This window comes from Streptomyces sp. NPDC014991 (genome assembly GCF_043080665.1).
Classification (GTDB): domain Bacteria; phylum Actinomycetota; class Actinomycetes; order Streptomycetales; family Streptomycetaceae; genus Streptomyces.
This window is the reverse complement of sequence record NZ_JBIBVY010000030.1, coordinates 1-57,671: the sequence shown is the minus strand read 5'-3', so window position 1 is coordinate 57,671 and position 57,671 is coordinate 1. Positions and strand designations below refer to the sequence as shown.

Genomic DNA, 57,671 nt, shown 5'->3' with positions numbered 1-57,671 from the left:
GCGATCTCCGCCTCGTCGTGCGCCGTGCGCGGCCGGTCGCCGTGACCGGGTGCGTCGATGACGGCGGCGTGCAAGCCGCAGCCGGTCACGAGGAGACGGGCGCGGCCGGACATCGCCGGGTGCTTCTTGTGGTTGCCGCCGCCGTGAGCCATCAGGACCAGGGGCGCGCGATCGGCTGCGCCGGAAGCCGGAAACCGGAGAACGCCGGGGACACCGCCCACGACGAAGTCGCGTTCGACCATGCCGTTCGACGACGACTCGGCGGTGAACTGCAGAGAGTGCACAGGTGTTGCTTTCGGGAGTGCCTTGTTGTCGAGGCGCTCCCGGCGACACCTACGTCAGTCGCCGGCCGTGACGGGAAGGGGGAGCACCCACGTCTCTACAGCGTTCATGGGTCTCACCTCCTGGGCGGTGTCACGGTCGACCGAAAACTACCAGCCCGATGATCATCCCTCAACGCACTTCCCCGCCACGCCGTCCGGAACGCCCCTGCCACCGCGTCCGGCGGAAGGAAGCGGCCGACTCGAGCGTCAGGAACCGGTCGCGATGCGCTGCGCCCGCCGGAGTGCCTCCTCAGGTGTCGCCTCGCCCGTCAGCGCCGACTGGATCGCCGTGTAGATGCCGGTCGCCACCTTCGGCCACTCCACGCCGACACGGCTGGTACGGGCGCGGGCCCTCTTGACGGCGTCGGCGAAAACGGCCATGGACGGCGTCTGCTCGGCGTATTCGGCGGCCAGTGAGGTACGGGACGGCACAGTGGAGTACTCCTTGGCCACGGCCAGCGAGTTGCCGGGACTGTTGAGACAGGCGAGGACCTGCGCGGCCTTCTTCCGGCGAGCCTCGGAGGCGCTCCGGGGGACCGTCCACACCTCGCCGCCCAGCGGCGTGACGAGGGACTGCCCCTTCTTGCGGACCGGCAGGGGCGCGATCCCCCAGTGGAGGTCCTGGGCATCCTTCAGGGCGGAGATCCGCCAAGGTCCGTTGATCATCATCGCGGCCTTGCCCGCGGCGAACTGGTCGTGCACGTCGGCCTGGTTCCAGGTCAATGCCGACCTCGACACCGATCCGCTCCGCACCAGATCCACCCACAGCCGGAGCGCCTGCACGGCCTGCGGGCTGTCCAGCTCCGTCTCCTTCCCGCCGTTGGACCACAGGAAGGGCAGGAACTGCCAGCTGCCCTCGAAAGTCGCGTTCGCATCGACCGCCAGCCCGTAGCGGCCGGGGCGGGTCAGCTCGGCCGCCGCTGCCTCCAGTTCGTCCCAGGTGCGCGGCACGGCGACACCCGCCTCGTCGAGCATGTCCTTGTTGTAGAAGAGGGCGACGGTGTTCACCGCAGGCGCCAGCCCGTACACCTGCCCCTTGTAGGTTCCGGCGGACAGGATGCCCCGGGCGTAACCGCTGAAGTCGATGCCGTACCGGCTCAGAGGGGTCAGCATGCCGGTCCGAGCGACCTGCTGGACATCGGGATTGTCCAGCATGAGCAGGTCGGGAGGCGTCCGCGAGGACGCCTGCCGCAGGACCGTGGAGACGAGCGCGGGCCCCGGAACACTGCGGTGCTCGACCCTGACACCTGCGGTCCTGCCGCAGGCGGTCAGCCGCTCGCCCCATTGCGCGTGTTCGGTGCTGTCGGTGTAGTAGTCGAGCGCAGTGATGGTGGTGGCCTCGTCCGCGGACGAGGCCCCGCTCCCGTTCGCACACCCGGGGACAACCGATACCAGAGCGGCCGACGCGAGGAGAGCGGCGAGGCGCCGCCCTGCCGGTCTGACCGCTGAGCCCATGACGCTTTCCCCTGCCCCTGCCCCTGCCCGGATGACATTCGTTCGACATGTCGCGAGCGGGAGCCGATCCGAGAAGTCCCACAGTGACCGGAGCATCGTAGAGCTGACCGGGGGATTCCGGAAAATGAGTGGAAACCGTCCCCTCGGCGCCCGGCGGTGTCGGCGGGCACGGCTGTCCGACCGATGCCCGCCTCACCCCGGATCAGAGCCGACGCTCCGCTGCCGTGGGGCGTCGACTGCCGGTGCCGTCGGCGGACCCGACGGACGCGCGGAACGCGAGCCCGTTGTGACGGCCTTTCCCGTTTCAGGCTGCCGTGTCCTCGGCCTCACGCCGGGACGAAGGGGGGCCGGGGCGCTGAAAGCGCAGCTCGGTCGTGGCCGTCTGCGCCGTGGACATGTCACCCGGGGCAGCCACACCGGGCTGTCGGACCGCCGAGCTCCGCCACTCGGCGGGGGACATCCCGTACATCGCCCGGAACGCGCGACTGAAGTGGGAGGCGCTGGTGAACCCCCATCGGCGGGCCACCGCGGAGATCGTGCGGTCCACCGTCCCGCGGCGGGCCAGCTCGCGACGGCACTCCTGGAGCCGACGGCGCCGGATCCACCGGTTGACGGTGGTGTCCTCGTGCTCGAAGAGCTTGTGCAGGTAGCGAACGGAGATGCGGTGGGCGTGGGCTATGGAGTCCGGGGTCAGGTCCGGATCGGCGAGGTTTCCGTCGATGAACGCCTGGATGCGCGGCAGCAGGTACCGTGCGGCGCCCGGCGCGTCCCCCGACTCCCGGTGCAGCCGCTCCTCGGTCAGGATCGAGAACAGGTCCACGACATGGCGCACGAGGGACTCGCCGGTGCCGGAGGACAACGTCGGCACCGTGTCTCCGAGCTTGATCAACAGAGGTGACAGCAATGAGCCCGACGGGGTGTCGGGTCGTATGGGCGTTGTCATCAACTGCCGCAGGCCCGAATCGGTCAGGCCCAGGAGCCGCTGCGGGAGAAGGAGACATGTCACGTGGAACACGGAGCCGAAGTCGACCCGCAGCGGCCGGGTCATGTCGAAGAAGAGGGTGTCCCCAGGATGCAGGTGCGCGACCCTGTCGTCGTTCTCGACGACAACGGCACCCTTGACCACCGACATGACGACCAGTGGTTCGTCAGGGCCGGACGCGGCCGGACGCTCGGGCCGCTGTACCCGCATGGCGCCGCCCTCCACCCTGGTCACCTGCACGGGACCGAGCCGAGAGGTCCGGATGGTTCCCCGGCAGTCCCCGCCGTCGGGTACGCGCACGTCGACCGCTGTGAACGTGCGGGACAGGGCGTCTTGCCAGTACGCCAGTCTTCGGTCGGCAGGGACCGCCGCCGTGGTGTGGAGGATTTCCATCGACGGTCTTCCTGTTCCCCACGCGCCTGCGTCCGATGACATGTTCTCTGCCCTTCAGCCGGTGTATCTCCGGACACCGTGCCAACTGGCCCGGACCGGCACATCGCGTGAACACGCTAGATGTGCGGTGAAGGCTGTCCGAGCCTGTGGGAAGCACCTCGCCGGTGCGCGCTGCGCCTCCGCGGGGAGAAGGTTCCGGCGCGGCGGGGCAGTGATCGAGGGAGCACAGGCCGCGATCGCGTGAGACACGAAAGCAGTGATCGAGGGCCGCGTCCCGTGCCGGGACGCGGCCCTCGACCTCTTCGCTCCGCGAAGCGGTGTGGTTCCGTGAAGAGATTCAGCGGTTCGCGGCGCCCGATCATTCGGTCAGACGCGGACCAGCGGTGTGTCGACCAGGTGCTCGGCCAGGAACCACGCCTGGAGTTCGCCGGTTCTGATCAACTGCGACACCAGCAGGTCATTGGTGCCGTCGTCCCCCATCTCGGCGGCGCGAGCGGCGGCGTCGTGGGCGTCGATGAGGATGGTCTCGTGTGCCTCCAGCAGGCGGGAGAGCATCGCCGGCACCTCCTCCACGCCGTCCGGAGGCCGCGGGATCGACGTGATCTCCGCGACGTGCCGGGGATCGCCCACCGCCACGCCGCCCAGGGACTGCACGCGTTCGGCGATGGTGTCGACCAGTTCGAGCTGTTCTGCGGCGTGCTTGTCCAGCAGGAGGTGCAGTTGGTAGAAGGTCGCCCCGCGCAGCAGCCAGTGGTGCTTCTTGTACAGGCCGTACAGGATCTGGGTGTCCGCCAGAGCCTTGTTCAGGCGCTGGCAGGAGTACATCCGCGCCTCGTAGGACAGGCCGAGCGGGTACTGCCTCACCGTCCCGAAAGCCTGGATCACCTCGCCCTTCTGGTGCAGCCAGGGCTGGCTGCCGCTCACGTGGTTCGAGCTGCTGGTCATGATGCGCCTCCTGTGGTGCCGTACGTTCTGGGGGGAGGCTAGGCGGGACGATGTGACCCTCTTTGCTCCGCGATGCACACGGTGGTGCCCGAGAGCGCACGAAGCTCGCACCGCCGCACCAGGTGACGAATCCAGCGCCGCCGGTCGCGGCGCCGTTCGCAGGCCCGAGCCCCCGGTGGTGCCGCTTGGAGGCTCTCGGCGTGCGTGCGTGGAACACTCCGGCCGTGTCTCGACGAGAGGGTCCGCCCACTCCATGGCAGATCCCGCCCCTCGATGCGATGGCGTGCCGCCTTCCGTCGCTCGTTCACCGGCGGAAGGCGGCGCTGCCGGACGGCACGAGCGGCACAGTCCGGGATCGTGCGCTGCCGGGCGTCTCTCCGCGTACGCCGGCCTCGGTCACCCGAGTGTTCCGGTGGTGGTCAGTGACCGGCTCGGACGGTGCGCGCGGCGTCGAGGATCAGGTCGGTCACGGCACGCGGGTCGCTCACCGAGACCGCGTGCGGCGCGTGGACGGTGACCGTGCGGGCCTTGGCGCGCGTGGCCATCCACCGCTGCGCAGCCGGCGGTATGTTGCGGTCCTCGGAGGCGACGAGGTACCAGTTGGGCAGCTTCTTCCAGGCCGCCTCAGTGGCTCGTTCCTCGAGCGCCGCCACGGTGATCGGACGCTGTCCGACGGCCATCGTCCGCGCCGTGACGAGCGGGACGCCGGCCGCGAACTGCCGGGGGAACAGGTCCTGCCGGATGAGCAGTTCATCGCCCTGTCCACCACCGGGCAGAGGGTACTTCTGGGTCACGGTGGTCTCAGCCAGGGAACTGCCCGGGTACTTGGCTGCCAGTGACGAGGCGCTCTCGCCCACGTCCGGGACGAAGGCCGCCACGTAGACCAATCCCTTGACATCGGCGGCCCCGACCGCGGCGCGGCTGATGACCGATCCCCCGTAGGAGTGTCCGACCAGCACGATCGGGCCCTGGACGCTGTCCAGGACACTGCGCACATGGGCGGCGTCACCGGCGAGTCCGCGCAGCGGGACCGGCGGGGCCACGACGCGGTGGCCGTGGCGCTGGAGCGTCTTCACCACGGGGGCCCAGCTGGAGGCGTCGGTGAAGGCGCCGTGGACCAGCACGATGGTGGGCAGTGTGCGGTTGTCCTGCGACGCCGGAACGGCAGCCGGGCCTGCCTTTGGAGCCGAGTTCGCGGCACCGGTCGCACCCAGGGCGGCGGCACCGGCCAGCATGGAGACGGTCATGGTGCGACGTGAGATCGAAGCGTTCATATCGGGCTTTCTGATCGGGGTGGTGGTCCTCTGCCGTACCGTCAGCGACGCCCACGGGCGCGGCGGTGGGCCGCTCAACGGAGGGCCGTGTCACGGCGGAAGGACCGGCGGGGACCGGTTACTTCGAGGTGGCCCTGACGGCTTCCTCGATGAGGGCGACGACGCGCTCGGGGTGGGCGAGCATGACGAGGTGGGAGGAGTCGACCTCGACGGTGGTCATGCCGGCACGCTGGTAACCGAAGCGCTCGACGTCGGGGTTGATGGTGTGGTCCGAGGAGGACACCAGACCCCAGGACGGCTTCGTCTTCCAGGCCGCCACCGGAGCGGCCTCCGCGAACGCCTGTGCGGCCAGGGGACGCTGGGAGACAGCCAGGACCGCGGCGACATCGGGGTCGACGTCCGCAGCGAAGATCGCCGGGAACTTGTCGACCTCCACCGACACATCGGTACCCGGCGTGTCGGACCCCTCGACCGGGAACGGCGTGTAGACCAGCGCCGCCGCCAGATCGGAATCCGGGAACCGGCCCTGGAGCTCACCCAGGCTCTCGCCCGCCTCGAGGGCGTAACCCGACAGGTAGACCAGCCCCTTGACGTTGTCCTCCACGCCGGCCACCGTGATCACGGCACCACCGTAGGAGTGGCCGACCAGGACGACCGGGCCGTCGATCTGACGGACCACCGAGGCCACGTAAGCCGCGTCCCCGATCAGACTCCGGTTGGGCACAGCCGGAGCGACGACCTTCAGACCACGCTCCAGCAGCCCCGGAATGACACTGGCATAGCTGGACGCATCGGCGAAGGCACCGTGCACCAGAACAACGGTCGGACTCTCGGAAAGGGACATGGCGGATCCTTCTGCAGTGGCTCGGAAGCGGGTGGGACGGCTCGGTCTCGTGCTCTCGTCGGCAGGAGCCGAACACCGAGGCCGAGTCTGCTCAGGACCCGGGAGCCGACTTGTCCGAGTGTGCATGTTCTCGGTTCCGTGAGTGCCCTCACGGCTGCCGGGCCTCCGGCCGGTGGGCGCCCGCACGGGTGGCAGCCGACGCAGGTGCTCGTCCATGGTCACGGCGCTCGTGTTCCGGCGGTGCCGCCCCGCACGCCGCACCGCTGCCCGACCGGTCCACCTGCGCATCAGCGCGCGAACACCTCGCGCAGACGGGCTTCCTGCTTCCTGGCGAGGTCGGATCGAATCAGCACCGCGTCCTCCTTGGCGGCGGCACCCGCGTGAACGGGTCCCGCACCGCCGCCCTCCCCTCGTGCGGTGTCGGCACACTCCATGCGCTCACAGAGGAGGGTCACCGTGACTTCACGGAGCCCGGGCGAGAGAGTCGGACACGCGCCTCCAGGAGGCGCTGGGGGTCCGCATCGGAGCCGAGCGAGACACAGGCATGGAAAGCCTCCCGGGCCTCGGTCTCCCGGCCTGCGGACAGGAGAACCTCTCCCAGGTGGCAGAGATGCATGCTCTTCACGGAAAGGTTCCCGAGGTCGTCACAGAGGCGGATCGCGGCGTTGAGGTACGCGATCGCTTCCTCCCACCTCTCCAGCAGAGCGAAGGTCCTGCCGATTCCGGAGACGATGCCGACGCGTGACGTCCCGGCGATGTACGGCTCCATGAGATCGCCGGCCTCGTCCAGGAACGACAGCGTCCGCTGGTACGAATCGAGGGCTGCCGCGCCCAGGCCCTGGGTCAGAAGATTGAGCGACCGGCCGAGCAGGCACTGCAGACTGCCGTGCGGATCGCCTGCCGACTCCAACAGTGACGCTGCGCGGCCGTAGCAGTCGCTCGCCTCCGCGAGGCTTCCGAGATTCCGGTAGGCCCAGGCTCGGTAGTAGGAGGACCCCGCCTGTTGCGGTACGTCCCCGGTGCGCAGCGCCACCGCCAGCGCCTGTCCGGACACGGGCAGGCTGTCGGCGGGACTGCTTTCGCACACGATGAGGGTCCACGCGTAGTAATTGAGGTGGGTGGCTCTGGAGGTCTCGTCACCCAGAGCCTCGGCGCTGCGCGCGGCCATGCTGAACACGTCGGGCCAGTTTCCCCAGAAGATCCACTGGTCGGAGAACCGGTGCAGGGCCTCGGCCACCTCCACCACCGTGGCATGGTCCCCGGCGTCCGCCGCGGCGTGCAGGGCGGCCAGCCAGTTGATCCCCTGCAGCTGCAGCCACCGGCGAGCCAGGTCGGCGGAGGACAGGTCCACCAGTTCCTGCCGGCTCGCCGGAGGCGCACCGTGGCCCGGCTCGAACCAGCGGCCCGCGACGATGGTCGTCTCCAGAAGCCAGCGGTACAGGTCGGCCCGCACCTGTTCCCCTCCCTCCCGGCCCTCGTCGGCCTCGAGGCGGCCGTGCGCGTACAGGCGCAGCAGGTCGCGCATCCTGAACCGGTCGCCGTGGGTGCCGAGCAGCCCTGCCTCGACCAACTCCTCCAGGACTTCCTCCGCCGACAGGAGATCCTGCGCGAGCAGAACTGCGGCACAAGCCACCCCCGCGTCAGGACCCGGCACGACGGACAGTCGTCTGAACAACCGGGCGGCGTCCGGCGTCAGCTGGCGGTACGAGAGGTCGAACGCGGCCGACACCGTCCTGTCCCCGGCGACCAGGGCGTCCAGGCGACGCTCCTCCACGGCCAGTCGGTCGGCCAGGCGGCGCACCGTCCAGCCGGCCCGTGTCGCCAGCCAGCTGCCGGCCAGCCGCAGGGCAAGCGGAAGGTACCCGCACTGCCGGGCCACATCGCTGAGCGCGGACGGATCGCTGGAGGCGCGCTCCTCTCCGATGATGCCGGTGAGGAAGGCGATGGCCTCCTCGGCGGCCATCTCCCCCAGGCTCAGCCGGTGCACGTTCCGCAGCCCGGTGAGCACCCTTCGGCTGGTCACCATCACCATGGCCCGGCCACGCGCAGGCAGTAGCGGCTGTACCTGGGCTTCGTCGCGGGCGTTGTCGAACACCAGCAGGCTCTGCCGGTCGGCGAGAAGGTTCTGGTACAGCGCGGCCTGACCCCGCGGGCCGGCTTCGACGAGTTCCGCGTCCGCTACGTGGAATGCCTTGAGCACGCCCAGCATGAGTTCCGCCGTGGACGGCGGCTCCTCGTCCATGCCGCGCAGGTCCAGGACCATCTGGCCATCGGGGAATCGATCCGCCAGCTTCTGGGCCGCGTGCAGAGCGAGCGCGGTCTTCCCCGTACCGGGCGGGCCCGACACGGCCACCACCACGGGCCGGGAGCCGGCGCCCGCGGACTCGGCGCCGTCGGCCCCGGGTACCGCGTTTCCGACCGCCAGCGTCGCCAACGACACCAACTCGTGCTCGCGTCCGATGAAATCGTTGATCCCGCGGGGAAAGGTACGAACGGCAACGGGGCCGAAGTCGCCTGCACGTCCCACTCGTGCGGCCGCCAGCAGCTGGTCACGCTGGTTCTCGTCCAGCTTCAGACCATCGGCGAGGGCAGCCACCGTACGCCGCTGCGGAGCCGCACGCCGCCCCCGCTCCAGATCCCCGATCCCGCGGACACTGACGCCCGAGGCCTCGGCGAGACCCTCGATGGTCAGGAACGCGTTGACCCGGAACTGCCGCAACAGCGCTCCGAATCCCTGTCCTCCGGCGCTCACGTGGCTCGTCCCCTTCTGTCACAAGGGACCAGCGGGGTCGCTGACCGCTGTGACCTCTGTCGGTCATGTCCAGTTGTCGTCCTCACGCCGTCGTGTGTCAGACGTCCCTCGCCCCGGGTCATACACGCTCCGTCTCCTGCAGGGCGTGCCGACGGGCGTCGATGGCGTCGAGCTGTACCGCGGCCTCCCGAGCGGTGCGGGGGTCCGCGTAGGGCCCCAGAGAGATGATCCGGGCGAAGACTTCCCGTGCCTCCGCCGTGCGCCCCATGCCGAGCAGAACACGGCCCAGTTTGTCGAGACTCCGACTCTCCAGTGCGGTGTTGCCGCTCTTGCTGCTGAGACCAATGGACTTCCGCAGGTGGACGACGGCCTCGTCCCACTTGTTCAACTGCCGGCTGACATGGGCGATACCGGCGTGGATCTCCGCCCGGGTGAACTCCGCGCAATGGATCTCGATACGGTCACCTGCTTCTTCGAGGAAGGCGAGCGCATGCTGAAATGCTTCGGCCGCCTCCTCGTTGCGACCGGACGAGGAAAGAATCATGGCGCTGCCATGCAGGGCGGTGAGGCTGCCCTGCGCGTCTTCCAGTGACGCGAAGAGATGGCCGGCCCGACTCATGTGGTCGGCCGCCGCCTCGTATTCGCTGAGGCTGCTGAGCGCCCACGCCCGGTAGAAGTGGGCCCACGCCTGCTGGGTCGTGTCGGCAGCGACTTGGGCGAGGGCGAGGGCCCGGGCGGAGAGCGTCAGGCTGTCGCGGTGACGGCCCTCGCACAACAGCCGGGCCCATGCCAGGTAGTTGAGCTGAGTCGCTTCCAGGACGGGGTCGCCCAGTACCCGCGCGCAGTCGACGGCGGTGGCGTAGACCTCGGGCCAGTGCCCCCAGAAGATCCACTGGTCCGAGAACCAGTGCAGGGACTCAGCCACCTCCACCACTGTGGCGTGCTGACCCGCCTCGGCCGCCACGCGCAACGCGGCGAGCCAGTTCGCACCCTCCGCCTGCAGCCATTCCCGCCCCTTGACCGCCGAGGACAGGTCGACACCTCCGTCCCGGACGACGGACGGAGCCCCGTAGCCGGGCTCGAACCATCGGCCGGCCACGACCGCGGTCCGGAGCAGCCAGTCGCACAGAGCGGTCCGGGCGCGCCCGATGTCCTCCGGGGTCTCCTCGGCGTCCAAGCGCGTCCGGGCGTAGAGCCGCAACAGGTCGTGCAGCCGGTAGCGGTCGCGTTCGGCGCCCAGCAAGCCGGCTTCCACCAGTTCCTCCAAGGTGTCCTCGGCGTCGAAGAACTGCTGCCCGGACAGCTTGGCGGCCCCGGCCGCGGACACGTCGGGCCCCGGGACGAGGGCAAGCCGCCTGAACAGACGGGCGGCTTCGGAGGTGAGCCGGCGGTAGGAAAGGTCGAACGCCGTGGACACGCGTACGTCTCCGGCGGCCAGAGCCTCCAGTCGGCCGTCGTCGGGGGCGAGCCGCTCGGCGAGTCGGCGCACCGGCGACGCCTTCTGCGCGGCCAGCCAGTTACCTGCCAGGCGAAGGGCAAGCGGCAGGTGTCCGCAGTACCGGGCGACCTTTTCGAGTGCGCCGGTGTCGGCGGACGCACGCTCCCGGCCCACCAATGCCGTGAGCAGTGCCGTGGCCTCGCGCGTGTCGAACCCGTCGAGCAGCAGGCGGTGCACGCCTTCCAGGCCGGTGAGCATGCGCCGACTCGTGACCAGCACGATGCCCGCGCCGGATCCGGGCAGCAGCGGGCGCACTTGCGCCTCGTCGCGGGCGTTGTCGAGCACGAGCACGAATCGTCGTTCCGCCAGGGTCTGGCGGTAGAGTCCGATATGACCTTGCGAGCCGACTTTCAGCAGCTCCCGGTCGGCAACCCGTAGTGCTCGAAGCACACCGAGCATGAGCTCGGCCGGCTCCGGCGGGTCCGTTTCCAGTCCCCGCATGTCCACTACGACCTGACCGTCCGGAAAGTGGCCGGCGAGCCGACGGGCCGCGTGCAGCGCCAGCGTCGTCTTGCCCGCGCCCGGTGGCCCGGACACCGCCGCGATCACAGGTCGTACGCTCGGGCCGGGTCGTGCGGCCTGTCGATCCGATGTCTGCCCGCCGGAGATCTGCCGTGCAAGCTCGGTGAGCCATGACAGTTCGCGTTCCCGGCCGACGAAGTCGGTGATCTCGCGCCGCACGGTCTGCACACCGACGGGCGTGTATCCGTCGCTTCGCCCGGCACGGGCCGCGCTCAGCAGCCGTTGCCGCTCCACGTCGGACAGTCCCAGCCCTGCGGCGAGAGCCGTTATCGTGCGCCGCTGCGGAGCCGCACGCCGTCCTCGCTCCAGGTCCCCGATGCCGCGAACGCTCAGTCCTGACGCCTCGGCCAGGCCTTCCATGGTCAGCGAGGCCGCCAGGCGCAGCTCGCGAAGCGTGGCACCGAAGTCCGGTGCACCCTCAGTCGTCCCTGTTCTGACGGCCGCCATGCTTTGTCGCACCTCACCCAAGACGTGACGACCTGCGAGTGCCTCGCAGCATCAGACGGTCAACTCGCCTGCGCGTCGTCGCGCGACGCATCCGGCCGCGCAGATCCACGAGGATTCGCTCAGAGAGGTGATGGGGGCGCTGAGGGGGACGGATGATCGACGGTGACCGGCGGCCACCGCTCACGAGTCGCGTCCGACCGCCCCGCGGGCCACTGGTCCCAGCCGATGCACTGACATCAAGCGTCGACATCAAGCGTCCCTTCGACTTTCCCCTGCCGTACGAGGACACGCTATGACAGCGCCGCGCCGGAACACTGTGCCGATGGACCCGATCGGCCACGCGAGTGCACTCCTGGACGAGCAGCGCTGCACTCCTGATCAAGAAGCCGCCGGTCGCCGCTCACTCGACTCAGTGGAACGCATGATCCACCTCGCGCCCACCAGTCTGCGCAATATTCCGTGCCCGTAGGTGCCCCGGCCGGTGGGACAGTGCCGTGCACGGTGGGTGAGGCGCGGCATGCCCTGCCCGTGTCAGGGGCGGTGATGCGGGTGTCGGCCGCGAAGTGCCGCGGCACATGGTGCGTGACCGACCACTCGGACACCGGCGCCGGCTGCCGGTGGCATCGGCGGCGTCCGGAGCGTCGTCCGCGACGTCCGGCCGTCGTCCGGGCCGACGCCCTTTCTGCCTGATTAGTGCCTGGAGCCCAAAACGATCAGCTGCTTGGCTGGTCGAGGCGGGCAGAACCGGGCCGCAGTGTTGCTGCCCGACTTCCGTCGCGGGGAGTTTCCGCGACGCGACGGGACCTCCGCACTTGCCCGGGCACCGAGTACCGCCTTCTCCGGCGGCACGCATCCGCCCGGTCCCTGTGCGCTCCAGGAGCCCACGGTCTCCGCCGGTTCCACATGGTTGGAGAGGAGAGCCGGATGAACCCGGTATCGACGACTGCTTCGGTACCCGACGGACACAGACTCACCCACTGGCGCGACGTGGTGGAGCGGGCGCTGGTGCCCGTGACCGTCGTGCCACGCGACGACGGTCCGTTCCTCGGCCGCGTCCGCACTGACCGGGTCGGTACCCTGCGGGTCTCCACCACTGAGGCCGCCCCACAGCGTGTCCGGCGGACGGCGGCCCATATCGCGCGCTCGCCGGAGCCGTTCGTAGCCGTAGGCGTACAGATGGCGGGCAGGACGCTACTCGTCCAGGACGGCCGGCAGGCCACGGCGAACCCGGACGACCTCTTCGTCTACGACACCGCGCGCCCGTACTTCCTGGACCATCCGGAGCGCTTCTCCACACGCGTGGTACTCATCCCCCGCCGCATGATGGCTCAGTCGGACGAGGACCTCGGCAGGATCACCGGCACCGTGATCGACACGGAAGAAGGGTGCGCCGCGGTCCTGAGGCCTTTCCTGGCCACGGTGGTCGCCTCCGCCCACCTGTACTCACCGTCCGCCGCGGGCAGGCTGGCCAACGGCCTCGTCGACTTCTTCGGCACCCTGGTGACCGAGCTGACCGAGGAAACGGCGGCGGGGTCCGGGACCACGCGGAGCTTCCTCGTGCAACGCGTCCACGACTACATCGACGAGAACCTGGGCGATCCGGCCCTGTCCCCGGAATCGGTCGCGCGGGCTCACCACATCTCGGTGCGCTATCTTCACCGCCTCTTCCAGGACGAGGCCATCACGATCAGCCGGCTCATCCAGCGGCGCCGGCTGGAGAAGTGTGCGCACGAACTCGCCCGCCGCAGCCGCACGTCGCCCACGGTGTCCTCCATCGCCCAGCGATGGGGCTTCGTCAACCCGACCCACTTCAGCCGGGTGTTCCGGGACGCCTACGGCCTCTCGCCTCGCGAATGGCGCAGCGTGCGTCCGGAGGCTGGGCGTGACGGCGCGGGGGTCGGCTCGATGGGCGGGCGTAGCGGTGGCGGTCAGCCCACCGAAGGCGGTGTGGTCACCGGTCGGCACGTGACGTTCGGCGCGGAGGGTGGCCGCCGTGGCTCCCGCGCCTCGTCACCGCACGGCGCCACACCGCTGCACGCGCGCACCGGAGACAGGCTCCGCTGAGTCCGTCCGCGTGTGGGCGCGGGCGGCAGGCACTGTTTCGCCGGGCGGGTCGTCTTCCTCCTCTCGCGCTCACCGGACGGCTGTACGCCGGTCGCCGTCGCCTCCCGGCTCGGCGCCCCGCTGTCGCCGTCGCTGTCCGATCTGGCCCGCACCATGTCGCGGGCCCGGCCGCCGGTCGGCAAGGTGCTCGCCGCGACCGCCGTAGATCCCCTTCGGCCCCTCGCCGCCGAACAGCTGGACGCGCGCACGCCGGGTCCGCTGGACGGCGGGCGCCGTGCGCGGCGCCGGCGAAACCCCACCGGCTCGCGACGGCGGCGACGGTGCGGCTTCCGCGGCCGTGGCGCGTCAGGTCGCGGCGGCAATCCTCAAGGCCGGCCGGTGCAGGGCCCGGCGGCCGACGGTGCTTCTCCCGGCCTGGAGAAGCTCGTGCGGGCAGCGCACGGAGATGCGGTGGGAGCGGGCGATGACCTCCGGTCTGTGCACTGTGCGGACAGAGCGGGTGCACGTGCAGTCATTGTCCGGGCCCCCCGCGGCCCTAGCGTGAAGGGGCAGCACAACGCACACCGACAGCAGCAGGAGATACTCATGTCCGACGTCGTCGAGCCGGTTCCGCCGGTGCTGGAACCCGCCGCCCGGGCGTTCACCGAGGCGACCGCCAATCCGCCTTACCTCTTCGACCTCGGTCCCGTCGAGGGCCGCAAGGCCGTCGACGAGGTGCAGTCCGGCGACATCGCCAAGCCGGACGTCGACGAGGAGTGGATCACCGTCCCGGGCGGTCCCACGGGCAGCGTCCGCGCCCGGATCGTCAAGCCGGCCGGCATCGAGGACACCCTCCCGGTGATCCTCTACATCCACGGCGCCGGCTGGGTGTTCGGCAACGCCCACACCCACGACCGCCTCGTGCGCGAACTCGCCGTCGGCGCCCGCGCCGCCGTCGTCTTCCCCGAGTACGACCTCTCCCCCGAGGCCCGCTACCCCGTCGCCATCGAGCAGAACCACACCGTCGCCCGGTGGATCGTCGAGGAGGGTGCCACCAAGGGCCTGGACGCCGCACGCCTCGCCGTGGCCGGCGACTCCGTCGGCGGCAACATGGCCGCGGCCCTGACCCTGATGGCCAAGGAACGCGGAAACGTGCCCCTGGTCCAGCAGGTGCTGTTCTACCCCGTCACCGACGCGAACTTCGACACCGGCTCCTACCACCAGTTCGCCACCGGCTACTTCCTGCGCCGCGACGGCATGCAGTGGTTCTGGGACCAGTACACCACCGACCCCGCCGAACGTGCCCGGATCACCGCCTCCCCGCTGCGCGCCACCACCGAGCAGCTCACCGGACTCCCCCCGGCCCTGGTCATCACCGGCGAGGCCGACGTCCTGCGTGACGAGGGCGAGGCCTACGCCAACAAGCTCCGCGAGGCCGGCGTCCCGGTCACCGCCGTACGCTTCCAGGGCATCATCCACGACTTCGTCATGCTCAACGCCCTGCGTGAGACCCACGCCGCCCAGGCCGCCATCACCCTCGCCGTCACCACCCTGCGTACCGCCCTGCACTCGGACTGAGCCGAGGGGCACTTCGCACGCCGCCACCGTGTCCCGGCTGGAGGAGATCGCGGACCTGATCCGCGAGCGGCCCACGCGAGGAGTGGACAGCCGGCCGCGCGGACACACTCCCCGCCCGGTGTCCGCGCGGTTCTCCGGTACCCCGCGCTCGCTCCGGGAGGCGTGCACTGCCGACGGACCGGGCGCGGGGTCTCGCCGGGACGGTCCGGCGGTGCGGCCCCCTCCGCGGAGCTCCGCTGCGGGCGTACGGACGCCGGCGACCGCACCCGACACGGTCGACACCGACGTCCTCCGCGACGTGCAGGCGCCGCACCGTGCCCGACGCGGAGCCACTGGGCGTTGACCGGCTGCATCCAGTTGCCGGTGTCGGACACCAGTTGCGCCATCCACCGGGCGCGAAAGACACGGGCGGCCAGTGGTGACCAGGCCGAGACCTCCGCGCGTTTCACGACCGCGGCCGTGTCCGGGTCGGAGGCGGTCGGTCGAGGAGGGGTCCGTGCCGGGCAGCCGTCCGGTTCAGAACGAGAAACAGGGGTCGACAGCCGAGACGTCGGCTTGTGGAGCGAGCCCGCGACGGACGCGCCACTGGCGATGCAGCTCCGACTCCGCGACGGCCTCACCGAGCATCTCGGCCTGACGGACGCCCGGACGATGTGCGGCAGGTGCGGCCTGGTACCCACCGAAGTGCGCCACCGGGCTCCAGGCGGGGCCCACGGGTGGCAGCGCCTCGTCGATTCCCTCGTACTCGCCGGCCGCGTAGACGACGCGGCCGCCGACGACGGTCAGCAGGGACTCGATGTGCGGTATCTCCGGGTCGGGGACCGTGAAGTAGTCCTCGGAGAGAACGGCGAGATCGCCGAGGCAACCCGGGCGCAGCACCCCCTTGGAATCCTGCTCGCCGGTCAGCGCGGCACCCGACTCGGTGAACATGGTCAGGGCCGTCCCCCGGTCCACGAGATTGTGCGGCGGGTGAATGGCCAGGTCGCCCACCGTCCGACCGGTGACCAGCCAGTGCAGTGCGACCCACGGGTTGTACGACGAGACGCGGGTGGCGTCGGTGCCGGCACCGACGGTCAGCCCCCGGGCCAGCATGGCGCGGACCGGCGGGGCGTCGGCGGCGGCTCCGGTGCCGTAGCGGCGCACGAACGCCTCGCCCTGGAAGGACAGCCGGTTCTGCACGGACATGGCGCCGCCGAGTGCGGCGATGCGGTCGAGGCTGTCGGCGGACACGGTCTCCGCATGGTCGAACAGCCATCGGTTCTCGCCCGGGAAGAGTCCTTCCGCGGCGAGCTTCTCGAACACGGCGAGGTCTCGGCGGATGGTCTCGTCGTACGTGGCGTGCAGCCGGAATCCCCAGCCGTTCTCCATGAGAAGGCGTACCGCCTTCTCGAACTCCACCTCGTAGCCGGCGGCGTGCTCGGGGCGCGGTTGGGCGAAGTTCTCGAAGTCCGCCGCCGCCCAGGTGAGGTTCTCGCCGGCGCCGTTGAAGCGCAGCCATTCGTCGCCGTCCCCGGGCCGGACCATGCCGGTCCAGCGGGTGAGGTCGTCGATCTCCTGACCGGCTGTCTGGGGAAAGAGATGGTAGGCGATGCGTAGCGAGAGCCGGCCTTCCCGCGCCAGTTCGGTGACCGTCTCGTAGTTGTCGGGGAAGGCCTGGAACCCGCCCGCCGCGTCGATCGCCGAGGTGAGCCCGAACCTGTTCAGCTCTCGCAGGAAGTGACGGGTGGAGGTCTTCCTGTGCTCCTCGTCCAGCAACGGGGCTCTGGCCAGGGTGGAGTAGAGGATCAGGGCGCTGGGGGCGGCGAGCAGCATGCCCGTGGGTTCGCCGTCGCGGCCCCGTACGATCTGACCGCCCGCGGGGTCGGGGGTGTCCCGGTCGTAACCCGCCGCCTGGAGCGCCGCGCGGTTGAGAACCGCGGCCTGGTACAGGTGCAGGACGAAGACGGGAGTGTCAGGCGCGGCGGCGTTCAGTTCGGCGACGGTGGGCAGTCGGCGCTCGGCGAACTGCTCGACCGACCAGCCGCCGACCACCCGCACCCACTGGCCTTTGGGTGTGCGGGCTGCCTGTTCACGCAGCATGGCCAGCCCCTGGCGCAGTGAGCGGACACCGTCCCAGCGCAGTTCCAGCACATAGTTGAGGCCGCCGCGGATCACGTGCAGGTGTGCGTCGTTGAGGCCGGGAATCATTCTGCGACCGAGGGCGTCGACCACCCGCGTGGCCGGCCCGACAAGGGCGGCCACGTCCTTGTCCCCGCCCACAGCGGTGATCACACCGTCGCGAATGGCGATCGCCTCGGCCTGCGGGAGCCGGGGATCCCTCGTGTGGATCTTGGCGTTGCGGACGACGAGGTCCGCCGCATCACCGCTTGCGCGGGGAGTCAGCCCGCCGACCGGCATCGTGGACACCTACGACCTCCTGTGAGTCATACGGCACGAGCTTTCCGACGAGGCGCCGGGTCACCGGCGCATGCTCGTGAGGTGCGAAACCGTCTCCGGTAACGCCGCGACGCCAAGCTATGCCGATGTTTCACGGCCGGGTTTCCGGTCAGCGCACCGGACCATTACCGACAGCGCACTGATCCACACCGGCGCGGAGGCTGCTCGTCGGGGCGTCGTGCGGCGGGACTCGCCGGGCCGGGTTGCCCGGGTGGCGTTGTTGTACACGCGTCTCAGGTGTGTCGCCGCGGGACAGGAGGAAGAACTGAGCGCGCACTGGCGGCAGGTGCCGGGCGTCGGTGACGGCCTTGTGGCCGGTGGGGCGGCGGTGGTTCGGCGCTCGTTGGCGATCGTGCGGTCACGGGTGGGCACCGGGATGCCGTCGGCGTCCCGGCGAAGCGCCGAAGGCCGGGCTCCCGGAATCGCCTCACCGACGCGAGTTCCCGGCCTCGTTGTTCGCGACTAGGGTCTTTCGCGAGCCCGGCATGATCCGAACGAGAGGGCCTAGATCTGCAACGGGGTCCAACACCAGGAAGTCGCCGGCAGGTGGGACGAACCGGCTCATGCTTCCTTGTGTGCCGAGGACCCAAGCCGGTCGCGGCTCCCTTGCGTGAGGTGGCACCGGCCCGGCGGGACACGCGGTGCGAGCGGGTGGCGCGTGCCCGCAGGTGAACGGTGTCTCGCCGCCCTGCGACGACATCCGGTGCCGACGTGACGCGCGTGTTGCCGCACTGTCCCTCGGCGCTGAGGTACAGCCGGCCCGCGTAGGACCGGCACTCCCCCATGTGTCGGTCTTCGCGGTGAGCGGCCTGACGGCCGCATCCGCGGTGGCGACCCGCACGAGGCCGGAGACGGCGACGGACCTGGCCTGAGTGGAGGCCGGGTTCCGTCGCCGTGCGGTTCCACCCGGTTCCGGCTCAGGGGTACGACAGCACCGTGGACGGCGTGGTCGACGTGCCCGACGTCGGTGCCCCGGTGTCGTTGATGACGTGCTCGTACTGACCCTGGCCGCCGAGGGAGACCACGAGCAGGCCGTGGAACTTCACGCCGGAGGCGTTCGGGGCGGCGAAGCCGTGGTGCTGCACGATGCTCGGATCGGCCGTGTAGTTGCAGTAGCTGCCCAGCCCCCAGGCTTCGTGGGCGGTGACGTTGCCGCCGACCTTGTAGGCGGCGTAGCCCTTCACGGAGCCGTTCTGGATCGCGGCCTGGTTCGGGGCGTCGTACGCCTTCTCGTTCTGGAAGAAGATCGTGCGGCCCCGCTGGCCGTACCACTGCACGTCGTACTTGTTGAAGTGCTCGACGAACAGGCCCGTGCACAGGACGTCGTCGCCGTTCACGACGATGCCGTAGTCGGCGCGGTTGGTGTCCCACCCGACGCCGGTGCCGTGGTCCGCGCGCCAGATCCAGGTGTGGTCGACGATGGTGTTCCTGCTGTTGATGACCATGCTGGTGGTGGCCCTGCCGGCGCCCGCTCCCCCGATGCGCACGAACACGTCCTGCACGGTGGTGGGGTTGGCCGAATGGTCGCGGGAGGCACCGGTGGGACCGACCTCCAGCAGGGTCGTGGAGTTGACCGGTCCGGCGTCGATGAGGAAGCCCGCCAGCCGTACGCCGTCCACGTCGGCGACCCGCAGGGCGGTGACGCCGTTGTCCGGCACGATCGTCGCGTACCCCAGTCCCAGGACCACGGTGTTGGCCCGGTTGACCTGGATCGGCTGGTCGACGTGGTAGATCCCCGGGGTCAGCAGCAGGTGAAGGCCTTGGGCCAGGGCCTGGTTGAGGGTGGCCGCGGTCACGCCCGGCTTGGCGACATAGAACTGCGACAGTGACAGCGAGGTACCCCTGGGCGTGCCGTTGCCCCAGGTGACCCCGCGCGCATTGGTGCGCTTCTCCGGCAGGAAGACGCGGTACTCGTTGCCGTTGAGATACAGGAACGGCTTCTCGCGGGAGACGGGAGTGGTGTCGAGGGTGGTGTACGGCGGGTTGGGGAAGCTTTGTGCCGGGGCGCCCTGGACACCGGAGAACACCATGTTCCACACGGCGTTGGCCCAGCCCCCGATGGCGCTGTCCCGGGTGTACCACTGCTGTTGCGAGTAGGGGCCGACCTGGCCGTCGACGCGGCAGTCGGCGATGTAGCCGCCGCTGGCCCAGCCGTAGCCGGCCGGGGCGAGGTTGAGTCCGCCGCGCACGTGCATCCGGCGGAAGGGAGCTGCCTGGGCGACGGCCCAGCGGTTGGTTCCGTTGGCCGGGACGAGGGCCAGGTTCTCGGCCGAACGCCAGAAGTTCTGCGTGGCGTTGCCGTTGGCCCATCCCGCGTCGACCGTGACGTCACCGTTGATGGTCGTGTCGTCAGGGGAAAGACCGAGGCCGGCGATGGAGGTGTAGAAGCCGAGCTGGGCGTTGAGTCCCGTGTAGGTGCCGGGCTTGAAGAGCAGGGCGTAGCGGCCGGTGCCGAACTGCGCCGACTCCTGCTGCCGGAAGACCTGGTCGAGTTTCGCCTGGATGCCGGGCGTGGAGGGGTCGAACACCAGGACGTTGGGGCCGAGGTCGCCGCCGCCGGACAGGGCGCGTGGCCGGACGGCCGGGGGAGCCGCCGAGGCCGGAGTGGCCAGGCCGGTCAGGAAGGGTGCCGCTGCCGCGGCAGCGGCACCGATGACGGTACGGCGCGTGACGGGAGACCGGCCGGAGGCTGGGGAGTCGGAGAAGGCAGGGGGCATGGGGCGGCTCTCCTGATTCGAGATGTGAACGATGTGGGGGTGGGGGAGCGCTCTCTCGCCGGGAATGCTTCAGTCCGCTGAACGCAACGTCAAGGGTCACGACGTAAATCCGTGAACTTTCGTTCACGTCCCGTCGACCTCGCGGCACGCACCCGCACGCGCCGACAAGGCACCTCAACGCCCGTGCGTCGTAGGGCCCTTGCCTCACCCAGCGAGTGCGTGGAGGGCCTCACCCTCTGCTGCCGGACACCTTGACACCTCGACATCGCCGACCTGAGACTCCGTGCATGGGAGAGCGCTCTCCCAGCACTGGCGCCCGCGGTGTCCGTCAGCGACGCGGTGGCCGCTCACCCCCCGACTCCTCCATCCTCAGGAGGTCTCCATGCCACGGAGATCGAAGATCCTCTCAGGAACACTGATCACAGGCGCGCTCCTGCTGACCTCGCTCGGTCTGGGCGGCGTCGCACTGAGCGCCGGTGTCCCCGCGCCCGGCGCCGGGGCCGCGGCGGCCTTCGCGTCCGTCCATTCCGGTCACACCATGGCGGTGTCCACCACTTCGTCGCCCGAAGACCCGGACGGTGACGGCTACATCCCGGCGAACCCGCCGGTCACGGGCGTGACCCCCTCCACCCAGGACCCGCCGCACCGCTACTTCCACGAGTTCCAGGCCAACTGTTCGGTCACGCACACCGCCCCGGACGACCCCATCGTGTACCCGCGGCAGCCGGGCAGATCCCATGACCACACCTTCATGGGCAACACGACCACGAACGCGAACAGCACCACCGCCTCGCTCGACGCGGGCGGCACCACCTGCAAGGCACCCGGGGACAGGTCGGGGTACTGGATGCCCACGCTGTTCGACGGTGACAGGCCGGTCCTCCCCGTCGGCCCGCAGACGATCTACTACAAGACCGGCGTCACCGACTACACCAGCGTCCGCCCCTTCCCCAGGGGGCTGAGGTTCGTCGTCGGCGATCCTGCGCAGAGCGCCGACGCGTTCCGCCACCACCCCGGCTTCGTCGAGGGCTGGGAGTGCGGTGACAGCTACTTCAACACCGAGTTCCCGGCGACCTGCCCCGACCGGGCCGACGTCCAGGTCAACATCCGCTTCCAGGCACCCAGTTGCTGGGACGGGAAATACCTCGACACGCCGGACCACAAGAGCCACATGGCCTACCCGGTGGTCAGGCCCGGTACGAACGACAACGTCTGCCCGGCCGACCATCCGGTGGCGCTGCCGATGATCGAGTTCAAGATGGCGTTCCCCGTCAACGGCGACATGTCGCGGGTACGGCTGGCCAGCGGGCCGGGCCACAGCTTCCACTACGACTTCTTCAACGCCTGGGACGACGCCACGCTCAGGGCACTGGTCGGCCACTGCGTCGTCGGCGGACTCCAGTGCGACGCGCGTGGTTACGACCAGACACACCCCGAGGCGGGCGCGGCGCTCGACCAGAACTACCGGCTCCCGTGACCATGCCGCGTCACCGCCGTCACCCCTGATCCGGGGCGGCCCGGCCGCTGGCCCGCCCCGCCGGGGCCGGGCCGCCCCGTTCCCCCACGCCCCCCACGCGAAGAGGACCTCATGACCCCACCCCGCGCCCGCACACGCCGTCTCCTGGCGCCCCTGACCGCCGGAGTACTGACCGTCGGCGCCCTGGCCGCACTGCCCGGCACCACCGCGCACGCCGCGGGCAGCGTCGTCAAGGTGGCCGGCACCCAGGGCGACTGGCAGCTGACCGTGGACGGAAAGCCGTACCAGATCAAGGGCCTGACCTGGGGGCCGGCCGTCGCCGACGCCAGCAGGTACATGCCCGACCTCCAGTCCATGGGTGTCAACACCATCCGCACCTGGGGCACCGACGCCTCCAGCAAGCCGCTGTTCGACTCCGCCGCGGCCCACGGCATCAAGGTCGTCGCCGGGTTCTGGCTCCAGCCCGGCGGCGGTCCAGGCGCCGGCGGCTGCGTCAACTACCTGACGGACACGACGTACAAGAACCAGGTGCTCGACGAGTTCCCGAAGTGGGTGCAGGCCTACAAGGACAACCCGGGCGTCCTGATGTGGGACGTCGGCAACGAGTCCGTGCTCGGCCTCCAGAACTGCTACAGCGGCGACGAACTGGAACGGCAGCGCACCGCCTACACCACGCTCGTCAACGACATCACCAAGAAGATACACGGCATCGACCCGAACCACCCGGTCACCTCGACCGACGCCTGGGCCGGCGCCTGGCCGTACTTCAAGAAGAACGCCCCCGACCTCGACCTGTACGCCGTCAACTCCTACAACGCCGTCTGCGATGTCAAGGCGGCATGGGAACAGGGCGGCTACACCAAGCCGTACATCGTCACCGAGACCGGACCCGCCGGGGAGTGGGAGGTGCCGAACGACGCCGACGGCGTACCGCAGGAGCCGACGGACCAGGCGAAGGCCACCGGCTACACCAGGGCGTGGGGCTGTATCACCGGGCACAGGGGTGTGGCGCTGGGAGCGACGATGTTCCACTACGGAACGGAGTACGACTTCGGCGGCATCTGGTTCAACCTGCTGCCGGCCGGCCAGAAGCGGCTCTCCTACTACGCGGTGAAACGGGCCTACGGAGGGGACGCCTCCCACGACAACACCCCGCCCGTCATCTCCGACCTCACCGTCGAGGGCGGCGCGGGCAGCGTGCAGGCCGGCCGCGATCTGACACTGTCGGTCAGGGCGAGCGATCCCGACGGCGACCGGGTCGGCCACGAGGTCCTCGACAACAGCAACTACATCGACGGCAGCAAGCAGTTGGTCTCCCTGCCGTTCACCGACCTGGGCGGCGGCCGGCTGAGGTTCACGGCTCCGGACCGGCCCGGCGTCTGGAAAATCTACGTCAAGGCCACGGACGGCCACGGCAACGTCGGCGTGGAGACCCGCTCGATCCGCGTCGTGCCGCCGGCGGTGAACGGCACGGACATCGCGCTCGGCAGGCCCGCCACCGCGTCCTCCTTCCAGGGCGGTTACGGCGACTGCCCGTGCACCGCCGCGAACGCGGTGGACGGCAAGCTCACCACCCGCTGGGCCAGTGACTGGAGCGACCCGCAGTGGATCCAGGTCGACCTGGGCGCACGCACCTCGTTCAAGCACGTGCAGCTCGTGTGGGAATCCTCCTACGCCAAGGCGTACACCCTCCAGACCTCCGACGACGGACATAACTGGCAGACGCTGCGCACGGTGAGCGACGGCAACGGCGGCGTGGACGACTTCGACGTCGGCGGCGCCGGCCGCTACGTCCGTGTCAACGGCACGGCACGCGGCACCGGTTACGGCTACTCGCTGTACGAACTCGGCGTCTACAACTGACGGCACGGCAGGACGAGGGGGCGGGGATGTACGACGACGACGAGCTCGACCGGCTGATCGACAAACTCACGCTGCGGGCCAAGGTCCGACTGCTCACCGGTGCCGACACCTGGCGTACGGCGGCGGAACCGGCCGTCCAGCTGCGCCCGTGGGTCATGTCGGACGGGCCGGCCGGAGTGCGCGGGCCGTCGTGGGACGAACGGAAGACCTCCGTGCTGCTGCCCTCGGCCACCGCGCTCGCCGCCACGTGGGACGAACCGCTGGTCGAGCGACTCGGCGCTCTCCTCGCCCTGGAGGCGCGGCGCAAGGGCGTGCACGTGGTCCTCGCGCCCAACCTCAACCTGCACCGCAGCCCACTGGGCGGCCGGCACTTCGAGTGCTTCTCCGAGGACCCCGAGCTGACCGGCCGTATCGGAGCGGCACTGGTACGCGGCATCCAGGCGCACGGCGTGGCCGCCACGGCCAAGCACTACGTGGCCAACGACTCCGAGACCGACCGGCTGACCGTGGACGTACGCGTCGGCCAACGGGCGCTGCGCGAGGTGTATCTGGCCCCGTTCGAAGCGGCCGTGGCGGCCGGCGTCCGTGTCGTCATGGCGGGGTACAACGCGGTCAACGGCGCCACCATGACCGCGAGTCCCCTGCTGACCGATCCCCTGCGGTCCGACTGGGGATTCGACGGCGTCGTCGTCTCCGACTGGGGAGCGGCGCGGACCACCCTGGACACCGCGGACGGCGGCCTGGATCTCGTGATGCCGGGGCCCGAGGGAGCCTGGGGCGAGGCATTGGTGCGCGCGGTGGAGGAGGGAGATCTCGCGCAGCGCGTGGTCGACGACAAGGTGCGGCGCCTGCTGAAGCAGGCGGACTGGCTCGGCGAGCTCGGCCGGCCCGGCCGGCCCGGCCGACGGCCCGAGCCCGGCGTACGCCCGGGTGCGGTGCGGGCCCTGGCGCGCCGGGCCGCGGCGGCGGGTACGGTCCTGCTGGCCAACCGCGGTGTGCTGCCGCTGGACGCCGATGGTCTGGAGACGGTGGCGGTGATCGGTGCGCACGCCGCCCGGACCCGCACCCAGGGCGGCGGCAGCGCCGGAGTGTTTCCCCAGGCCGAGATCAGTGTGCTGCGGGGCGTCAGGGCGCGACTGCGCGGCCGTGCCAGGGTGGTGCACGTCCCGGGTCCCGTCCCCGAAGGGCCGCCGCCACCCCTGGACGCGGAGCTGTGCTCCGACCCGAGATCCCGGGTGCCCGGCGTGCTGCTGCGCGTCCTCGACGCCCGCGGGAGCGAGCTGTACGCCGAACGGCGCGCCACCGGGCGACAGCTGGAACCACGGATGGTGACCGGCGCACACACGGTGGAGATCAGCGCGCGGCTGCACCCGCGCGTGACGGGGGCCTGGACACTGGGGATCGCCGGGTTCGGGCGGATGAGTCTGCGAGTCGACGGCCGGACCCTGCTGGAGGGTGACTTCCCCAAGGACACCGACGACCCTGCACTCGTGCACGTCAGCCCGCCGGCCCGCTGCGCCACCGCGCACCTGACGGAGGGCAGGGACGCGCTCCTCGTCGCCCGCCGTGAACTGAGGCCCGGCACCGGGCGGGCGATGGTGGTCGGCGCGGCGCCACCGGCCGCCGACGAGGCCGCGGCACTGGAGGCGGCCGCCCGGGCGGCACGCGAGGCGGATGCGGCGATCGTGGTCGTCGGCACCACCGAGCACGACGAGTGCGAGGGCCGCGACCGCCTGCGGATCGAGCTGGACCCGGTCCAGAACGCGCTGGTCAGCGCGGTGGCCGCCGCCAACACGCGCACCGTGGCCGTCGTCAACAGCGGCGGCCCCGTCGAGATGCCCTGGCGGGAGGAGGTCGGCGCGCTGCTCCTGCCCTGGTTCCCGGGACAGGAGGGCGGCGGCGCCCTGGCCGACGTGCTCTTCGGCCGCACCGAGCCCGGCGGACGGCTGCCCACCACCTGGCCGGCCGTACTCGACGACGCTCCCCTCACCGGCACCCGGCCGTCGGACGGGCGCCTCGACTACAGCGAGGACCTGCACATCGGCCACCGCGGCTGGCTGCGGGCGGGGCGGGCGCCGGCCTACTGGTTCGGACACGGGCTGGGCTACACCACCTGGGAGTACGAGGAACTGACGGGGCCGGCCACGGTCCGGGCGGGCGAGTCGTTCACGGTGGGTGTCCGGGTGCGCAACACCGGCGCCCGTCCGGGACGTGAGGTCGTCCAGGTCTACCTCGCCCGGCCCGGCGCCGGCGTCGAGTACCCCGAGCGGTGGTTCGCGGGATACGCGGCGGTCCACGCCCGGCCGGGAGAGACGGTGACCGCCCAGGTACGCGTTCCGGCCAGACTCCTGCGGCACTGGGACGAACGGGCAGGCACCTGGCGAACCGAGCCCGGCCCGTGCCAGGTGCTGGCGGGCCGGTCGGCAGGTGATCTCCCGCTGACTGCGGTGACGGAGCTGCACGCGGAGGACTGATCTGCCGCGGCCGGGCCGGACGGCAGCCGAGAAAGCCGGGCGCCGGGCTGCGGGCTGCGGACGCCGGCTGCGGGAGAGCGCTCTATGCGGTCCGCCCGGTGTGCCGTTAGGGTGCGGCCATGAGCAAACAGGCTCCGACCTTGGAGGACGTCGCCCGCGAGGCAGGGGTGTCCCGGGCGACTGTCTCCCGGGTCGTCAACGGTGTCCGCAATGTCGACCCCACGATCCAGGAACTGGTGTGCCGGGCGATCGAGCAGACCGGTTACGCCCCCAACCGGGCCGCCCGGTCGCTGGTGACCCGGCGCGCCGAGACCGTCGCGCTGGTGGTCTCCGGGGCCGGGGACGAGCCGGACGACACCCAGGAAGCCTTCGCGGCCCGCGTCTTCGCCGACCCCTTCTTCGGGCGGGTGGTCGCGGGGGTCATCGGTTTCCTGCGCCCGCGCTCCATGCATCCGGTACTGATGTTCGCCGAGTCGGCCGAGGACCGGCGCGAGGTCCTCACCTATCTGCGCCAGGGGCGCGCCGACGGGGCGCTCGTCGTCTCCACGCACGCACACGACCCGCTGCCCGCGCTCCTGGCCGAGGCGGAACTGCCCACCGTGCTGTTCGCCCGCCCGGCACGCCCGGTGCCGCTGAGCTACGTGGACCTGGACCACCGGGACGGCGGCCGGCTCGCCGCGGAACATCTGCTGGCACGCGGCTGTCGCAGGCCGGCCACCGTGGCCGGGCCGCTCGCCGTCGGCGCGAGCCAGGAACGGCTTGCCGGCTTTCGTGACACGCTGGCCCGCAACGGCCACCCGTACACGCCTGTCGTCGAAGGCGGCTTCACCTTCGACAGCGGCATCACCGCCATGACACGGCTCCTCGCCGAACAGCCCGACGTCGACGGCGTGTTCGCGGCCAACGACCTGATGGCCCAAGGCGCCTGCCAGGTGCTGCGGGACCACGGCAGGCGCGTGCCCGACGACGTCGCGGTCGTCGGCTTCGACGACTCCGGCATCGCGCCGGTCTGCCACCCCCCGCTGACCACGATCCGCCAGCCGGTCGAGCGCATGGCGGCACACATGGCCCGCCTCCTCGACGAACACGTCCGGGGAGAGCGGGCCGAACCCACGTCCGTCATCTTCGACCCCGAACTGGTCGTACGGGACTCCGCCTGAACGCCGCCCGACCGCGGCCGGTCTCTCCGCCGAGCGGCCCGGCGAGCGGGAGAGGCACCGCCACGCGAACCGGTGCGTGGTGGCCTGTCACACGGCGAGGCGGGGAACAGCTGTCAGTCCTCGGTTCACCTCCAGACGCGGAGGCCGAGCCGCCCGGGCCGCTCAGGGATCCAGCCGGAACCGCGTCCGATCGGTGAGGTATTTCACGAGCTCGGGCGGCCGGTAGCCGGCGTCCTTGTCATAGCGCTCCATGGCCGGCACTGCCAGGAACTCGTTCCCGTCGGGCCGGCCCTCCTCGTCCGCCGCGCACCCGATGGGCCGCTGCAGCGGCTCGGCCAGTCGGTACATGCCTTTCCTCGAAGGGTGCACCTCGCCCAGGACATCGGGCTGCACCCGGAAGTCGATGCAGTCCTCCGGCTTCATCGCACTCGGCCCGGCCACGCCGAGCGCCTTCGGATCGAACACCAGCCCGTACCTACGAGCCTGGTCGATCATCCAGAGCAGGGTGATGTCGGACAGCCCCGTCTCCCTGTAGCCGCCACCTACATCGCAGTGCACGCCGGCGAACCACACCTGCTTCAGTTCCTGGCGGTGCTCGGCTCCGGGCTGCTGGTGCCACAGCGTCGGCTGGAAGGCCGAGCGTTGTTCGTCAATGGCCAGCGCGTGGAAGGCCGCCCTGACCCAGCTGCTCAGCTCGGTGTCGTGGAACGCCCATTGGCGGTTGAAGCGGTCCACGACCGGGTCGAGCCTGCGCGAGGCGGGAAGCGGGATACCGAGGGCACCGACCGTGTCCCACACCCCGATGAAGCGGATAGCCGTCTCGTGCGCATACGAACGGCGGAACAGCGTGGAGGCCGTGCCGCTCGGCTTCTCGGTCCGGTCCCGGTAGAGGTCCCAGGCCTCCTGGATCCGGCCGGCGTGATCCCGGCGCACGATGCCGCAGTTGCGCACCAGACCCGCCAGACTTCGCACGGTGAACGCGCCGCGGCTGAAGCCGAACAGGAACAACTCGTCGCGGGACTCGTACGTCTCGACGAGGAAGCGGTAGGCGTCGATCACGTTCTGGGACAGGCCCACGCCGAAGGCGCCACCCCGGAGACGTTCCCAGCGGCCGGTGCCGACACCACTGTGGTAGTACACACGCTGGACCTTGTCGGCATCTGGCCCTGTGCACACGGACAGCGCGACCTTGGTGACGTTGGTCTTGCTCGGCTGGTCGGCGAAGTTCCAGGTTCCGTCGCAGCAGATGACGAGGCGTTTGGCCATGTCGATCCCTCCTGGTGGTGAAAGGGAAGCGCCCGCTCTTCATTCCGACCGCACCTCCAGCGCGAGTGCGAGGTGGGCCCGTTCCTGCGCGTCACCGGCGGAGTGTTCAACGGCGCTCTCCAGGAGACGGACGGGAGCTGTCAGGTGTCCCACAACTGTGTGTGTTCCGTGTGCGCCTCGGTCAGCCCGTCGCGGAAGTACCGTTTGTAGTAACCGAGTTCGGGATGGTGCACCTGAAGCCAGATGCCGGGCACCTGAATGGCGTCGACGTGTGCGGGGAACCGGTCGTGCGTGGCGTGGATGTACTCGCATACGTCACGGGCGCACTCGACGACCCGTTGGTCGTACTCTCGGGCCTCGGCGAGATAGCGCTGCCCGTAGTCCTTGCGGTAGATGTCCGCGAAGAGGTTCTTGTCGTGATAGATGCCCGTCGGGCCGAACTTCGCCTGGACGACCGCGTCGACGGCCTCGGACATCGTCGGGTGGTAGGGGGGACATGCCGCTCTGATCAGCGGTCGGCCGTCGACGCTGAGCCCGACCGGGTGGGACCGCACGGTCGCGAATCTGGGCAGAGGCAGCTGCCAGCGCGGAAGGTCCGACGGGCGCCAGCGGGGGGTGACGAAGTCGAAGCCGAGCATCCGCCCGTACCGGGCCGAGAACTTCGGGTCGCCCAACATGATCTGGGGGTTGATCGAGGCATGGATCCACGCGCCGAGCCCCATGGCGTCCGCGGTCAGCATGAGGTTCTGCAGCAGGAGCTCGGCCTCGATCTGGGTCCGCAGCGGGCCGAGCACACCCAGCGGAAGCTTGAGGTCCTTGTTCAGGAAGCCGCTCCGTATCCACTTGCGCACCCCGGCGGGGCGGTAGAAGTTGCGGTCGTCGACGAGGGCGGGCCGAGCTCCGTCCGGCTGAGTGAGCAGGTACATCAGGCCGTTGATGTACTGGTGCGAGAGGTCGACGACCGGCAGCAGGACGGTGCTGCCCGGCAGGTTGGACAGCACGCGGTTGGAGTCGAGGTAGGCCGGGAAGTCGCGCATGCCCTCGGCGACGTCCAGGCGGTGGTCCAGGACCCGCACCTTGGCCTGCCGAGCCCGATCGACCAGCGCGCCGGGTTCGAAGGACGCGTCGGGGGACGGCGGCAACCTGCGCAGGTAATAGGTGCCGCTGTCATTGATCAGGAAGAAGTGGGTGCCCTGCGCGTTGTCCGGGCTGCCCGCCGCCCGGCCGACCATGTTGAGGTTCGGCTTGGCCATGATGGGCTTGCCGTCGCGTGGATCCTCGAACGGCCGGTCCGGCATGGTGAGCCCGGTGCAGCCGGTGAGGGCGATTAGCACCGCCTCCTCCAGCTCGCCGAGCGGTAGTGGGACGTCGGACGAGCGATAGCTCATCGAGCCGGCGGGGACGGCCGCACCCCGGCTGACCCGGTGGGTGCGCCGCCGCCAGATGGTCTCCAGGAGCGGCCGCGCCAGCAGTGCTTCGAGACCCCGATGCCGGGTGGTCACCGTCATGGTCCTCTCCCTGTCTCAGGGACACCCTCTGATCTCAAGGCTCCGTGGTGCGGGAGCCGTTCGGCGGTGCCGGCACCGGCCGCCACGGTACGAACGCGCTCGCGTCGCGCGGCAGGAAGCTCGCCAGCTCCGGGCAGTGCCGCAGGACGACCTCGGTCATGCCGCTGCGCTCGATCCAGTCCATGCCGAGCGGCGTGTACAGCTCGGGGCGGTAGTCCACGGTGAGGAAGCGGTCGCTCTGCAGCCTCCGGGTCGCCATCAGGATGAAGACGCGGAAGGCCGTGTCACTGAACCCGAATCCCGTCGGCGGGTTCTCGGCGAACAATCCGACCATGGTGTCGATCTCGTCGACCGACCGGTAGAGCTCCCTCAGCCGCGCCAGCGTCCCGGGTTCGGCCGTCAGGTCCTCGAAGCGGCGGATACGCTCCTTGTGCAGGCCGGCCCGGAAGTCGTTGTACCGGGGGACTCCACGGCGGCGGGTCCGCACCAGGTCGACGACGGACAGGTCGATGATCTCGCCGTCCCGCCGGAAGTGCTGCAGTGCGCGCGGGTAGTTGTGCAGGGTGATCGCGCCGGGATGGGCGATGCCGAACGAGTACAGCGAGTCGGGCAGCCCGGTCTTGCGGATGAGGGGCTCGGCCGCTGCGCCCTGCACGTCGTCGAAGCCGAGGATGTCCCGCCGCCGCCCGAAGCGGTGGTCGCAGATCTCGAAGTCGTCCGGGATCAGCGGATGCATCCGGTAGACGGTGACGAAGTCCTCGGTGAGGGAGTAGGGCGCGCCGTGGTGGTCGGGCACGGTCTTGGGGATGCCGGTCAGCGAGTGCGCCTCGAACAGCCACAGTCCCAGACGCTCCAGCCACTTGGCGGGCGGACCCTGCCAGTTGGTCCTCAGCCCGATGTCGATGGCCTCGGTGGCGAGGATCGCCGGTGTCCACTCCACCGTGTGGATCTTGGCGATGAGCGCGGACACGATGAGCCGCGCCGTCTGATAGACGCGCTCCTCCTCCATACGCGGATACTCGCGTCGCAGCGCCGCGCACACCGTGTTGTGCTCCCTGGCGAAGAGGGTGTGCATCACACTGAGGCCCAGCCACCAGTTCTCACGGACACCGGTGAGCGGGACGCCGTTCGGGCCGAACGGCAGATGGCCGTCCTCCAGGCGCAGGTCGGCGCCGTCCGGCTCGCGCAGGGAGCGGGCTGCCTTCTCGTCACCGCCGTAGAGCTCCGAGCCGTCCCACCAGTGGGAGGCCGAGTCGGCGAAGTGGACCGGCGCGCCGTCACCGGCCGTCGCCACGTTCTCGGCGAAGCGCATCACATGCTCCGCGGGACCGCCCGGGGTGTTGTGCCACTCGACGTCCGGCGGGAGCGGCACCTCCACGCTGGAGGTACCCGTCGGGTAGCGACTGTGGTTGACCCAGTCGTGCACCTGGAACTGGATCCAAGCGGCGGCGAGCAGGTTCAGGGACCGGGCGGGCAGGAACGTGTCGCGGTGCAGCAGCAGCCTGCTGACCTCGTACGGGCCGGGCTCGTCGAACAGGTCCGGGCGCAGCACGGGCGGCATGTTGCGGCCGAAGGCCGCGCCCACGGCGCCCATCGCGGGCGCGGACAGGTCGTTGAACGTGCCATCGTAGCTGCGGGCGACCCGCAGCGACTCGTCGATCGGCGGCGGCACCGGGACGGGCTGCGGCGGTGCCTCGTGGCGATCGGTGTCGATGAGGTTCTTCCTGCGCAAGGTCTTGCGCAGGAACACGAGGTTGAGCAGGCCGGCCGGCAAGGGCAGCCGGTACCAGGGCACCCACCGGTTGAGGACGCGGAAGGCGGCGCTCACCGGAGCGCTCAGCACCCTGTTGCGCCGGGGCTCCTCGGTGGTGAAGCGGTAGCCCAGCCGCTGCGCGCTGCTCGCCTGGTAGGCGGCCTTGCGGGCACGGTTGAGATTGCCCAGTGGGCGGAACTCCTCCGTGGTGTGCCAGGGGTTGAACGCCAGCTCCTCGATCCGGCGCGCGGCCGCCCGGGCCTCGGCGGTGTCGACGCTCTGGCGGGGGATGGTCAGGGTGGCCACGGGCACCGCGGGGGCGGCGTCCTCCCGCCATTCCACCGAGCCGTCCTCGACGGGGGTGATCGCCTCACTGACGTACCGCTGCACGAGCAGCTCGAAGACGACGTCGCCGCGGGCCAGGCGTTGCGCCAGCTCGCGACTCAGATGGTCCGGATCGGCGCGGGGCGGTGCGGGCGCGTCGGGCGCGCCCCGCGCGGGGCGCAGCTGGTAGCGCACCGGCCCGGCCTCGCCCCACAGAATGGCGCCGCGGCTCCAGTACGTCTCCAGGGCCAGGCTGCGCACATCACCGCGCGCGCCGGCCCGCACGTTGTGGCGCATCCGGGCGGCGGTGGACCAGCCCACGGCGAAGGGCAACTTGACGAACAGCGCGAACGCCTGCTGGAGACGGGTGCGGGCGCCCGCCATCGTCCTGGCGAACGCCACGAACTCACGTGCGTTGCGCGCGTGGGACACCGGGAAGTTCGTCATGAGCAGGTCGTGCGTGCCGTCGGAGGCCTCGACGCGGAGCGCTGCGCCGCGCATGTCGGGCAGGGAGTCGGCCTGCGGGGCGCCGCCGGCGTTGGACAGCCGGACGGTGACCGGGTACTCGGCGCCGGGCCGGACGAAGCCCGTCCGCAGCTCGGGCGGCACCTGGTCGTGGATGTTCAGACGGGCGTTCTCCACGCCGAGCACCGGTTTCGCGTGGAAGGTTCTGGCGAAGGCCGCCGCCCCGGCGGACTTCCTGATCCTGTCCTGGACACGCATCAGTTCCTCGGCCAGTTGCTCGAAGACCAGCCGCTCGGCCTCCGCGCTACCGCCCTCGTACCGCTCGTACCGCTCTGTGCTGCTCATGGTTGCGCCATGCCTTTCCTAGCGGGTACGCGCTTCTGCCCCCGCGTCACGCCGTGGACGCCGTGACCTGCCAGAGACCGCCGTCGTGCGCGTTGCCGATCACGCGCCGGGCATCGCGTCGGCCGAGCTCGACGGCCGCGTCGACGAAATGGGGCTCGAAGAAGACGTAGCTCAGCAGCTCGCCTCGGCTGTGTCCCGGTGTCAGAAGCCCGGTGAGGAGCGCGAGGTCCAGATGCCGCAGGCGCCGCACACCGCCGAACCGGGTGTCGAGGACGGTCCTCGCGAGCCGGCCCAACTGTCCGAACCGGCCCAGCTTCGGGCCGCCGAAGAGGTGCTCCACGACGCGGTACGGGCGCCCGGCGGCGCTCTTCGCCGTGGCACCGGACTCCACCAGGGCATTGGTCCGGCTCAGGGTGCGCAGGTCCTCGATCATCCGGTCGGTCAGCGCCGCGTGGAAGACCTGGGCCACGGTGTCCTGTACCGACGGCGCGGGCTCGGTGCGCCCGCCCGCCTCCGGCAGCAGGTACTTGCCGGGGTCGGTGGCGATGACCAGTACGCGGCTCACACCCGGCGCGATCGCCGGTTTGATGGGCGCGTTGAGCCGTACGCCGCCGTCGATGTACCACTCGCCGCCCGGTCTGATCCGGGCGGGCCGGAACGCCACCGGGACCGCCGCGGAGGCCAGCACGTGCTCCGGAGTCAGGGTGTCCAGCGTGTGATCCACAGCCTGGTCGTCGTCACTGCGGGGCAGACCGAGGGCGAGCGGCCCGTCGGCGACGATCTCGGTGCGGCCGGTCCGGCACACGGTGGCGGCCACTGCGACCGCCTGCGACGCGCCCGTCCGGGCGTTCTCGTCGAGCTGCTGCCAGTCCAGCCTGTCGCGCAGCGTGGACAGCGGCGGGGCCGTGTCCAGCAACCCGGTCGGCGGCGGGCCGGGCCGCCGGAGCAGCCCGCTGAGATACCGTGTCAGGTCCACCCACAGCGTCCTGGGCACGAACGGCAGGAACACCTGGTCCTTGCTCACGCCTCGCCACAACCCGACCGCTGCTTCGGCGGCCTGCCGTGCCGGCAGATGGGCCGGCGAAGCGAACAGCACGGCGGCGACGGCACCCGCGCTGGTGCCGACGAAGACCGTCGGACGCTGCCCGCGGGCCTCCAGGGCCGGCAGCATCTCCGCCGGCAGACCCGCCTCGTAGGCGCCCCGGGCGCCGGCGCCGGCCAGTACCACCGCGGAGACATCGCCGCGCTCACCGTTGCCGGGCCGCACTCCGCCCCGGGGTTCGCAGCTCGTTCGGTGCTGCTCGGCACTACGCGGGATGCCGGTCTGCGACATACGGGATCCTCCATCCTCCGGCGGGGGTGGAGCGGCACGGAGCCTCGGACTGAGGAGGGTGCAGCCGGCGGGTTCTCCTCACCGCCGAGCCCACCCGACCATGTTCGCGCAACCCGTCGCCGCCCGCATGTCGCGGCCGCGACGGCTGCCGTACGCGCGGCCTGTGACAGGAAGTGCCCGGCCGGCAGCGGCTGATGCCTCGAGAGCAGATGCCCTTACGGCCACCCTGTTCTACGCTGACGGAAGGGCGGAAGTCCGCCCGCATCCCCGCGGGCGACCGCGTGCAGCGGTGAGTCGCCGAGGAGCGGGTACGACCGGCAAGCGGTCATCTGTACACCGGTACCGACTGTGCGCAGATTTTGCCGGCCCAGGTCGGGTGCCGGCATTCCACAGTGCTGGGACCGGCCTCGATCCTGCCGGCCGGACAGCGGCGCTGTGCCTCGAGAAGGAACTCCTGACGGGATGGGCAGCCGCGCCATGCAGGTCTACGAAGCTGTGGTCAGAGGACTCGAGAGCGTGGGGGTCGACACGGCGTTCGGCGGGAACGGCGGGAACATCGCCGGCCTGACGCCGGCACTGAAGCCTTCGCAGAAGATCAGGCCTGTCATGACCCGGCACGAGCAGGCGGCGTCCTTCATGGCGTGCGGGTACACGATGTACACCAACCGGCTGGAGACGTCGCGACCGTGGGTCCCGGTGCGTTCAACCTGTTCTCCGGCCTGGCGGTGGCATTGGCGGACTCCTATCCGGTGCCGGCCATCACCGGATACGTCGAACTCGACTGGCGCGGGCGGGGCGCGGTGAACGACACCTCCGGGCGGAACCGCACCCCGGACTCGCAGGCGGTGTTCGCGGCGACGACCAAGAAGTCCTACCTGCTCACCGATGTCGCCGACACCTGCGAGGTGCTCGAGGGCCGCGCTCACCTAGGACAGGCCCACGGTGATAGACGCCAGGGTCACCCGGTGGGCCCTCCCGCACTACAGCAGCTCCCGCGAGGGCGTCATCCCTGGCTGTGGGAAGTGCTCGAGGAGCGATTCCGTCATGGCTGACGGGAATGCGGCCGCGACCGAAGAACGGCGTGCGAGAACTGCGTCGTCAACCGCGCAGCATGGAGGAGAAGGCCATGAGAGTGTATGAGGCCATCGTCAAGGGCCTGGAAGGGGTCGGCGTACGAGCCGCTTTCGGTGGCGCCGGGGAGAACGCCGCCGGCCTCATGGTGGCGTTGAAGCACTCGCGGCAGATCCGGCCGGTCATCACGCGACACGAACAGGCCGCCTCGTTCATGGCCTGCGGCTATGCGATGTACACCAACCAACTGGGGTTCTGCTTCGCCACGGCGGGGCCCGGTGCGTTCAACCTTTTCTCCGGGCTGGCCGTGGCGATGTCCGACTCGTACCCGGTCCTCGCCGTCTCCGGATACTCGCGGATGAAATGGCGCGGACGGGGCGCGCTCAACGAGACCTCCGGGCTGAACCGCACTCCCGACTCGCAGGCCATGTTCGCGGCCACGACCAAGAAGTCCTTCCTGCTCACCGACGTGGCCGACACCTGTGACGTCCTGGAGGAGGCAGTCAACCTCGCGTTCGAGGGGAGGCCGGGGCCGGTTCACATCCATGTGCCCGAAGACCTGACCGAGAGCGGCGTCGAGGTGACGGACTTCCGGCCGGTACGACTGGACGTGCCGCCAATACGGCCCGACCCGGCAAGGGTCGAGGAGATCGCGTCCGTACTGGCCGACGCCATCGCGCAGCAGAAACGGATCGTGGCGCTGGTCGGGTTCGGCGCGGTCCGTTCCGGAGCCGGACCGGAGATCAAACGCCTGATCGAACGGTTCCAGATCCCGCTGCTCACCACTCTGGACGGCAAGGGCATCGTGGCGGAGGGACACCCGCTCGCGGTCGGCGTCTTCGCCGACAGCGGTCATTCCAGCGCCTGGAAGGCCTTCCGCGAGGCCGACATCGTGCTGTGCATAGGGAACTCCCTCAGCCAGCATGCCACGTTCAATTACCGCGACGATCTGTTCGAGAACAAGGTACTCATCCATGTGAACATCGCCGAGACGGAATTCGCCAAAGCCTATCGGCCCGACCACGCGTTGTTGTCCGACGCGCGTGAGGCGGTGGCGGCCCTCGTACCCGCGCTGGAGCAGAGGGTCGGTGACGTGCCGGCGCTGAAGGTGGAAAGCCAGGACTACGAGGCCCGGCACGTCATCCCCGTCGACGGAAGGATCCATCCCGCACAGCTCGCGCAGGCGATCGGCCGGATGCTTCCGCCGCAGGGCGTGCTGCTCGCAGACGCCGGAGCCCATCTGGCCTGGCTCGGGTACTACGTGGAACTCGAGGCGGGCCAGAACTTTCGAAAGGCCGGCGCCTTCGGGCCGATGGCCGGTCACGTCAACGGAGCCATCGGCCTCAAGGTCGCGCACCCCGAGCGGACGGTCGTCGTCGGCTGCGGCGACGGCTGCTACTCGCTGTCCGGCTTCGAGTTGATGACCGCCGTGGAACACGACATCCCCGTCATCTGGGTCATCTTCGACGACGAGGAATTCAAGCTGATCAAGATGTTCCAGGTCGCCACCTACGGCGAGTCCGCTCTCGTCGAGTTCCGGAACCCGGACTTCGCGTCGTACGCACGTGCCTGCGGCGCCGACGGCCATCGGGTGGAGACGCTCGACGAGTTCGAGGAGGCGTTCCGCGCGGCACTGGCCTCCGGCCGGCCCACGCTCATCGATGCCAAGATCACGCGATGGGCCGTGCCGCACTACAGCCCGTCACCCGACGGGGTGATCCATGGTGTCGTCGAAATGCTCGAGGACCGCTTCCGAGGCCACTAGTCGGCGGGGGCAGGCGGGCGTCAGGCCGACCTTGCGGTGGCGTCGCGATCGCCTCGACACGCGGTCGCTGTCCGCGCGTCGCACCGGCAAGCAGCTCGCGTGAGGTCAGGGGGGCCCTTTGTCACCGACGGCCGGCGGCGGGGGTTTGCCGAAGCGTACGGAGACCTTCTCGAAGCCTTTGAAGGACTCGGTGGCCGCGTAGGACCGGTAGGCACGCAGGTCACCCGTGGCGAGATGGACGTGGTCGGTGAACGGTGTGAGCAGGCTGCGGGGCCACAGCCGCAGGCTGCGCACCGCGATGATCTCGGCGGTGGCGAGGTACACGATGGCGGCGAGGTAGATCCAGGCGAGCAGTCCGAGCACGATGCCGAACATCCCGTAGGTCGCGGTGGCGCCGCGCAGCACGTGTCCGACGTAGTAGGAGCCGCCCCACTGAAGTGCCTGCCAGGCGGACGCGGCCCCCAGCGCGGGGCCGTACATCGAGCGCAACGGCAGTTGGCGCCGGGTCATGAGCCGGTAGCTCAGGAGCAGCAGCGCGGCGTTGACCACCACTCCTGCCACGCCGATGGCGATGCGGAGGCCGACGGCCAGGCGCGTGCCGAAGATGTCGGCAGCGGATTCCGCCGTGGACAGCGCTGTCGTCAGGACGAGGCCTGCCGCGAGCAGCAGCAGGAACCACAGGCCCCTGGCCCGGGAACGCAGCGGGTCGGGCCGGGCGTGCCGCGGTACGGCGAAGATCTTGTTGAGGGCGTGCTGGACCGCCTGGGAGACCCCGAGGGCGCCGTAGAGGCTGCCGATGACACCTACCGCGACGGCGGCGCCGTTGCCGTGGAAGGAGTGGATGTTGTGGCCGAGCTGGTCGCCGATCACCGGGATCTCGCCGAGCGCCGAGTGGAGTACCGACTGCTGCAACTGCGGGTTGCCGTGCAGGGAGGCGCTGAGGATGGCCACGAGGAACAGCAGGAGCGGGAAGAGGGAGACGAAGCCGTAGTAGGCCAGCAGCGCGGCGAGATAGGCCGCCTGGTCGTCGAAGAACTTGTACACCACCGCGAGCGGCATACCCGCCCACCGGTGCCGTCGCTGATATCGGTCCAGCCGGGCCAGCACGTTCATGTGGCCTCCCACACCCTCGGCGGTGCCCGCGCCCCGGCGGGCTGCGCAGCATTCCCGTGCCCCGCCCGAGCGATCCCACACCGGCCGGCGTGACCGGCGCCGCCGTTTTCCGTGACCGGCCCTGCTGTGCGCCGGCGAGGACGCCGAGGAGGTCTCGCCGGCCATGAGCGAAACACAAGGACCGCCGCCTGCTGTCGCTGAGCGGCGCCGCGGCAGGGGGCCCGTGGAGCCTCGCAGGGGCGGGCTGCCGCCGAACCGGCGTAAGCCCACGGGCCGGGGTTATCCGGTGCACATGGCGAACCTGCATCTTCCCGGCCGTGACCACCACGATCACGGCGACGCCCGAGAACCAGAGATGCCGGCCCCCGAGGAGGCGGGACCCGGCCCGGAGGTCGAGCGGCGGGCGCCGGACGCGCCGACGAAGCTGCCCAAGGGGGCTTGGCTTCGGGTGCTGAAGGGCTCGCTGAAGGAGTTCCAGGACGACGAGCTGACCGACCGGGCCGCCGCACTGACGTACTACGGGGTGCTCTCCCTGTTCCCGGCTCTCCTGGTGTTGATCTCGCTGCTGGGCATCACCGGCAAGTCGGCCACCGACACGGTGCTGTCCCACCTCAAGCAGCTCGCCCCGGGTTCGGCCCGGGACATCCTCACCCGGGCCGTGGAACAGATGCAGGACCGTGCCGGCACCGGTTCGGTCATGGCGATCGTCGGTGTGGCGATCGCCGTCTGGTCCGCCTCCGGCTACGTCGCCGCTTTCATCCGCACGGCCAACGCCGTCTACGACATGCCCGAGGGCCGCCCCGTGTGGAAGGTCCTGCCCGTGCGTCTCGGTGTGACTGTCGTCCTCATGGTGCTGGCGGCGGTCAGCGCCCTGATCGTGGTGTTCACCGGTGGCCTGGCCCGCCAGGCGGGGGCCGCGCTCGGGATCGGGGACAGCGCGCTGACGGTGTGGTCGGTCGCCAAGTGGCCGGTGCTGGTGGTCCTGGTCACCATGATGATCGCGATCCTCTACTGGGCGACGCCGAACGCGAAGGTGAAGGGCTTTCGCTGGGTGACGCCGGGCAGCTTCCTCGCGCTGGTCATCTGGATGATCGCCTCCACCGGGTTCGCGTTCTACGTGGCGAACTTCGCCTCCTACAACAAGACCTACGGCACCATGGCCGGCGTCATCGTCTTCCTGGTGTGGCTGTGGATCAGCAACCTGGCCGTCCTTCTGGGGCTGGAGTTCGACGCCGAGACGGCACGGCAGCGGGCGATCGCCGGCGGCCACCCGCCGCAGGCGGAGCCGTACGCCGAACCGCGCGACACCCGCACGTGGGACGAGCAGGACCTACGCCGACTGGACGATGCCTGACCGCTGGCGGCGGGGACGGAAGACGAATCCGGTCATGTGGATGACGGTGCGGATGATGCCGAGTGCGGTGAGGTAGCTGTCCGTGTCATGCGCGGCCGGCAGGACGGGCTTGCCGGAGATGAGTGTGGCCAGGAGGAAGAGGACGGGCAGTACGCGTTACCGCCGAAGATGTCGCTGACCGCGAGCTGGTAGTCGCCGAGCCGGGTGGACGGTCGGTCGCGGCCTTCTGCTTCTTCCCGCGGGAGTGGCCGCGCGGCTCGGGCTGGCTGTCCGGAGCGTCGTCACCCTCCCGCCACGGCAGCCCCCGGCGCGCCCGGTTCAGCAGCACCAGCCCGATCACCCACGACGCGGCGATCACCACCGACGCGGGGGCCGGACGCGCGGCATGCGGATCCGGGGACGGCTGGGTGCCCATGACCGCCACGGCCAGGACCACCACCACGAGCGCCCCTTCCAGTACCAGCTGGAGGCTGGCGGCGAACCGGGTCAGCGGCGTGCGCGGACGCACCCCCGGCGGCGTCGAGGATGGCCAGGACGACGGGCTGGATGGCAAACCGCCGAGGATGTCGCCGACGGCGACGTCCAGCCGGCCGGCCAGGGCGGCCGAGACGGTGATGGCGATCTCCGGGAGGTCGGTCGCGAGCGCCAGTGCGGTGACTTGGCATGTCACATGTCCTGGTGGAGATCACCCCGGCAGACCGGAGCGGGCCGCCGCGGCGGGGTGCGGCGGCCCGCTCCCGGCGCCTCACCGAGCGGCAGTGCCCGTACCCGGAATACACCTGCCGGCCCACCCTCGGAGTGCGGGCGCCCGGTGACGGTCCCCGCCGAGCCTCCGCGCGGGCTACGGCCCGACGCTGCCGGAGGCAGCCGCGAGCGCCGCGTCGAGGAGGCTGCGCAACTCGGCCGGTGTCGGTGCGACGGCGGTGGCGAACACTGCCGGACCGTCGGCGAGTGGCGCCAGAACGCAGTGTCCCCGGGCCGGCTCGCCCAGGAGGACGGGCTCCGGTGGTGCTTCGAGCTCCGGGTCGACGAGGAGGAGTTGTCCGGTCGCGCGGTGGCCGCCGAGAACCGCGGGGCCGTCCCACGCCGGGGCCGGGGCGCCGTAGACGGTGTGCTGGTCGAGGATCGTCCGGCCGTCGCGTCGCACGGTCAGCCGGGTGGACAGATGGCCCGGTGGCTCGGCGATGCGTCCGAGGAGTTGTTCCTCGCGCAGGAGCAGCCGGGAGGTGCCGGCGAGTTCCACCCGATAGGTCTGGTGCAGGGTGCTGCCTCGGGCGCTGATCAGTGGCTGGGGCAGCCAGTGCAGGGACGCGCCCTCACCGACGGTGAGTCGTACGTCGTAGGTGGCGGGGTCGGTGGTGGAGCCGCGCAGCGCGATGGTGGCGGCCGCCGTTGTCACGTCCAGTCGGGCGTGTGCCCCGGCGGCGATGTCGAGGGCGAGTCTGTCGCCGCCGAGCGGTGCGCTCATCGCGCCGAGCACGCAGACCCGTGCCCGCTCCCCACGGGGCCGCAGCCGGCGCAGGTGGAAGGGGCCGTCACTGTGCAGGAGGGGGACCGTGGTGGCGCGGCCGTTGTGTGCGGCCTGGATGCGGGCGGTGGCGCGGACTCCGGTGGGGTGGGCGGGGCCGGCGGCGTCCGGGGTGCCGGGCCCGGCCGTCCGCCGCCTGTGTGCCGCGCCCTCGAACGTCGGAGGGTCGCCCGCCGGTGCCCGGTCGACGGCCGGTACCCGGGTGGTGGCGCTCACCGGGGGGCTCCGGCGTGCCAGCCGGTGAGGCATGCGGTGACCCAGTCGGCGACCGGCCGGATCCCCTCGGCCGTGGTGAGGCTGGTGAAGGCGAACGGCAGGTCCCCGCGCTGCTTGCGGGTGTCGGCTGCCATGGTGTCCAGGTCGGCTCCGACGTACGGCGCGAGGTCGGTCTTGTTGACCACGAGGAGGTCGGCGGTGGTGATGCCGGGTCCGCCCTTGCGTGGGATGTCGTCGCCGCTGGCGACGTCGATGACGAAGACCTGGGTGTCGACGAGTCCACGGGAGAAGGTCGCGGTGAGGTTGTCCCCCCCGGACTCGATGAGGATCAGGTCCAGCGGGTGCAGGCTCTGCTCCAGCTGCTCGACCGCCTCGAGATTGGCGGAGATGTCGTCGCGGATCGCGGTGTGCGGACAGGCCCCCGTCTCCACGGCGGTGATCCGTTCCGGCGGCAGGACGGCCTCGCGGCGCAGGAAGGCGGCGTCCTCCTGGGTGTAGATGTCGTTGGTGACCACGGCGATGGACAGCCGGTCGCGCAGGGTGCGGCACAGGGCGGCGACTGTCGCGGTCTTGCCCGAGCCGACCGGTCCGCCGAAGCCGATCCGCAGGGCGCGGCGGCTGCCGTCCGGGCGGTGGGGGTCGGCGCTGTGGCTGTGACGGTGCGGCATGGTCACGGGGTGGTCGAGATGCACGGGGGGCTCCAGATCGGTGGGATGGTCAGGAGGCGAAGAGGCGGACGGTCCAGGTGGCGTGTTGTTCGCCGGTGATGTCCAGCAGGGCGGCGGACGCGGCGGGCAGGACGGAGACGCCTTCCGCGGTAAGGCGCCGCGCCGCGCCGGCCGCGGCCTCGGCGACGTCTTCCAGGTCATCGGCCAGCCGTGCCAGGACTCCGGTGGCGTCCAGCGGGTCGAGGCTCAGCAGGCGTACCGCCGCACTCGCCGGGCCGCCGACGCTCTCGTACACGGCGGCGTGGGCGGCGTCCAGCGGGGTGAGCCCGGCGGCCCGGGCCGTGACACCGAGGACGACCGGCTGGTGTGCTCCCTGCGGCCGGTGGCGGGCGAGGTGGTCGAGGTCGGCACAGGGCCAGGTGGCGCGGGCGGCACGCATCAGCTGCCGGCCCAGGCGGCGCGCGACGCGGCGCAGCGCCGGCATGGGTGTGCGGGCGTCGGCGGCCTCGTCCAGGGCGAGGGCGTCGTATCCGGTGGCGGCCGCGGCCGCGAGGCCGGCCGCGGTCAGTCCGGCGGTGTGCAGCCGCCCCCGGCAGAACGCCTCCAGACTCTGGGTGTCGTGTACGCCCCCGGAGGCGACGGCTGCTTCCATGCCACTGGAGTGGGCGTGTCCGCCGGCGGGGAAGCGGCCGTCGGCCAGGAGGAGCAGGGCGGTGCGGCTCATGGGGTGGCGGGCCCGCCTTTCGCGAGACACGGCCGGCCGCGTCGGTGCGACCGGCCCCGGCGGCTGGGTCAGAACAGGAAGTACCGCTGAGCCATGGGCAGTTCGGTGGCGTAGTTCCGCCCGACCTGCTGTCCGTCCACCGTGGTGCGTACGTCGGAGGTGGTGGCGCCGCCGATGGTGACGTCGAAGGTGTCGGGGTCGATGACGATGTCCGGCAGGCCGTTGTTGTGCACCATGTCGGCCTTGGTGACCTCCCGGGTGGACCGGATGGCACGCAGGGGCTTGAGCAGGCCGGTCCGGGAGAGTTCGCCGCCGAGGGCCACCTCCGCCACGAAGTTGACGGAGTTGGCCGCCGGGGACCGGCCACGCGAACCCCACACCGGGCGCGGCAGGTAGGGCTGCGGTGTGGGGATGGAGGCGTTGGCGTCACCGATCTGCGCGTAGGCGATCTGGCCGCCCTTGATGACCATGTGGGGCTTCACGCCGAAGAACTTGGGCTCCCACAGGACGAGGTCGGCGAGTTTGCCGGGCTCGATCGACCCCACCTCGTGGTCGATGCCGTGGGTGATGGCCGGATTGATCGTGTACTTGGCGATGTAGCGCCGGGCCCGGAAGTTGTCCGCCTCGGCGTCGTCCTCGCGCAGGTGGCCGTAGCGGGACTTCATGACGTGCGCGGTCTGCCAGGTCCGCATGACCATTTCGCCGATGCGGCCCATGGCCTGGGCGTCGGAGGACATCATCGAGATGGCGCCCATGTCGTGCAGCAGGTCCTCGGCGGCCATGGTGGAGGGCCGGATCCGGGAGTCGGCGAACTTCATGTCCGCGTCGACGTCGGGGTTGAGATGGTGGCAGACGATCATCATGTCGACGTGTTCCTTGACGGTGTTGACCGTCAGTGGCCGGGTGGGGTTCGTCGACGCGGGCAGCACGTTCGGCTTGCTCACGAGGGTGATCATGTCGGGTGCGTGGCCGCCGCCGGCGCCTTCGATGTGGAAGATGTGCAGGCTGCGGTACTTGGCGTCCCTGCTCCTGCGGTCCTCCTTCGTCGCCGCGAAGGTGTGGTGCACGAAGCCGGACTCGTTCAGCGAGTCGGCGTGCAGGGCGACCTGGACGCCGGTCCCGTCGCACACCTTCAGCGCCGCGTCGATCACCGCCGGGGTCGCGCCCCAGTCTTCGTGGATCTTGAAACCGAGGGCGCCGGCGGTGACCTGGTCGTGCAGCGCCTTCTCGGAGACCGTACTGCCCTTGGCGAGCAGGCCGATGTTCACCGGGTAGGCGTCGAGCGCCTCGAACATCCGCTGGATGTGCCACTTGCCGGGCGTCACGGTGGTGGCTGTACTGCCCTCGGCGGGGCCGGTGCCGCCACCGATCAGTGTCGTCACACCCGACGCGAGCGCTTCGTGGATCTGGCCGGGGCACAGGAAGTGCACGTGGGTGTCGACGCCGCCCGCGGTCAGGATGCGCCCCTTGCCCGAGATCACTTCCGTCTCGGGCCCCACGACGAAGTGGGACGCACGAGGGTCGTCGTGGGGCCGCGACGACATGGTCTCGGGGTTGTACGCCTTGCCGATCGCCTGGATGCGGCCGTCACGCACTCCGACGTCGGCCTTGACCACGCCCCAGTGGTCCAGGAGCAGGGCGCCGGTGATCACCGTGTCCACCGGCTCGCGGGGGTCGTCGCGGGGAATGTGCGACTGGCCCATGGACTCGCGGATCACCTTGCCGCCGCCGAAGACCATCTCGTCACCGCTGCGCCCCGGGCCGCCGCACCAGTCCTCCTCGATCTTGAGGACGAGGTTGGTGTCGGCGAGCCGGACCCGGTCGCCGGCTGTCGGGCCGTAGAGGTCCGCGTACCGGGAACGCAGCAGCGGGGTGGAAGGGTGCTCAGTCTCGTCAGGCATCGAGGTGCTTCTCCTCTTCGCTCTTGTCCGCCTGCAGCCCGTGGATGATCCGGTCACCGGCGATGGGCACCAGCAGCACGGTCCGCTCGTCACCGGGCTCGAACCGCTCGGACGTGCCGGACGCGATGTGCAGCCGCATCCCGCGGGCGGCCTCACGGGAGAAGTCGAGGCCCTCGTTCGCCTCGGCGAAGTGGAAGTGGGAGCCCACCTGGATCGGCCGATCCGAGGGATTGGACACGCACAGTGGCACGGACGGGACGCCCTCGTTGAACACCACCCGGTGCTCGTCCTCGTCCGGCAGCAGTTCCAGTCTGCCCGGATGGACGTCCACCTCGGTGGCGGCCGCGTCGAACGGCTCGTGAATGGTCACCAGCTTCGTCCCGTCCGGGAACGTCGCCTCGACCTGGACATTGGTGATCATTTCCGGCACGCCGTCCATGACCTCGCTGCGCCGCAACACATGACGCCCCGACTCCATCACCGAGTCGACCGTCGCCCCGGCACGCGCCTCTTCGTAGACGTGTGCCGTCAGCAGCGCCATGACCTCGGGATAGTTCAGCAGCAACCCGCGCTCCCGGCGCCGCCGGGCGACATCCGCCGCCACGTGGACCAGCAGGCGTTCCTGCTCATGCGGAGTCAGATGCATGCCACCCTCCCTCCTCCTCGTCGCTTCACCTGAACTGCGCGGCTCTTCGGAGCGACACGGTGCGGTGTCCCTCACGTGCCCGCCGCGGACCGATCATCGAAGAGAAGAGATGCCCGACGTGTGGAGATTCGCCCCGTTGACCCCCATCGAATGAATCGGAGGCGCGGGGGCACACTGGGCCCAGCCGCGGGTACGCCGGCCGCTCCTGCGGGCTCCCCCTGGCACCCGCCCGAACGGCCGCCGCCTCGGGGCAGGGCAGCCGACGAGCCTGTGGCACGGCAGCGCGGCACGGCGATCGCCCGGCGCCCATCACAGGCAGCGCCGGACGAGCGCCGTCACAAGTGCGGGGTGGGTCCGCCCGGGAGCAGGTCGCCCCGCGGTTCCGGTCCCGGGCGGGCCGGGTGTCAGCCGCCCGAGCAGACGGTGCCGTTGAGGCGGAAGACCGTCGGGTCCGGGTCGGGCCCGTCGTTGGCGCCGACGAATCCGAAGGAGGCCGTCGAGCCGCCGTGCGGGGCCAGCGGCCCCGCGCCTTCGGAGGCGGTCACCCGCACGTGCGAGCCGGTCTGGTGGAACGTGGCTCCCCAGCCGGAGGACACCGACTGATGGTCGGTCGGCCAGTCCCAGTCCACGGTCCAGCCGGTGATCGGCGTCTCCGAGAGGTTGCGGACGGTGACCGTGGCCACGAAACCGTCACCCCAGCCCGTGTCGTGGTGGTAGGTCACCGCGCAGGTGGCGTCCGGTGGGGTGACGGTGGTGAAGGTCAGCGGGACAGACGGGGCGGAGGGCCGTCCCGCGGCGTCGGCCGCCAGCACGTCGACCGTGTGGGTGCTGCCCGGCGGCAGGTTCCGCAGGGTCACGGACGTGCCGGTGGTCTCGCCGACCAGGTGGGTGTGCACGCCGTCGCGCTCCTGCACCAGGTAGCGGGCGGCGCCCACCGCGCCCGCCCAGGACAGACGCGCAGTGGTGTCGGTCACCGCTTCCAGTTCCGGGGTGCCCGGGGTTCCGGCGGCCGAGGCACCGGGCCCGGTGCCGGCCCGCGGTTCGAGGGTGACGGTGAGCAACGCGTACGGCGGCACGGTGACCCGGGACGCGGAGGCCTCCCCGCCGGTGACCTCGGTGATGTCGTCGTCGCCGCGTGCGTAGCGGCGGACCTCGGGTGCGGTGGCGGACGGGGTGAAGCCCGCGTACTGGAGGTCCACGGTCCGTGCTGCGTCCGGGTTCTTGTTGACGAGCAGGACGCTCAGGCGCCCGTCGCGACGGAGCACGGCGTGTGCCGAGACGTCTTGCGCGGAAGACGCGGCGGCGACCATGGTGTCGCCCGCGGTGCCGAGTTCGCTGGTCATCTTCATGCCGTAGTAGGGGTGGAACGGCGTGTTCGGCGCCGGCTCGCACACGTCACCGGTACAGGCGCCGCTGGAGAGCATCCCCATGTCGCCGTAGTCGGTCTCGCCGTCGACGGTGGTGGTCCGTCCCGCCCCGTTGTGGGTGTTCCACCAGTCGACGGTGAACACGCCGTTCTCCAAGGCCGTCATGAACGCGTCGGCGGCGAACAGACCGTTGGGGCGGGCGGTGAGTCGAGCGCCACCGGTGTTGGCGTTGACCTCGGTGAGGGCGATGCCGATGCGCGGCGAGTCGGCGCCCGCGTACCGGTCGATCTGGCTGCGCACCTCCCGCAGTTCGCCCGGCAGCCTGGCCAGCCTCGCCGTGGCGTCCTGGGCTGTGGTGTCGGATCCACCCGCGTACCAGTGGACGCTCACGAAGTCGATGACGTCGGTCACTCGGGAGAGCACGGTGTGGTTCCAGTCGCCGGGATCGCCTTCGCCGACCACGCCGTCCGGCCACTCCCCGGGAGCGGTGAGGACGGCACCGATCTTGACGGTCGGGTCGACGGCCTTCATGGCCGCGGCGTAGGCACGCACCTGACGGGCGTACTCCTGGGGACTCTTGTCGTCGTGTTCGTCGTTCTCCCAGCCGCTGCCGTAATGGCCGTTGCCGTAGATCTCGTTGCCGATCTCCCAGTACTTCGCGCCGTAGTTCTTGGTGACGTTCGCGTACCGGACCCAGCCGGCCGCCTCCTCGGGCGTGCCCGACCCGTAGTTGGCGATCAGGATCGGCTGGGCCCCCGTGGCGCGGACGGTGCCCATGAAGGAGTCGAAGCCGGTGCCCGGGGCGACATACCCCCCGGGCGCCGTGTGCGTCTCCCAGTGGTAGATGTCGGCGTACGAACCGCCGGGGTAGCGCATCGCCCCGACGTCGGCGGCCTTCATCAGGCGGGCGACCTCGGGATCGTTCATGTGCGAGTCCCAGATGGCGGCGTTGACGCCGCGTGCGGTGCCGGACAGCCGGCCCGACGCCGCCTGGGCGTTGACCTGGACGCCGACGTCCGCGGCGCCGGCCGCCTGCGGTGCGGCGGGTGCGACACCGGACAGCGGATACAGCAGGGCCAGCGCGGCGGTCAGGACGGTCGCGCCGCGCGCGAGGGGGCGAAAGCCGGCACCGGCCGGCCGTCCGGGTCTGCGCAGTGGGGACATACGGATCCTCCCTAGGTGGTCCGGCGGCACGGGCGGGGCAGCAGGGGTCGGACCATGTCGCCGGACGGGCGAAGCGCCGCCGCGTCAGCAGGACGTTCGGCGCCGGTGGCACGGAAAACGAAGCGGGGGTGCGGTGGCGATCGTGCACGTGCGCGGGTGGCGGCCGCAGCCTGCCGTGGGAGCGCTCCCATGATGGGAGGGGTGCGACGTCTTGTCAACGCTCGGGCAAAGGGGTGACGGGTCGAGCCTCCTGGCGACCCGGGGGCCCCGACCGCCGCCCCTGCTACGGCACCTACCGGCCGCTGCCGGCCCGCAGGCAGCCGCCGGTGGGCAGTGGCGGAACCTCGGGGGCGGCAGCGGCCTGGATCATGATCCGTCGAAGCCGATGTGCTGGACGTGTGAGGGCGCGGGGCCCTCAGCGCCCGCCGCATCGAGACTCACGAACCGCGCGGGCTCATCACGGCCCGGGTCTCCCCCGCGCCGGCCGTGGGACCCGCCCCGCCGTCGTGGCCCTGGGAACCGACGGGGCCGCGCTCTCCCCCGTCGGCCCCCATGACGGCCTGGACCTCATTCCGGCGTCAAGGCAGCCACTGGTGGAAGCGGTGCGGTGTGACCGACTGCCGGCCCGCTGCGGCTCACGCGTCGATCGTCTCGGGCCGGACCGGACGGGCGCGGACGACGAAGGGCCGCGAGAAGACGGTGATGACGACGGAAAGTGCGGCCACAGCGGTGATGGCCGTACCCGGGGCGAGGTGCTGGGCGAGACCGCCTGCGATCGCGGCTCCGATGCCCTGCCACGTCATGCGGCCGGCGGACTCGACACCCTGTACCTGACCGCGGACCGGGTCCGGGGTCAGCGCGAGAAGCTGTTCCTGGAGCGGCAGGGTGGCGGCGAACCCGGCACTGGCCAGGAACACCGCGGCCGCCATCACCAGCGTGGACGGGTCGGCGGCGAACAGCAGGTACGGCACGGCGAGCAGCAGGCGCAGGGCGAAAGCGTAGCGGCGGCGCTGATCGGCGCTGAGCAGGCGCCCGACCGTCAGGTCCCCGAGGAGCATGCCGGCCGATCCGGCGGCCAGAAGCGTGCCCGCGTCGTCCGGGGCGTAGGAGATGAACAGGGCCTCGCAGCCGACGATCAGGCCGTTGGGAACCCACAGGTTCAGCAGCAGTGCCCGCTGGCCGGGGTGGGAGAAGAGCGCGGTGTTGGTCGTCCAGGTCTGCCGCAGTCCGGGGCGCCGGGTCAGCCGGATCGAGTGTTCCCGGACGGTCGCCGCCACGACGCCCAGCGCGAGCGCGGTCAGGCCGGCGGCGACGACGAAGACCTCGCGCGGGCTGAGATACCGCAGCAGTACGGCGCCGACGGCGTAGCCGAGGATCGCCATGCCGCCCGACGTGATGTTCATCAGCGACCGCGCGAGCGCATACGTCGGGGCCGGCACCACCTCGGCGAGCAGGCCCATCCGTGTCCCCGTGCCGAGAGACTGGAAGAAGCCCAGCACCAGGAGGAGACCGAACCGGACGGCCAGCGGCAGCCCCGGGATCGCCTGCGCGGCCACGCCCAGCAGCGAGACGCACTGGAGCAGGACGAGGGTCCGGCGAGGACGGTTGCCGTCCGCGACCGACATGAGCGTCAGCGCACCGAACACCGTGGCGAACGTGGCGCCGTACATGCTCACGGCGGTCAGGAACGGGGACCGGGTCTGGTGGTCGACCAGCGTGCCGAGTGCGAAACCCGACAGGGTGCTCGCGGCGGCCGTCAGCGTGAAGCCGGCGTACAAGCCGGCGAACTCACGGTTGCGGAGCAGGGCGCGGTAGCTGTGAGGGGGCGGCGTGAAGGGCACAGAGGTGTCAGAAGGCATGAAAAAAGCCTTCGAACGCACCCGTCGGGGCGTCGAAGGCCAACGCGGTTATTGTAGCACTCGATTCGATCACTTCGCGCCCGGACGTCCGGGCAGCAGGACGAGATGTGCGGGCGGGACCGTCATCCCGCCCGGACGAGGTAACGCTGGTCGGCCGCGCCGGTACATGGTTCCTCGATCGCCTCGGCTCCCTGTGTACGGTCGTCGTCGTCGGCGATGCCGATGCACTTGCTGCTGTTGGCCGGACGGAGCCGGAATCCGCCGGCGCTGTCGGCGGAGGCGGCTTCCATACGGAACAGGGTCGCCTGGGCACAGTCCATACGGGGTTCGAGCATCCCCTTGACCGGGCCGGTACTCATGATCGTCAGGCAGCCCTTCCCCATCTGGGGATGATGCCATTGGATGCGGTAGAGGCCCTCGCCGGCCGGTTCGAGATAGGTGCGCGGCACCGTGGCTTGCGCACAGGGGAGTTGGACGGCCACAGCGCTGGCGTAGGCGCCGTCGCGGTCGCGTCCGTCGGTCAGGCAGAGGTGGGGCGCGGCGGCGGGGTGGATGGTGACCCAGCCGCCGGCGGGGGTCCCGGAAGCGATGCCCGGAACGGTCTGCGCGTCCGGATCAGCGGAGTTGTCCGGGAGTAACGACCAGGCGACCAGGGCGAGCGGGGGGATGACGAGTGCGGTCGCGAGCGCGACCGCACGGCCCTTGGTCCGGCGTGGCCGAGGAGTCGTGGGTTCTTCGGTTCGCGGTTGTGCCGTGGCGCCGTCCCCGTCCCCGTCCCCCGACTCCGGCCCGGGGCCTGGCGCCGTGGCGGGCACGGCAGAGACACCTGCGGCGATCCGGTCCCTGGCCTCCAGCCAGGTGTCGACGCGCTGTTCGTCCCCGCAGGCACGGACGAACGCGGCCAGCACGTCGGGGCGTGGCAGGGTCGTCCGTCGCAGAACATCGGCCAGCGTGCTGCGCGCCAGCACGTCGCCCCTTCGGGCAGCCTGCTCCTCCAGCTCGCGATACGTCAGCTCCGATCGCTCCTTGAGCTGCTGCATCAACTCGACGAACTGGGCGGCGTCCTGAGCTTCGTACGGTGAGATCTCCCCCGGGTTCCCCACGGACGTCATCCTGCTGCGGCCACGGCGCGAGGGACAACGGTCGATTCGGCCATGCCCCCGCTGCCCGGGACGTGATCCGGACAACCATCCCGGGCCGTGCGGTGGTCGGCCGCGAGCGGGACCCGCATCACGGTGCGCCCGGCGATCCGCGCGGGCCGGGTGACGGCGCGCGGGCCGCGGCGCGGGACTCGCGTCAGGACCGCCGCGAACCGCCACCCGGCGCACAGATGGCTCGGCCCTGTCCCGGACAGTCACCTGACCGAGCCGGAGAATTCCGGGACCGTCCGGGACACGTGCTTCCACCGTCGTGCCGGCCCCGCGTCCGCACGCCTGCTTCCCGCCCAGGCGCACGGACCGCCGGAGGTGCTCAAGGGCATGCTCGACCAGGCCGGCGGGCCGCCCACCGCGGAGGCTCAGGGCGCGGGGCCGCCCCTGGAGAACGTCGTCCCCGCACCGAGCGCGGCCGGCGCCCTCGCATGACCAACAGGTGAGCCGGAGTACGTCGACCTGGTGTCAAGGAGGGTCTGCGGGCGCCGCGGAAGGGCGCCCCGGCCGGTGGTGAGCCGGCCCGTGAAACTTTCTTGGGCCCGAGCTGAATCCTTTTCGGGTGTCCCCGTCTCTTATCGGTGTACCGGCCGCGAGGGCCGGCGGAGACCAGGAGGAAACACCATGATCATCGGCATCGTAGTGATCGGCGCAGTGCTCGTCGGCGCGTGCAGCTGGCACCTGACGAAGCGCATGCGGAGCCGGAGCTGACCAGTGCCTGCGGGCGCGGCGCTTTGCGGGTATGAGTAGGACGCATGAACCGTAGCTTCTCCTGGCCGGACGAGCGGCTGATCAAGGCCGCCCAGGACGGTGACGTCACCTCGCTCACCACCGTCGTCATGGAATCGCAGCCTCATGTGCGCAAGTTCGCCATATCGCTGTGCGCCTCGCCGCAGGACGCGGAGGACGCGGCACAGGAAGCGCTGATCATCCTCTACCGGAAGATCGGCACCCTACGGGCCTCCGGTGCGCTCGCCGCATGGATGTTCCGCATCGTGCGCAACGAATGCCTCCGGCAGGTACGGCTGCTCGTCTCGCGGAGCGACGAGATGGCGGCCGAACCGGAGGCGTGCGCGGAGCCGTCCGCCGAGGAAGCGGTGCTGCGCCGGATGGAGGCGGAGCGGGTCGCTGCCGCGATCAGTGCTCTTCCCCGCGACCAGCGGCAGGTCCTGATCATGCGGGACGTGCAGGGCCTGCCCGGTGGCGTCGTCGCCCGGTCGCTCGGTCTGAGCACCCCCGCGATGAAGTCGCGCCTGCACAGAGCCCGCGCGACCCTGCGTCAGTCGTTGGCCGTGACCGACCAGGGATCCGATCAGGGTCCCGATCACACACCCGATCAAGCAGTCGATCGTCCAGCCGGAGGAGAGTTACGACCTTGAACACCGTGAAGCTCACGAAGAACACGCAGGCCCCGGCCGCCGGGAAGCCGGCGGCACCCGAGCTGAACTACGCGAGCAAGTCCGTCACGCGCCATCTGGTGCGCGGCGTCATCGGCTTCGGGCTGGTCATCGGCTCGATCGCCCTGGTGCCCGTCGTCGGCCCGGTCAGCCTGGTGGCGGCCCCGCTGGGTCTGGTCGCCTTCCGCGGCTGCCCCACCTGCTGGATGGTCGGCCTGGCGCAGACCATCTCCCGCGGCCGCCTGGAGCGCAACTGCGTGGACGGAGTCTGCACGCTCACCAAGGCGGATCCGGCGAAGAAGGGCACGGACGAGCCATCGGCCGGCGTCACCGTCCCGGCGCATCTCCCCGTGTCGACTCCGGCATCCGCGCCCAGCGAACGTTCGAATCTCTGACCTATCCGCCGGGGAAGAATCAGATCAGCGCAAAGACCGTCACACACGAAAGCCCTCCCGGCGTCGACAGGATCCGGGAGGTGACTTTCTGGGCGCTGGGCATCACGTACGGCGGACCGCTGACACAGCCTCGATGTTCGAACAGTGCCCCGGCGTCGAACACGTATGCCATTTCAAGATGTTGATCAGTTATGTACGGGGCTTAGGCGTTCCGTTTCCAGCGGCGCGGTGTGCAGTGATCGACACAGCGGGCGCATGACCGGAACAAGCGATCGAAGAGCTTCTTCATGTCCCGATCTCAGCACGACTTCGCGTAGCGATCCAATATCTTTTCGATACCGGTGGCAAAGGATTGGGTATCGTATCGGCTATGGACTTACGGGGCTTGCGCTACTTCGTGACGGTGGCAGAGGAAGGCAATGTCAGCCGGGCGGCCCGGCGGCTGCACATGTCCCAGCCTCCACTCAGCCAGCGAATCCGTGAACTGGAGGCCGAGTTGGGCTGCGAGCTGTTCCTCCGGGGCCCCAAGGGAATGCGACTGACCCCGGCCGGCGACGTCCTGCTCGAAGAGGCCAAGGTGCTGCTCGCGGGAGCCGACCGGGCCAAGGAGCGGGTGGCGCGGCGGGCCACCGGCGCGCGGATGCTGCGGGTCGGTGTACTGGGGCCGGGCGAGGCCACCCTGTCCGAACTCTTCGCACAGACCTTCGCGCGCAGCCGGCCGGAGGCCGTGGTGAGCCTGCGACAGGGTGATCTGGCCGACCCGACGATGGGTCTCGCGGCCGGCGCGATCGATGTGGCCATCACGTGGACGCCCTTCGACGTGACCGGCCTGACGGTGTGCGCCGTCCAGGAGGACCGCTGCTTCGCGGCCGTGGCAGCGGACAGTCCCCTCGCCAGGAAGAGTTCCCTGACCAGGGACGACATCGACCACAGCAGCTCCGTCCGGTTGCCTGCCGGGGTCGATGCGATCTGGCGGGCGCATTGGCAGCCGTCCGCGTCGGGCGGTGGTCCCGAGGTGCACTCCCTCGACGAGTGCCTGCACGCGGTGCTGTGGCAGCACGCGATCGCGCTGGTACCCGAATCGGCTCTGCGACGACACGCGGTCGAGGGCATCGCCTACCGGCTGGTCGCCGACCTGCCGCCCACACAGCTGGTTCTCGCCTGGCGGCGTGACGACCGGTCGCCGCTCGTGACGGCGTACGTCGAGGCATTCTCCACGGCGCGAAAAAAGGTTCAGCGCCCCGACAGGACCGCGTTGTTCACACGTGGTCAACAACGCGGGTACGCCACACGCTGATCTCCCGTGATTATGCGGTATATCGGGTTCCGGATTCTCGGAACCCCTCCCACCCTTTGCCGTGAGTGGTGTTACCCGGTGGATACCGGAAAACCGTTGAGAGGTTCTGGGTGGTTTTGGTTTACGGAGCCCGCGGCTCGGTGCTACCGTCCGAAGCCGACTTGAAGTGCGGCCAGACCTCAAGTCGGCAGCACGATGATCGCGCTTCACGGGGGGAGCATCCGAACCATGATCCGCCATGCCCAGATATATGCAGGACCGCCATCGGCTGACACGACACGAAACACATCAGGCGATGCTGAAGAGAATGCGGAACAGCCGGACCGGGGCCGGGAACCACAGCCGACATTCGATCACATCGACGACCGGACCATTGCCGTCGTCGGTCTTTCCTGCCGTTTTCCCGGCGGGTCGAGTCCTGCCGAATTCTGGGACCTTCTGCGGAACGGCCGCGACGCCATAGCAGATCCGCCCCCGGACCGCGCCCACCTCGCCAGGTTATCGGACGGGGCGCCGCACCGCGGTGGTTTTCTGCCCTCCGTCGACACTTTCGACGCCGGATTCTTCGGCATATCCCCACGTGAAGCCGCCGCGATGGACCCGCAGCAACGGCTCGTGCTGGAACTCGCCTGGGAGGCGCTGGAGGACGCCGGTATCGTCCCGGCCACACTCGCCGGCAGCGACACCGCCGTCTTCGTCGGCGCGATCGCCGACGACTACGCGGCGCTCACCCACGCGGCCGGACCCGGTGCGACTTCCGCGCACACGGTGACCGGGCTGCACCGGGGCATCATCGCCAACCGGGTCTCCTACGTCCTCGGCCTGCGGGGCCCGAGCATCGTCATCGACACCGCGCAGTCGTCATCGTTGGTCGCGGTGCACCTGGCCTGCGAGAGCCTGCGCCGCGGCGAGTCCTCCGCGGCACTGGCCGGCGGCGTCAACCTCAACCTCGCACCGGAGAGCACCCAGGCCCTGGCAGCCTTCGGCAGCCTCTCGCCGGACGGGCGATGTTACGCTCTCGACGCCCGGGCGAACGGCTACGTCCGAGGTGAGGGCGGCGGCCTGGTGGCACTCAAACTCCTCAGCCGCGCCGTGGCCGACGGAGACCGCGTCCACTGCCTGATACGCGGCGGGGCCGTCGGCAGCGACGGCGCCAGCGAGACCCTCCCCACCCCGAACGGACAAGCCCAGGAACGTGTGCTGCGCGACGCCTGGAAGCACGCGGGAATCCCGCTGGACCAAGCGCAGTACGTCGAGATCCACGGATCGGGCACCCGGGTCGGGGACCCGGTCGAAGCATCAGCTCTGGGCGCCGTCTTCGCCCCGTCCCGCCCACCAGGGAACCCGCTCAGGCTCGGCTCCGTCAAGACGAACATCGGCCACCTCGAAGGGGCCGCCGGGGTCGCCGGACTCGTCAAGACCATCCTGTGCCTCAGGCAGCGCACGCTCGTCCCGAGTCTGAACTACCGCACCCCGAACCCCGGCATACCGTTCGCCGAGCTGCGACTCGCCGCCACCACCGCCACCGGGCCGTGGCCGCACCCCGACCGGCCGCTCGTCGCGGGCGTGACCTCCGTCGGGATGGGCGGCACCAACTGTCATCTGGTGCTCAGCGAGTGGCCCCACGCCGCCGCGACGACCGACGTGACCACTCCGCAAGAGGACAGCCGTGCGGGCGGGCAGGCCGGCCCCGTCCCCTGGGTGCTGTCCGGACGCGGTGACGCGGCGCTGCGCGCGCAGGCCACCCGGCTCCGCGAACACCTGGCCGCGCACCCGGAGTCCGGCGCCACCGAGGTCGCCCGGGCCCTCGCCCAGGACCGCACCGCGTTCACCCACCGGGCCGTTCTCGTCGGTGCCGGCCGGGACGACCTGCTCACCGCGCTGGACGCGGTCGCCGACGCCCGGGTCAGCCCGGCCGCGGTCGAGGGCAGCAGCCTCCGAGGCCGCCGCACGGCAGTGTTCGTCTTCCCCGGCCAGGGCTCGCAGTGGGCCGGCATGGCGGTGGAACTACTCGACAGCGCACCGGTGTTCGCCCGGGTCATCGAGGACTGCGAGCGCGCGCTGCGCCCGTACCGTGACTGGTCGCTGACCGACGTGCTGCGCGCCCGCCCCGGCGCACCCGCCCTGGAACGCGACGATGTCGTACAGCCCGCCCTGTGGGCCGTGATGGTCGGTCTGGCCGCACTGTGGCGGGCGGCGGGTGTCGAACCCGCCGCGGTCGTCGGTCACTCGCAGGGCGAGATCGCCGCCGCCACCGTCAGCGGGGCCCTCGGCCTCGACGACGCGGCCCGGCTGATCGCCGTACGCAGCGCGACCCTCGGCGCGCTGGCCGGCCGCGGCGGCGGCATGCTCACCGTGTCGTTGCCCGCCGACCGGGTACGGGAGGACCTCACCGGCCGTCCGCAGCTGAGCGTCGCCGCCGTCAACTCCCCCGGCATGACCGTGGTGGCCGGTGACGGGGATGCCTTGGACGCGCTGGCCGCGCACTACGGCGAGGACGTCCGCGCCCGGCGCGTCCCGGTCGCCTACGCCTCGCACAGCCCGCACGTCGACGCCGTACGGGAGACGTTGCGCGCGGAGCTGGCCGGGATCGCGCCCCGCGCCGGGCGGGTACCGCTGCACTCCACGGTGACCGCGGCAGCACTCGACGGCCCCTGCCTCGACGCCGACTACTGGTTCCGCAATGTGCGTGAACCCGTGCGGTTCCAGCCGACCGTACGGGCGCTGCTCGACGCGGGGCACGATCTGTTCATCGAGATGAGCCCGCACCCCGTGCTGACGCTCGCCGTCCAGCAGACCGCGGAAGCAGCGGACCTGCCGGTCACCGCGCTGGGCACGTTGCGCCGTGCGGAGGGCGGTCCGCAGCGGCTGCTGCTCGCGTTCGGTGAGGCCTTCTGCCACGGCGCGGAAGTGGACTGGTCGGCTGTGCTGCCGGCCGGTACCGCCCGCGCCGAACTGCCGACGTACGCCTTCCAGCGGCGCCGGCACTGGATCTCGGGACAGCGCACGGACGTCACCACCGTGCCGGCGGCCGGCACCGAGCCACCGTCGGGGGCGTCGGCGCTCGTGGAGGACACCACGGAGGCAGCCGAGGCCGCGCCGGCCCGGTCGCTGACCGGCCCGGCCGCCCTGGAGCTGGTGCGGGCGCACGCCGCCGCCGTCCTCGGCCATCACCGGGCCGAAGACGTCGAACCACGTCTCAGGTTCAAGGACCTGGGCTTCGACTCCTCGATGGTCGTCGAGCTGCGCAACCGACTCGTCACCGCCACCGGACGCGCGCTGCCCACCACCGTGGTCTATGAACACCCCAGCCCCGCCGAACTGGCCGCGACGCTCAGTGACCCGCGGTCGCCGATGCCGCCCGAGCCGCGTCGCAACGCGACGGCCCTCACGATCGGTTCCGCTCAGGACGACCCCGTGGTGATCGTCGGCATGGGATGCCGCTTCCCCGGCGGGGTGGACTCGCCGGAGGGGCTGTGGCAGGTCGTCGCCCAGCAGCGTGACGTGATCTCCGGCTTCCCGGCCGACCGGGGCTGGGACCTCGACGGCCTCTACCACCCCGACCCCGCCCAGGTCGGCACCACCTACGTCCGGCACGGCGGTTTCCTCCAGGGCGCGGCCGAGTTCGACGCCGAGCTGTTCGGGATCTCGCCGCGCGAGGCGCTGGCCATGGATCCGCAGCAGCGTGCCTTCCTCGAGGTGTGCTGGGAAAGCCTGGAACGGGCCGGCATCGCCCCGGACTCCCTGCGCGGCAGCCGGACCGGCGTGTTCGCCGGTGTCATGCCCCAGGAGTACGGTCCTCGGCTCGGTGAGGCGGCGGCCGGTGCCGCCGGGTTCGGACTCACGGGAACCACCTCCAGCGTCGCCTCCGGCCGGGTCGC

The 57,671-nt window shown here is 70.8% G+C and carries 39 protein-coding genes and 2 pseudogenes (2 of these 41 only partly in view); 15 read left to right on the top strand and 26 right to left on the bottom strand.

Annotated elements, in window-relative coordinates; genetic code table 11:
* A protein-coding gene (locus ACF1BE_RS32085; protein ID WP_392202518.1) for a hypothetical protein crosses the window boundary here: on the top strand, positions 1-45 show its end. The gene continues 423 nt to the left of window position 1, outside the view; 45 of the gene's 468 nt are visible here — the last part of the coding sequence; its start codon lies off the left edge, out of view; its stop codon occupies positions 43-45.
* On the opposite strand, the pseudogene ACF1BE_RS32080 reads toward ACF1BE_RS32085, so the two are convergent.
* The 8 genes and pseudogenes from ACF1BE_RS32080 to ACF1BE_RS32045 form a co-directional block, all read right to left on the bottom strand.
* Positions 1-284 (bottom strand): annotated as a pseudogene (locus ACF1BE_RS32080) (alpha/beta hydrolase); its annotated part reaches 1 nt to the left of the window's first position; the annotation flags it as partial. The gene ACF1BE_RS32085 and the pseudogene ACF1BE_RS32080 sit on opposite strands and share 46 nt — an antisense overlap.
* A gap of 246 nt (positions 285-530) precedes the next feature.
* Positions 531-1,778, bottom strand: coding sequence for an extracellular solute-binding protein (locus tag ACF1BE_RS32075; RefSeq protein WP_392202517.1), 1,248 nt, complete (start codon positions 1,776-1,778; stop codon positions 531-533).
* Between the two features lie 304 nt (positions 1,779-2,082).
* Entirely contained in the window at positions 2,083-3,153 is a 1,071-nt protein-coding gene (locus ACF1BE_RS32070; protein ID WP_392202516.1) for a helix-turn-helix domain-containing protein, read from the bottom strand.
* Positions 3,154-3,519: 366 nt separating this feature from the next.
* Complete coding sequence (locus ACF1BE_RS32065) at positions 3,520-4,098, bottom strand: Dps family protein (RefSeq protein WP_392202515.1); 579 nt, start codon at positions 4,096-4,098, stop codon at positions 3,520-3,522.
* Between the two features lie 419 nt (positions 4,099-4,517).
* A complete protein-coding gene (locus ACF1BE_RS32060; protein WP_392202514.1) occupies positions 4,518-5,372 on the bottom strand; it encodes an alpha/beta fold hydrolase in 855 nt (284 codons plus the stop codon).
* A 118-nt stretch (positions 5,373-5,490) separates the two neighbouring features.
* Positions 5,491-6,216: an alpha/beta fold hydrolase gene (locus tag ACF1BE_RS32055; RefSeq protein WP_392202513.1), complete on the bottom strand. Its 726-nt coding sequence runs from the start codon at positions 6,214-6,216 to the stop codon at positions 5,491-5,493.
* Between the two features lie 451 nt (positions 6,217-6,667).
* Positions 6,668-8,968 (bottom strand): helix-turn-helix domain-containing protein, encoded by a 2,301-nt coding sequence (locus ACF1BE_RS32050; RefSeq protein WP_392202512.1) that lies wholly within the window; start codon positions 8,966-8,968, stop codon positions 6,668-6,670.
* Positions 8,969-9,086: 118 nt separating this feature from the next.
* The gene (locus ACF1BE_RS32045; protein ID WP_392202511.1) at positions 9,087-11,435 is read right to left on the bottom strand and encodes an ATP-binding protein; all 2,349 of its coding nucleotides are present in this window, start codon (positions 11,433-11,435) and stop codon (positions 9,087-9,089) included.
* A gap of 924 nt (positions 11,436-12,359) precedes the next feature.
* Between ACF1BE_RS32045 and ACF1BE_RS32040 the strand changes: the two genes are divergently transcribed.
* Both ACF1BE_RS32040 and ACF1BE_RS32035 read left to right on the top strand, forming a co-directional pair.
* The gene (locus ACF1BE_RS32040) at positions 12,360-13,499 is read left to right on the top strand and encodes a helix-turn-helix domain-containing protein (RefSeq protein WP_392202510.1); all 1,140 of its coding nucleotides are present in this window, start codon (positions 12,360-12,362) and stop codon (positions 13,497-13,499) included.
* 585 nt (positions 13,500-14,084) lie between these two features.
* Complete coding sequence (locus ACF1BE_RS32035) at positions 14,085-15,056, top strand: alpha/beta hydrolase (protein ID WP_392202509.1); 972 nt, start codon at positions 14,085-14,087, stop codon at positions 15,054-15,056.
* A 317-nt stretch (positions 15,057-15,373) separates the two neighbouring features.
* Here ACF1BE_RS32035 and ACF1BE_RS32030 read toward each other — a convergent pair.
* From ACF1BE_RS32030 to ACF1BE_RS32020, 3 genes and pseudogenes are all read right to left on the bottom strand, one after another.
* Positions 15,374-15,505: pseudogene (locus ACF1BE_RS32030) on the bottom strand (MFS transporter); the annotation flags it as partial.
* A gap of 67 nt (positions 15,506-15,572) precedes the next feature.
* Positions 15,573-17,453 carry an amidohydrolase gene (locus ACF1BE_RS32025; protein ID WP_392202533.1) on the bottom strand — a complete coding sequence of 627 codons (1,881 nt, stop codon included), beginning with the start codon at positions 17,451-17,453 and terminating at the stop codon, positions 15,573-15,575.
* A gap of 956 nt (positions 17,454-18,409) precedes the next feature.
* Positions 18,410-20,209, bottom strand: a complete 1,800-nt coding sequence (locus tag ACF1BE_RS32020) for a coagulation factor 5/8 type domain-containing protein (protein ID WP_392202508.1) — start codon at positions 20,207-20,209, stop codon at positions 18,410-18,412.
* A 382-nt stretch (positions 20,210-20,591) separates the two neighbouring features.
* Between ACF1BE_RS32020 and ACF1BE_RS32015 the strand changes: the two genes are divergently transcribed.
* The 4 genes from ACF1BE_RS32015 to ACF1BE_RS32000 all read left to right on the top strand — a co-directional run bounded on the left by ACF1BE_RS32015 (position 20,592) and on the right by ACF1BE_RS32000 (position 27,183).
* Positions 20,592-21,686 carry a DUF1996 domain-containing protein gene (locus tag ACF1BE_RS32015; protein WP_392202507.1) on the top strand — a complete coding sequence of 365 codons (1,095 nt, stop codon included), beginning with the start codon at positions 20,592-20,594 and terminating at the stop codon, positions 21,684-21,686.
* Between the two features lie 111 nt (positions 21,687-21,797).
* Positions 21,798-23,549, top strand: coding sequence for a discoidin domain-containing protein (locus ACF1BE_RS32010; protein ID WP_392202506.1), 1,752 nt, complete (start codon positions 21,798-21,800; stop codon positions 23,547-23,549).
* Between the two features lie 26 nt (positions 23,550-23,575).
* A complete protein-coding gene (locus ACF1BE_RS32005) occupies positions 23,576-26,023 on the top strand; it encodes a glycoside hydrolase family 3 C-terminal domain-containing protein (RefSeq protein WP_392202505.1) in 2,448 nt (815 codons plus the stop codon).
* Positions 26,024-26,142: 119 nt separating this feature from the next.
* Entirely contained in the window at positions 26,143-27,183 is a 1,041-nt protein-coding gene (locus ACF1BE_RS32000) for a LacI family DNA-binding transcriptional regulator (RefSeq protein ID WP_392202504.1), read from the top strand.
* A gap of 162 nt (positions 27,184-27,345) precedes the next feature.
* Here the strand turns inward: ACF1BE_RS32000 and ACF1BE_RS31995 are convergent, their stop codons facing one another.
* The 4 genes from ACF1BE_RS31995 to ACF1BE_RS31980 form a co-directional block, all read right to left on the bottom strand.
* A complete protein-coding gene (locus ACF1BE_RS31995; protein ID WP_392202503.1) occupies positions 27,346-28,449 on the bottom strand; it encodes a DUF2235 domain-containing protein in 1,104 nt (367 codons plus the stop codon).
* A 140-nt stretch (positions 28,450-28,589) separates the two neighbouring features.
* Positions 28,590-29,957 (bottom strand): hypothetical protein, encoded by a 1,368-nt coding sequence (locus tag ACF1BE_RS31990; protein ID WP_392202502.1) that lies wholly within the window; start codon positions 29,955-29,957, stop codon positions 28,590-28,592.
* A gap of 34 nt (positions 29,958-29,991) precedes the next feature.
* On the bottom strand, positions 29,992-32,844 hold the full coding sequence (locus ACF1BE_RS31985; RefSeq protein WP_392202501.1) for a peroxidase family protein: 2,853 nt from the start codon (positions 32,842-32,844) through the stop codon (positions 29,992-29,994).
* Positions 32,845-32,890: 46 nt separating this feature from the next.
* Positions 32,891-34,177 carry a patatin-like phospholipase family protein gene (locus ACF1BE_RS31980; protein WP_392202500.1) on the bottom strand — a complete coding sequence of 429 codons (1,287 nt, stop codon included), beginning with the start codon at positions 34,175-34,177 and terminating at the stop codon, positions 32,891-32,893.
* 462 nt (positions 34,178-34,639) lie between these two features.
* Here ACF1BE_RS31980 and ACF1BE_RS31975 point away from each other — a divergent pair, with 462 nt between their 5' ends.
* The 3 genes from ACF1BE_RS31975 to ACF1BE_RS31965 all read left to right on the top strand — a co-directional run bounded on the left by ACF1BE_RS31975 (position 34,640) and on the right by ACF1BE_RS31965 (position 37,013).
* Entirely contained in the window at positions 34,640-34,981 is a 342-nt protein-coding gene (locus ACF1BE_RS31975) for a thiamine pyrophosphate-binding protein (RefSeq protein WP_392202499.1), read from the top strand.
* Positions 34,864-35,229, top strand: a complete 366-nt coding sequence (locus tag ACF1BE_RS31970; RefSeq protein ID WP_392202536.1) for a hypothetical protein — start codon at positions 34,864-34,866, stop codon at positions 35,227-35,229. Before ACF1BE_RS31975 ends, ACF1BE_RS31970 begins: the two co-directional genes overlap by 118 nt.
* 74 nt (positions 35,230-35,303) lie before the next feature.
* Complete coding sequence (locus ACF1BE_RS31965) at positions 35,304-37,013, top strand: thiamine pyrophosphate-binding protein (RefSeq protein WP_392202498.1); 1,710 nt, start codon at positions 35,304-35,306, stop codon at positions 37,011-37,013.
* A gap of 105 nt (positions 37,014-37,118) precedes the next feature.
* Here the strand turns inward: ACF1BE_RS31965 and ACF1BE_RS31960 are convergent, their stop codons facing one another.
* Complete coding sequence (locus ACF1BE_RS31960; protein ID WP_392202497.1) at positions 37,119-38,126, bottom strand: YihY/virulence factor BrkB family protein; 1,008 nt, start codon at positions 38,124-38,126, stop codon at positions 37,119-37,121.
* Between the two features lie 292 nt (positions 38,127-38,418).
* Between ACF1BE_RS31960 and ACF1BE_RS31955 the strand changes: the two genes are divergently transcribed.
* Complete coding sequence (locus ACF1BE_RS31955) at positions 38,419-39,480, top strand: YihY/virulence factor BrkB family protein (RefSeq protein ID WP_392202496.1); 1,062 nt, start codon at positions 38,419-38,421, stop codon at positions 39,478-39,480.
* A gap of 85 nt (positions 39,481-39,565) precedes the next feature.
* Here the strand turns inward: ACF1BE_RS31955 and ACF1BE_RS31950 are convergent, their stop codons facing one another.
* The 9 genes from ACF1BE_RS31950 to ACF1BE_RS31910 all read right to left on the bottom strand — a co-directional run bounded on the left by ACF1BE_RS31950 (position 39,566) and on the right by ACF1BE_RS31910 (position 50,665).
* Positions 39,566-40,150, bottom strand: a complete 585-nt coding sequence (locus tag ACF1BE_RS31950) for a hypothetical protein (RefSeq protein ID WP_392202495.1) — start codon at positions 40,148-40,150, stop codon at positions 39,566-39,568.
* A gap of 171 nt (positions 40,151-40,321) precedes the next feature.
* Positions 40,322-41,224: an urease accessory protein UreD gene (locus ACF1BE_RS31945; RefSeq protein ID WP_392202494.1), complete on the bottom strand. Its 903-nt coding sequence runs from the start codon at positions 41,222-41,224 to the stop codon at positions 40,322-40,324.
* Entirely contained in the window at positions 41,221-41,916 is a 696-nt protein-coding gene (gene ureG, locus ACF1BE_RS31940; protein ID WP_392202493.1) for an urease accessory protein UreG, read from the bottom strand. Before ureG ends, ACF1BE_RS31945 begins: the two co-directional genes overlap by 4 nt.
* A 25-nt stretch (positions 41,917-41,941) precedes the next feature.
* The gene (locus ACF1BE_RS31935; RefSeq protein ID WP_392202492.1) at positions 41,942-42,616 is read right to left on the bottom strand and encodes an urease accessory protein UreF; all 675 of its coding nucleotides are present in this window, start codon (positions 42,614-42,616) and stop codon (positions 41,942-41,944) included.
* Between the two features lie 68 nt (positions 42,617-42,684).
* The gene (locus ACF1BE_RS31930; RefSeq protein WP_392202491.1) at positions 42,685-44,517 is read right to left on the bottom strand and encodes an urease subunit alpha; all 1,833 of its coding nucleotides are present in this window, start codon (positions 44,515-44,517) and stop codon (positions 42,685-42,687) included.
* Positions 44,510-45,163, bottom strand: a complete 654-nt coding sequence (locus ACF1BE_RS31925; RefSeq protein WP_392202490.1) for an urease subunit gamma — start codon at positions 45,161-45,163, stop codon at positions 44,510-44,512. Before ACF1BE_RS31925 ends, ACF1BE_RS31930 begins: the two co-directional genes overlap by 8 nt.
* 404 nt (positions 45,164-45,567) lie before the next feature.
* Entirely contained in the window at positions 45,568-47,694 is a 2,127-nt protein-coding gene (locus tag ACF1BE_RS31920) for a cellulose binding domain-containing protein (protein WP_392202489.1), read from the bottom strand.
* 635 nt (positions 47,695-48,329) lie between these two features.
* Complete coding sequence (locus ACF1BE_RS31915; protein ID WP_392202488.1) at positions 48,330-49,553, bottom strand: MFS transporter; 1,224 nt, start codon at positions 49,551-49,553, stop codon at positions 48,330-48,332.
* 122 nt (positions 49,554-49,675) lie between these two features.
* Positions 49,676-50,665, bottom strand: coding sequence for an XRE family transcriptional regulator (locus ACF1BE_RS31910; RefSeq protein WP_392202487.1), 990 nt, complete (start codon positions 50,663-50,665; stop codon positions 49,676-49,678).
* Between the two features lie 791 nt (positions 50,666-51,456).
* Here ACF1BE_RS31910 and ACF1BE_RS31905 point away from each other — a divergent pair.
* Both ACF1BE_RS31905 and ACF1BE_RS31900 read left to right on the top strand, forming a co-directional pair.
* On the top strand, positions 51,457-52,080 hold the full coding sequence (locus ACF1BE_RS31905) for an RNA polymerase sigma factor (RefSeq protein ID WP_392202486.1): 624 nt from the start codon (positions 51,457-51,459) through the stop codon (positions 52,078-52,080).
* 5 nt (positions 52,081-52,085) lie between these two features.
* Entirely contained in the window at positions 52,086-52,493 is a 408-nt protein-coding gene (locus ACF1BE_RS31900) for a hypothetical protein (protein WP_392202532.1), read from the top strand.
* A 19-nt stretch (positions 52,494-52,512) separates the two neighbouring features.
* On the opposite strand, the gene ACF1BE_RS31895 is transcribed toward ACF1BE_RS31900, so the two are convergent.
* On the bottom strand, positions 52,513-52,665 hold the full coding sequence (locus ACF1BE_RS31895) for a hypothetical protein (protein WP_392202485.1): 153 nt from the start codon (positions 52,663-52,665) through the stop codon (positions 52,513-52,515).
* Between the two features lie 198 nt (positions 52,666-52,863).
* On the opposite strand from ACF1BE_RS31895, the gene ACF1BE_RS31890 reads away from it, so the two are divergent.
* Together ACF1BE_RS31890 and ACF1BE_RS31885 are read left to right on the top strand one after the other, a co-directional pair.
* Positions 52,864-53,790, top strand: a complete 927-nt coding sequence (locus ACF1BE_RS31890) for a LysR family transcriptional regulator (protein ID WP_392202484.1) — start codon at positions 52,864-52,866, stop codon at positions 53,788-53,790.
* Positions 53,791-54,147: 357 nt separating this feature from the next.
* On the top strand, positions 54,148-57,671 hold a 3,524-nt coding region (locus tag ACF1BE_RS31885; protein ID WP_392202531.1), incomplete at its 3' end, for a type I polyketide synthase.

Bases quoted from the DNA above. Each gene is read 5' to 3' on its own strand.
- ACF1BE_RS31975 (WP_392202499.1), top strand. From the start codon at position 34,640: ATGGGCAGCCGCGCCATGCAGGTCTACGAAGCTGTGGTCAGAGGACTC.
- ACF1BE_RS32045 (WP_392202511.1), bottom strand. From the start codon at position 11,435: ATGGCGGCCGTCAGAACAGGGACGACTGAGGGTGCACCGGACTTCGGT.
- ACF1BE_RS32060 (WP_392202514.1), bottom strand. From the start codon at position 5,372: ATGAACGCTTCGATCTCACGTCGCACCATGACCGTCTCCATGCTGGCC.
- ACF1BE_RS31985 (WP_392202501.1), bottom strand. From the start codon at position 32,844: ATGAGCAGCACAGAGCGGTACGAGCGGTACGAGGGCGGTAGCGCGGAG.
- ACF1BE_RS31930 (WP_392202491.1), bottom strand. From the start codon at position 44,517: ATGCCTGACGAGACTGAGCACCCTTCCACCCCGCTGCTGCGTTCCCGG.
- ACF1BE_RS31995 (WP_392202503.1), bottom strand. From the start codon at position 28,449: ATGGCCAAACGCCTCGTCATCTGCTGCGACGGAACCTGGAACTTCGCC.
- ACF1BE_RS32075 (WP_392202517.1), bottom strand. From the start codon at position 1,778: ATGGGCTCAGCGGTCAGACCGGCAGGGCGGCGCCTCGCCGCTCTCCTC.
- ACF1BE_RS31915 (WP_392202488.1), bottom strand. From the start codon at position 49,553: ATGCCTTCTGACACCTCTGTGCCCTTCACGCCGCCCCCTCACAGCTAC.
- ACF1BE_RS31990 (WP_392202502.1), bottom strand. From the start codon at position 29,957: ATGACGGTGACCACCCGGCATCGGGGTCTCGAAGCACTGCTGGCGCGG.
- ACF1BE_RS32065 (WP_392202515.1), bottom strand. From the start codon at position 4,098: ATGACCAGCAGCTCGAACCACGTGAGCGGCAGCCAGCCCTGGCTGCAC.
- ACF1BE_RS32070 (WP_392202516.1), bottom strand. From the start codon at position 3,153: ATGGAAATCCTCCACACCACGGCGGCGGTCCCTGCCGACCGAAGACTG.
- ACF1BE_RS31980 (WP_392202500.1), bottom strand. From the start codon at position 34,177: ATGTCGCAGACCGGCATCCCGCGTAGTGCCGAGCAGCACCGAACGAGC.
- ACF1BE_RS31890 (WP_392202484.1), top strand. From the start codon at position 52,864: ATGGACTTACGGGGCTTGCGCTACTTCGTGACGGTGGCAGAGGAAGGC.
- ACF1BE_RS32055 (WP_392202513.1), bottom strand. From the start codon at position 6,216: ATGTCCCTTTCCGAGAGTCCGACCGTTGTTCTGGTGCACGGTGCCTTC.
- ACF1BE_RS32025 (WP_392202533.1), bottom strand. From the start codon at position 17,453: ATGCCGGTCGGCGGGCTGACTCCCCGCGCAAGCGGTGATGCGGCGGAC.
- ACF1BE_RS32040 (WP_392202510.1), top strand. From the start codon at position 12,360: ATGAACCCGGTATCGACGACTGCTTCGGTACCCGACGGACACAGACTC.
- ACF1BE_RS32020 (WP_392202508.1), bottom strand. From the start codon at position 20,209: ATGCCCCCTGCCTTCTCCGACTCCCCAGCCTCCGGCCGGTCTCCCGTC.
- ACF1BE_RS31905 (WP_392202486.1), top strand. From the start codon at position 51,457: ATGAACCGTAGCTTCTCCTGGCCGGACGAGCGGCTGATCAAGGCCGCC.
- ACF1BE_RS32010 (WP_392202506.1), top strand. From the start codon at position 21,798: ATGACCCCACCCCGCGCCCGCACACGCCGTCTCCTGGCGCCCCTGACC.
- ACF1BE_RS32035 (WP_392202509.1), top strand. From the start codon at position 14,085: ATGTCCGACGTCGTCGAGCCGGTTCCGCCGGTGCTGGAACCCGCCGCC.
- ACF1BE_RS31965 (WP_392202498.1), top strand. From the start codon at position 35,304: ATGAGAGTGTATGAGGCCATCGTCAAGGGCCTGGAAGGGGTCGGCGTA.
- ACF1BE_RS31925 (WP_392202490.1), bottom strand. From the start codon at position 45,163: ATGCATCTGACTCCGCATGAGCAGGAACGCCTGCTGGTCCACGTGGCG.
- ACF1BE_RS32005 (WP_392202505.1), top strand. From the start codon at position 23,576: ATGTACGACGACGACGAGCTCGACCGGCTGATCGACAAACTCACGCTG.
- ACF1BE_RS31920 (WP_392202489.1), bottom strand. From the start codon at position 47,694: ATGTCCCCACTGCGCAGACCCGGACGGCCGGCCGGTGCCGGCTTTCGC.
- ACF1BE_RS32015 (WP_392202507.1), top strand. From the start codon at position 20,592: ATGCCACGGAGATCGAAGATCCTCTCAGGAACACTGATCACAGGCGCG.
- ACF1BE_RS32000 (WP_392202504.1), top strand. From the start codon at position 26,143: ATGAGCAAACAGGCTCCGACCTTGGAGGACGTCGCCCGCGAGGCAGGG.
- ACF1BE_RS31910 (WP_392202487.1), bottom strand. From the start codon at position 50,665: ATGACGTCCGTGGGGAACCCGGGGGAGATCTCACCGTACGAAGCTCAG.
- ACF1BE_RS31955 (WP_392202496.1), top strand. From the start codon at position 38,419: ATGGCGAACCTGCATCTTCCCGGCCGTGACCACCACGATCACGGCGAC.
- ACF1BE_RS31935 (WP_392202492.1), bottom strand. From the start codon at position 42,616: ATGAGCCGCACCGCCCTGCTCCTCCTGGCCGACGGCCGCTTCCCCGCC.
- ACF1BE_RS31960 (WP_392202497.1), bottom strand. From the start codon at position 38,126: ATGAACGTGCTGGCCCGGCTGGACCGATATCAGCGACGGCACCGGTGG.
- ACF1BE_RS31895 (WP_392202485.1), bottom strand. From the start codon at position 52,665: ATGGCATACGTGTTCGACGCCGGGGCACTGTTCGAACATCGAGGCTGT.